At 39.6% G+C, this 57,671-nt stretch carries 41 protein-coding genes and 1 pseudogene (1 of these 42 running past the window's edge); 20 read left to right on the top strand and 22 right to left on the bottom strand.

Translation table 11 applies throughout. The annotated features are described in order from the left end of the window. The 9 genes from H6A61_RS04100 to H6A61_RS04060 form a co-directional block, all read left to right on the top strand. Positions 1-200: the final stretch of a SusD/RagB family nutrient-binding outer membrane lipoprotein gene (locus H6A61_RS04100; protein WP_204391250.1), read on the top strand. Its footprint begins 1,570 nt before the window's first position; 200 of the gene's 1,770 nt are visible here — the last part of the coding sequence; the start codon falls outside the window, past its left edge; it ends in the stop codon at positions 198-200. A 185-nt stretch (positions 201-385) separates the two neighbouring features. After that, positions 386-1,198: an MBL fold metallo-hydrolase gene (locus H6A61_RS04095; protein ID WP_204391243.1), complete on the top strand. Its 813-nt coding sequence runs from the start codon at positions 386-388 to the stop codon at positions 1,196-1,198. A gap of 86 nt (positions 1,199-1,284) precedes the next feature. After that, a complete protein-coding gene (locus tag H6A61_RS04090; protein WP_204391241.1) occupies positions 1,285-2,934 on the top strand; it encodes a dipeptidyl-peptidase 3 family protein in 1,650 nt (549 codons plus the stop codon). A gap of 431 nt (positions 2,935-3,365) precedes the next feature. Further along, positions 3,366-5,798 (top strand): bifunctional aspartate kinase/homoserine dehydrogenase I, encoded by a 2,433-nt coding sequence (thrA, locus tag H6A61_RS04085; RefSeq protein WP_204391239.1) that lies wholly within the window; start codon positions 3,366-3,368, stop codon positions 5,796-5,798. 15 nt (positions 5,799-5,813) lie between these two features. After that, positions 5,814-7,031 (top strand): cofactor-independent phosphoglycerate mutase, encoded by a 1,218-nt coding sequence (locus H6A61_RS04080; protein WP_204391231.1) that lies wholly within the window; start codon positions 5,814-5,816, stop codon positions 7,029-7,031. A 16-nt stretch (positions 7,032-7,047) separates the two neighbouring features. After that, positions 7,048-8,349, top strand: a complete 1,302-nt coding sequence (gene thrC / locus H6A61_RS04075) for a threonine synthase (RefSeq protein ID WP_204391229.1) — start codon at positions 7,048-7,050, stop codon at positions 8,347-8,349. Between the two features lie 163 nt (positions 8,350-8,512). Continuing rightward, positions 8,513-9,331, top strand: a complete 819-nt coding sequence (locus H6A61_RS04070; RefSeq protein ID WP_204391220.1) for a hypothetical protein — start codon at positions 8,513-8,515, stop codon at positions 9,329-9,331. 115 nt (positions 9,332-9,446) lie between these two features. Then, positions 9,447-10,799: a sulfatase-like hydrolase/transferase gene (locus H6A61_RS04065; protein ID WP_204391218.1), complete on the top strand. Its 1,353-nt coding sequence runs from the start codon at positions 9,447-9,449 to the stop codon at positions 10,797-10,799. A 22-nt stretch (positions 10,800-10,821) separates the two neighbouring features. Beyond that, positions 10,822-11,610 carry a DUF1961 family protein gene (locus H6A61_RS04060; RefSeq protein WP_204391216.1) on the top strand — a complete coding sequence of 263 codons (789 nt, stop codon included), beginning with the start codon at positions 10,822-10,824 and terminating at the stop codon, positions 11,608-11,610. Between the two features lie 120 nt (positions 11,611-11,730). Here H6A61_RS04060 and H6A61_RS04055 read toward each other — a convergent pair whose 3' ends face one another. From H6A61_RS04055 to H6A61_RS04040, 4 genes are all read right to left on the bottom strand, one after another. Beyond that, the gene (locus H6A61_RS04055) at positions 11,731-13,116 is read right to left on the bottom strand and encodes an MATE family efflux transporter (RefSeq protein ID WP_204391214.1); all 1,386 of its coding nucleotides are present in this window, start codon (positions 13,114-13,116) and stop codon (positions 11,731-11,733) included. A gap of 92 nt (positions 13,117-13,208) precedes the next feature. After that, positions 13,209-14,798, bottom strand: coding sequence for a hypothetical protein (locus tag H6A61_RS04050; RefSeq protein ID WP_204391212.1), 1,590 nt, complete (start codon positions 14,796-14,798; stop codon positions 13,209-13,211). 14 nt (positions 14,799-14,812) lie between these two features. Next, positions 14,813-15,844, bottom strand: a complete 1,032-nt coding sequence (locus tag H6A61_RS04045) for an HlyD family secretion protein (protein WP_204391210.1) — start codon at positions 15,842-15,844, stop codon at positions 14,813-14,815. A gap of 40 nt (positions 15,845-15,884) precedes the next feature. Continuing rightward, positions 15,885-17,192: a TolC family protein gene (locus tag H6A61_RS04040; RefSeq protein ID WP_204391208.1), complete on the bottom strand. Its 1,308-nt coding sequence runs from the start codon at positions 17,190-17,192 to the stop codon at positions 15,885-15,887. Positions 17,193-17,371: 179 nt separating this feature from the next. Here H6A61_RS04040 and H6A61_RS04035 point away from each other — a divergent pair, with 179 nt between their 5' ends. Next, a complete protein-coding gene (locus H6A61_RS04035; protein WP_204391206.1) occupies positions 17,372-18,208 on the top strand; it encodes a helix-turn-helix transcriptional regulator in 837 nt (278 codons plus the stop codon). 66 nt (positions 18,209-18,274) lie between these two features. Here the strand turns inward: H6A61_RS04035 and H6A61_RS04030 are convergent, their stop codons facing one another. The 7 genes from H6A61_RS04030 to H6A61_RS04000 all read right to left on the bottom strand — a co-directional run bounded on the left by H6A61_RS04030 (position 18,275) and on the right by H6A61_RS04000 (position 26,353). Further along, positions 18,275-18,904: an AAA family ATPase gene (locus tag H6A61_RS04030; protein ID WP_204391204.1), complete on the bottom strand. Its 630-nt coding sequence runs from the start codon at positions 18,902-18,904 to the stop codon at positions 18,275-18,277. Positions 18,905-18,979: 75 nt separating this feature from the next. After that, positions 18,980-20,332 (bottom strand): MATE family efflux transporter, encoded by a 1,353-nt coding sequence (locus tag H6A61_RS04025; protein WP_204391202.1) that lies wholly within the window; start codon positions 20,330-20,332, stop codon positions 18,980-18,982. Positions 20,333-20,408: 76 nt separating this feature from the next. After that, on the bottom strand, positions 20,409-21,059 hold the full coding sequence (locus H6A61_RS04020) for a hypothetical protein (RefSeq protein WP_204391200.1): 651 nt from the start codon (positions 21,057-21,059) through the stop codon (positions 20,409-20,411). Between the two features lie 192 nt (positions 21,060-21,251). Further along, complete coding sequence (gene galK / locus H6A61_RS04015) at positions 21,252-22,406, bottom strand: galactokinase (RefSeq protein WP_154044851.1); 1,155 nt, start codon at positions 22,404-22,406, stop codon at positions 21,252-21,254. A 78-nt stretch (positions 22,407-22,484) separates the two neighbouring features. After that, positions 22,485-23,795, bottom strand: a complete 1,311-nt coding sequence (locus H6A61_RS04010) for an MFS transporter (protein WP_204391197.1) — start codon at positions 23,793-23,795, stop codon at positions 22,485-22,487. A gap of 40 nt (positions 23,796-23,835) precedes the next feature. Further along, positions 23,836-24,930, bottom strand: coding sequence for an aldose epimerase family protein (locus tag H6A61_RS04005; RefSeq protein ID WP_204391195.1), 1,095 nt, complete (start codon positions 24,928-24,930; stop codon positions 23,836-23,838). Between the two features lie 127 nt (positions 24,931-25,057). Beyond that, complete coding sequence (locus tag H6A61_RS04000; RefSeq protein WP_204391270.1) at positions 25,058-26,353, bottom strand: bifunctional folylpolyglutamate synthase/dihydrofolate synthase; 1,296 nt, start codon at positions 26,351-26,353, stop codon at positions 25,058-25,060. Between the two features lie 210 nt (positions 26,354-26,563). Between H6A61_RS04000 and H6A61_RS03995 the strand changes: the two genes are divergently transcribed. Further along, positions 26,564-28,582: a tetratricopeptide repeat-containing sensor histidine kinase gene (locus H6A61_RS03995; protein ID WP_204391193.1), complete on the top strand. Its 2,019-nt coding sequence runs from the start codon at positions 26,564-26,566 to the stop codon at positions 28,580-28,582. A gap of 2 nt (positions 28,583-28,584) precedes the next feature. Then, positions 28,585-29,346, top strand: coding sequence for a LytR/AlgR family response regulator transcription factor (locus tag H6A61_RS03990; RefSeq protein ID WP_204391191.1), 762 nt, complete (start codon positions 28,585-28,587; stop codon positions 29,344-29,346). An 80-nt stretch (positions 29,347-29,426) separates the two neighbouring features. On the opposite strand, the gene nifJ is transcribed toward H6A61_RS03990, so the two are convergent. Together nifJ and H6A61_RS03980 are read right to left on the bottom strand one after the other, a co-directional pair. After that, entirely contained in the window at positions 29,427-32,978 is a 3,552-nt protein-coding gene (gene nifJ, locus H6A61_RS03985; RefSeq protein WP_154044846.1) for a pyruvate:ferredoxin (flavodoxin) oxidoreductase, read from the bottom strand. Positions 32,979-33,026: 48 nt separating this feature from the next. Beyond that, positions 33,027-34,205, bottom strand: a complete 1,179-nt coding sequence (locus H6A61_RS03980; protein ID WP_154044866.1) for an ATP-binding protein — start codon at positions 34,203-34,205, stop codon at positions 33,027-33,029. Between the two features lie 115 nt (positions 34,206-34,320). Here H6A61_RS03980 and H6A61_RS03975 point away from each other — a divergent pair, with 115 nt between their 5' ends. Further along, a complete protein-coding gene (locus tag H6A61_RS03975) occupies positions 34,321-35,499 on the top strand; it encodes a hypothetical protein (RefSeq protein ID WP_204391189.1) in 1,179 nt (392 codons plus the stop codon). On the opposite strand, the gene H6A61_RS03970 is transcribed toward H6A61_RS03975, so the two are convergent. The 7 genes from H6A61_RS03970 to H6A61_RS03940 form a co-directional block, all read right to left on the bottom strand. Continuing rightward, positions 35,462-36,952, bottom strand: coding sequence for a S41 family peptidase (locus H6A61_RS03970; protein WP_204391187.1), 1,491 nt, complete (start codon positions 36,950-36,952; stop codon positions 35,462-35,464). The genes H6A61_RS03975 and H6A61_RS03970 overlap by 38 nt on opposite strands. Before the next feature lie 237 nt (positions 36,953-37,189). Beyond that, positions 37,190-37,795 (bottom strand): hypothetical protein, encoded by a 606-nt coding sequence (locus tag H6A61_RS03965; RefSeq protein ID WP_204391185.1) that lies wholly within the window; start codon positions 37,793-37,795, stop codon positions 37,190-37,192. Positions 37,796-37,855: 60 nt separating this feature from the next. Then, positions 37,856-39,586 (bottom strand): ABC transporter ATP-binding protein, encoded by a 1,731-nt coding sequence (locus tag H6A61_RS03960; RefSeq protein ID WP_204391183.1) that lies wholly within the window; start codon positions 39,584-39,586, stop codon positions 37,856-37,858. 8 nt (positions 39,587-39,594) lie between these two features. Next, entirely contained in the window at positions 39,595-40,215 is a 621-nt protein-coding gene (locus H6A61_RS03955; RefSeq protein ID WP_204391181.1) for a class I SAM-dependent methyltransferase, read from the bottom strand. Positions 40,216-40,222: 7 nt separating this feature from the next. Beyond that, positions 40,223-42,025 carry an ABC transporter ATP-binding protein gene (locus H6A61_RS03950; RefSeq protein WP_204391179.1) on the bottom strand — a complete coding sequence of 601 codons (1,803 nt, stop codon included), beginning with the start codon at positions 42,023-42,025 and terminating at the stop codon, positions 40,223-40,225. 10 nt (positions 42,026-42,035) lie between these two features. Then, complete coding sequence (locus H6A61_RS03945; RefSeq protein ID WP_204391177.1) at positions 42,036-42,857, bottom strand: class I SAM-dependent methyltransferase; 822 nt, start codon at positions 42,855-42,857, stop codon at positions 42,036-42,038. A gap of 130 nt (positions 42,858-42,987) precedes the next feature. Next, positions 42,988-43,599 carry a TetR/AcrR family transcriptional regulator gene (locus H6A61_RS03940; protein ID WP_025277673.1) on the bottom strand — a complete coding sequence of 204 codons (612 nt, stop codon included), beginning with the start codon at positions 43,597-43,599 and terminating at the stop codon, positions 42,988-42,990. 270 nt (positions 43,600-43,869) lie between these two features. On the opposite strand from H6A61_RS03940, the gene H6A61_RS03935 reads away from it, so the two are divergent. The 3 genes and pseudogenes from H6A61_RS03935 to H6A61_RS03920 all read left to right on the top strand — a co-directional run bounded on the left by H6A61_RS03935 (position 43,870) and on the right by H6A61_RS03920 (position 49,371). Continuing rightward, positions 43,870-44,580, top strand: a complete 711-nt coding sequence (locus tag H6A61_RS03935) for a response regulator transcription factor (protein WP_204391176.1) — start codon at positions 43,870-43,872, stop codon at positions 44,578-44,580. 277 nt (positions 44,581-44,857) lie between these two features. Continuing rightward, positions 44,858-47,191: a glycoside hydrolase family 20 protein gene (locus H6A61_RS03930; protein ID WP_204391174.1), complete on the top strand. Its 2,334-nt coding sequence runs from the start codon at positions 44,858-44,860 to the stop codon at positions 47,189-47,191. A gap of 150 nt (positions 47,192-47,341) precedes the next feature. Beyond that, positions 47,342-49,371 (top strand): annotated as a pseudogene (locus H6A61_RS03920) (glycoside hydrolase family 20 protein). 86 nt (positions 49,372-49,457) lie between these two features. Here the strand turns inward: H6A61_RS03920 and H6A61_RS03915 are convergent. Next, positions 49,458-50,399 carry an NAD(P)H-dependent flavin oxidoreductase gene (locus H6A61_RS03915; RefSeq protein WP_204391170.1) on the bottom strand — a complete coding sequence of 314 codons (942 nt, stop codon included), beginning with the start codon at positions 50,397-50,399 and terminating at the stop codon, positions 49,458-49,460. A gap of 9 nt (positions 50,400-50,408) precedes the next feature. Then, complete coding sequence (locus H6A61_RS15915) at positions 50,409-53,183, bottom strand: DNA methyltransferase (protein WP_239469099.1); 2,775 nt, start codon at positions 53,181-53,183, stop codon at positions 50,409-50,411. A 231-nt stretch (positions 53,184-53,414) separates the two neighbouring features. Between H6A61_RS15915 and H6A61_RS03905 the strand changes: the two genes are divergently transcribed. The 4 genes from H6A61_RS03905 to H6A61_RS03890 all read left to right on the top strand — a co-directional run bounded on the left by H6A61_RS03905 (position 53,415) and on the right by H6A61_RS03890 (position 57,466). Continuing rightward, complete coding sequence (locus tag H6A61_RS03905; RefSeq protein ID WP_204391163.1) at positions 53,415-54,785, top strand: S8 family peptidase; 1,371 nt, start codon at positions 53,415-53,417, stop codon at positions 54,783-54,785. A gap of 5 nt (positions 54,786-54,790) precedes the next feature. Beyond that, positions 54,791-56,089: an exodeoxyribonuclease VII large subunit gene (gene xseA / locus H6A61_RS03900; protein WP_204391268.1), complete on the top strand. Its 1,299-nt coding sequence runs from the start codon at positions 54,791-54,793 to the stop codon at positions 56,087-56,089. A gap of 9 nt (positions 56,090-56,098) precedes the next feature. Next, a complete protein-coding gene (gene xseB / locus H6A61_RS03895; RefSeq protein WP_154045054.1) occupies positions 56,099-56,308 on the top strand; it encodes an exodeoxyribonuclease VII small subunit in 210 nt (69 codons plus the stop codon). Between the two features lie 138 nt (positions 56,309-56,446). Further along, positions 56,447-57,466: a branched-chain amino acid aminotransferase gene (locus H6A61_RS03890; protein ID WP_204391161.1), complete on the top strand. Its 1,020-nt coding sequence runs from the start codon at positions 56,447-56,449 to the stop codon at positions 57,464-57,466. The last annotated feature ends 205 nt before the right edge of the window (positions 57,467-57,671 follow it).

Here is a 57,671-nt window from a genome sequence, read left to right as displayed (position 1 = left end):
AAAGTAATGGAGCTATTGACTCAACTGAAGGTATTCGTCGTGTTATATATGCAGAAAATGAATATAATACCAATGCAGCTGAACTTGAGAAATCAGGAATAAAACTCTTGAATGATGAAAATACAAGTAAATTAGGATTCTCCGGTGATAAAGGTGGTACTCATGTTTGGTGGGATAATGCAAACAAAGGTAATTTCTGATAATATTTGTATTTGATATTTAATTATGTGCCCGGCCTGTTGGAAAGAAGCAGGTCGGGCATTTATATTGTTTTTGAAATGTTTTTATTTGTATTACACTTTTATAATACCGATATTTATAATGTTATTGTAGAATTTTTTTACTATAATTGCATTTGATAGTTTTAATTCTCTGTATATAAAATATGAAATGTAGAATAACAACATTGGTAGAAAACTGTGTTTATGGTCGTAAGCTGCAGGCTGAACATGGCTTGTCATTATATGTTGAGGCGGGAGGTAACGTAGTACTTTTTGATACAGGTGCATCCGATCTATTTATACGTAATGCACGTTTGTTGCATTGCGATTTGCAGCGCGTGGATTATCTTGTATTGTCGCACGGACATAGTGACCATTCTGGAGGGCTTGAAGCGTTTCTTGAAATAAACAAGAAAGCGAAAGTACTCTGTAAACGTGAGGCTCTGAATCCTAAGTTTAAGGGAAATCGCGAAAATGGTATCAGAAATGCTGTACGTATGGATATGTCGCGTTTTATATTTGTGGATAAAACTACGGAGATATTTCCAGGAATATGGATATTTCCTGATTTGCCTGTAATCAATGAAGATGATACCCATTTTGAACAGTTTATTGTAAAGCGTGACGGAGAGTTGATACCTGACCGCTTCGATGATGAGTTGGCTTTAGTTTTGAAAGGAGAAGAAAGTATGATATTGCTTAGTGCATGTTCACATCGTGGGATAACCAATATTTTACGCAGTGTGTCTTCGTTTTTTAATGAAAACCATTTAAAAATGATTATAGGTGGTTTCCATATACATAATGCTTCGTCAGATAAGGATGATGTAATAGTAAATGGATTGAAAAACTCATTGCCGGACGAACTGGGTGTATGTCATTGTTCGGGAGTTGATAAGTATGCTTTGTTTTATTCTTTGTGGGGAAATAAAGTGTTTTATAATCACACAGGTTGTATAAAAGAGGTGGAATTATAGTTCTTGGATTTAAGTGATTTATTTCTAATCAAAATCTTTTTACTATCTTCGCTGGCCAAAGGAATAAACAATTCATTATATAAATTATGAAAAAGAAACTTCTAAATTTATCGGCATCAATGTTAGGAATTGCAGTGGTAGCTTCTACATTGTCGTGCAGCAATCAGAAACAACAGGAGTCTCCTATGAAAGCAAAAGTGGAGGAGTATGCACCTGTAGAGTTGAAATCGGATCTGGTTAACGGACTTAGCGAAAATGAAAAAGAGCTGGTGAAGATATTCTTCAAGGTTGGAAAAATTACTGACGACCTTTTCTGGAAACAGACATTCGGTGACAAAGCACAGCTTGATACTATAGCTGACAGCTATACCAAAGAATTTGCCATGATTCATTATGGTGCATGGGATCGTTTGGATAATAACAAACCTTTCATTGCCGGATATGGCGAAAAGCTTGATGTATGCAATTACTATCCTCATGATATAACAGCTGAGGAATTTGATGCTTTCGAAGATGAAAACAAAGACTCATGGTACACAGTGATAAGAAGGAATGAAGACGGTTCGCTAAAGAGCGTATGGTATCATGATGAGTATGCCGAAGAGATAGGACAGATTTGTGCTCTGTTGGAAAAGGCTGTAACCCTAGCAGAAGATCCGGGACTGAAGGCTTATCTGGAAAAACGTATTGAAGCTTTCAAGACTGATGATTATCTTGAAAGTGACCTTGCATGGATGGATATGAAGGAAAGCAAGATTGATTTTGTTACAGGACCTATAGAAAGCTATGATGACAAGTTCCGTGAAACAAAAACTTCATACGAATCGTTTATACTTCTGAAAGACGAGGCAAGGAGCAAGGATCTTGCAAAATTCGTTTCTATGCTTCCGGCACTTCAGAAAGAGTTGCCTTGCGCTCCTGAATACAAGACTTTCGTGCCAGGAACTTCGTCTGACCTTAATGTATATGATGCGGTTTATTATGCCGGCGACTGTAATGCCGGAAGCAAGACTATCGCAATCAATCTTCCTAACGATGACAGGGTACACGCTCTGAAAGGAACCCGTCGTCTTCAGCTGAGAAATGCTATGAAAGCGAAGTTTGACAAGATTCTTATGCCAATCGGTGAACTTATACTTACTCCGGAACAGCAGAAATATCTTAATTTCGATGCTTTCTTCTGGAATGTGACTTTCCATGAAGTGGCACACGGACTGGGAGTAAAGCAGACAATTAACGGAAAGGGTAGTGTGGATGCCGTGATGGGTACAGAAAAAACATCGTGGGAAGAAGCCAAGGCTGATATTCTAGGTCTGTTCATGGTGGCCAAACTTGTTGAAATGGGAGAAATTACCAATATTACAACAGAAGATGCTATTGCTACATATATTGCCGGTATCTTACGTTCTGTAAGATTTGGCGCTGCTTCATCACATGGTAAGGCAAACATGATGTGTTTCAACTATATGGAAAAAGCCGGTGCCTTTTCATGTGACGCAAAAGGACAATATGTGATAGATTTTGCAAAGGCCAAGGATGCCATGAACTCTTGGGCTGCTCTTATCCTGAAAACTCAGGGAGACGGTGATATTGAGTTTGCAACTAAGTTTAGAACAGAAAGCGGCGGTATAACTCCGGCTCTTCAGGCTGATCTTGATAAAATTAACGGCGCAGGAATTCCTCGTGATATTAGATTTATACAGGGAGAGGATATCCTTTTTGGTTCTGCTGAATAATAAAAATACTAAGTAATATGATAAAGGAAGGTGTACAAATAGATTGATACATCTTCCTTTATTTGTTTATAAACGATTGTACGGTGTCTGTTTTGTCACAAAAAAAACAAGTTTGACTGCAAAAAAATCCTTTTTTGTGTTTGATTGTAGAAAAATGTTCTTATATTTGCCAACGATAAAACTTTTAACAAACATTTCAATCTAAATGACTGCACATTATAACAATATCACAACTTATGGAATGGGGCGTATGATCGTCACATCATGTGGTACTGGGATGACCCCTCGGGGTTGAGTATATATATAATGTGTTTCTACGTGATACACGCTTACGGACGTAAGCATTTTCTTCTTTTTTATTCAAGTTTTAATCATTTTATTTTTTGTACTGCTTTGGCGTACAATGAAACGTATTCAATAATCTCAAAGGTATGAAAGTATTGAAATTCGGCGGAACATCTGTAGGTTCTGTCAATAGCATGGTAAGTGTAAAAAAGATTGTCGAAGCTATAGATGATAAAGTAATAGTTGTAGTATCAGCATTAGGAGGTATAACCGACAAGCTGATAAAGACTTCAAAAATGGCATCGGAGGGCGATTCGGCATATGAAAAGGAAATGAAGGAAATAGTGAACCGTCATATTGAAATGGTTTATACTGTTATTCCTGCAGGAAAAGACAGAGAAGTTCTTCTTGACAGAGTGAATGAACTGTTGAGCGAACTGAAAGATATATTCCAGGGTATTTTCCTTATTCGCGACTTGTCGCCAAAAACTTCGGCCACAATAGTCAGCTATGGTGAGCGTTTGTCATCCATAATAGTTGCCACTCTGATAGAGGGTGCCGTATGGTTCGATTCACGTACATTTATCAAGACAGAGAAAAAGCATAACAAACATATTCTTGATTCAGAACTTACAAATACTTTGGTAAGGGAAGCTTTTGTAGAACTTCCGAAAGTCTCACTTGTTCCGGGATTTATTTCTACAGATAAGAATACTGGTGAAGTTACTAACCTGGGACGCGGTGGTTCGGATTATACAGCTGCCATTATCGCTGCTGCGCTTGATGCCGATATTCTGGAAATATGGACAGATGTTGACGGATTCATGACTGCCGACCCACGTGTAATCAGTACGGCATATCCTATAAATGAACTGAGTTATGTTGAGGCAATGGAGCTTTGTAACTTCGGTGCTAAGGTGGTTTATCCTCCTACAATATATCCTGTATGCCATAAAAACATTCCGGTTCTTATCAAGAATACTTTCAATCCTGAAGCCCCGGGAACTATCATCAAACAGGACTCTGACCATTCATCCAAACCTATCAAGGGTATTTCGTCAATCAATGATACTTGTCTTATCACAATGACAGGTCTTGGTATGGTGGGTGTGATTGGTGTTAACCACCGTATATTCAAGACTTTGGCCGAAAACGGTATCAGTGTGTTCCTTGTGTCACAGGCATCGTCTGAAAACTCTACTTCAATTGGTGTACGAAATGAGGATGCTGCATTGGCTTGCGAAGTACTTAATGCCGAGTTTGCAAAAGAAATAGAAATGGGTGAGATTTCGCCTATGATGGCAGAAGGCAATCTGGCGACAGTTGCTATTGTCGGTGAGAACATGAAACATACTCCGGGTATTGCCGGTAAGCTGTTCGGTACTCTTGGACGTAACGGTATCAACGTGATAGCTTGTGCTCAGGGTGCTTCGGAAACCAATATATCTTTTGTTGTAGAGGCTGAGTCATTGCGTAAGACGCTTAACGTAATCCATGATTCTTTTTTCTTGTCTGAGTACCAGGTACTGAATCTTTTCATATGCGGTATTGGTACGGTAGGAAACAGCCTGATTGAGCAGATTCACAGTCAGCAGGAAAAACTGATGAAGGAACGTGGTTTGCGTTTGAGAGTAGTAGGTATAGCAAACGGACATCAGGCATATTTCACACGTCGAGGAATTGATCTGGAGAATTACCGTAAGGAACTTGAAGAAAAAGGTATCCCTTCGTCTCCACAGGTTCTTCATGATGAGATTATCGGCATGAATATATTCAATTCTGTGTTTGTCGATTGTACTGCAAGTCCAGTGATAGCCGGTCTTTATAAGGATTTCCTGAGTCATAATATTTCGGTTGTAGCTGCTAATAAGATTGCGGCATCTTCGGAATATGAAATATATGAAGAACTGAAACAGATAGCACGTCAGCGTGGAGTTAAATTCCTGTTTGAAACGAATGTAGGTGCCGGTCTTCCGGTAATCAATACCATCAATGACCTGATCAACAGTGGTGACAAGATTTTGAGAATTGAGGCAGTTGTGAGTGGTACATTGAATTTTATTTTCAATAAGCTGAGCAGTGATGTTCCTTTGAGCGAGACTATACGTCTGGCCAAGGAAGGCGGATACTCTGAACCGGACCCAAGAATAGACCTTAGCGGAAAGGATGTTATCAGAAAACTTGTCATTCTTGCCCGCGAAGCGGGATACAGACTCAATCAGGAAGATGTGGAGAAGAACCTTTTCATACCTGATGAATTCTTTGAAGGTACTATTGATGATTTCTGGAAGAACATCAGTAAGCTTGATGCCGATTTTGAGGCTAAACGAAAAGAACTTGAGGCTAACAACAAGAGATGGAGATTTGTTGCCAAACTTGAAAACGGAAAGGGTAGTGTTTCTCTTCAGGAGGTTGGTGCTAATCATCCTTTCTATAACCTTGAGGGAACAAATAATATAATACTTATTACTACTGAACGATATAATGAATATCCTATGCTCATTCAGGGATATGGTGCCGGAGCAAGTGTTACGGCAGCGGGTGTATTTGCCGACATCATGAGTATAGCGAATATATAAATACAACTAACAGATATGAAACACATTATAATTCTGGGCGACGGTATGGCGGACTGGCCAGTACCTGCCCTTGGGGATAAGACTTTATTGCAATACGCAAAGACTCCATATATAGATAAGCTTGCAGCTATGGGACGTACAGGTATGCTGAAGACAGTAGCCGACGGTTTTCATCCAGGCAGCGAGGTTGCAAACATGTCGGTAATGGGATATGACTTGCCTACGGTGTATGAGGGACGCGGAGTGCTTGAAGCTGCAAGCATCGGTGTTGACCTTGAGCCGGGAGATATGGCTATGCGTTGCAATATTATATGTGTTGAAGGAGAAACTCTTAAAAATCATTCGGCAGGACATATCACGACGGAAGAGGCTGACGAACTTATTAAATTCCTTGAAGAACGACTTGGAACTGACAGGATACATTTCTATACAGGGGTTCAGTACCGTCATCTGTTGGTAATAAAAGGCGGTAACAAGCATCTTCATTGCGTTCCGCCTCATGACATTCCTCTGCAGCCGTTCCGCCCTAATATGATTAAGGCTGAATGTCCGGAAGCTCAGGAAACTGCCGATTTGCTGAATGCACTTATTCTTAAATCTCAGGAACTGCTGGCATCGCATCCGGTAAATCTGAAACGAGTGGCTGAAGGCAAGGATCCTGCCAACAGTATATGGCCATGGAGTCCTGGCTACAGACCTAAGATGGAACCATTGTCGCAGAAATATCCTCAGATAAAGAAGGGCTCTGTGATAACTGCTGTAGATCTTATCCGTGGTATCGGACGTTATGCCGGATTGAGATGTATAGACGTGGAAGGTGCTACAGGACTTTATAATACAAATTATGAAGGAAAGGCAGCAGCTGCAATCGAAGCCCTGAAAACGGATGACTTCGTTTATCTGCATATTGAGGCAAGCGACGAAGCCGGACATGAAGGTGATGTGAATTTAAAACTTCAGACCATAGAAAACCTGGATAAACGTGCGGTAGGTCCGATATATGAGGCTGTAAAAGACTGGGATGAGCCTGTCGCTATTGCCGTACTTCCTGACCATCCTACACCATGCGAACATCGTACTCATACAAATGAGCCTGTTCCTTTCCTGATTTATTATCCTGGCATTGAACCAGACAGTGTGCAGACATACGATGAGGTTTCCTGCAAATCAGGTGTGTATGGCACAATGGAAAGGGACGAGTTTATGAATGAATTTATGAATAATGATAAATGAAAAACAAGTTAGTGTTATGAAATATTACAGTACAAACAAACAGGCTTCGGACGCATCGCTTGAAGAAGCTGTGGTAAAAGGTCTGGCATCGGACAAAGGTCTGTATATGCCTTACGAGATAAAGCCTTTGCCAAAATCATTCTTTGACGAGATAGAAAACCTTTCATTTCAGGAAATAGCCTACCGTGTGGCTGACGCTTTCTTCGGTGAGGATGTTCCTGCAGAAACTTTGAAACACATTGTTTATGATACACTGAACTTTGATGTTCCTGCCGTAAAGGTTAAAGACAATATTTATTCACTGGAGCTTTTCCATGGTCCTACTTTGGCATTCAAGGATGTTGGCGGACGTTTCATGGCACGACTTTTGGGATATTTCATCCGTAAGGAAGGCAAGAAGGAGGTGAACGTGCTTGTTGCTACATCTGGTGATACAGGTAGTGCTGTTGCAAACGGTTTCCTTGGAGTAGAAGGTATTCATGTTTATGTACTTTATCCTAAAGGTAAAGTGAGTGAAATTCAGGAAAAACAGTTTACTACTCTCGGAAAGAACATTACGGCAATAGAGGTGGACGGCACATTCGATGACTGTCAGGCTTTGGTGAAGAACGCATTCATGGATAAGGAACTGAATGCTCACATGCAGCTCACTTCTGCCAACTCCATCAATGTGGCACGTTTCCTTCCACAGTCATTCTATTATTTCTATGCATACGCACAGATGAAGAAACAGGGATTGGCTGACAATCTGGTTGTTTGTGTACCAAGCGGTAACTTCGGTAACATTACAGCCGGACTGTTCGGAAAGAAGATGGGATTGCCTATCAAACGCTTCATAGCAGCTAACAACCGTAATGACATCTTCTATCAATATCTGAAGACCGGTGAGTATAATCCACGTCCATCTATAGCTACTATTGCAAATGCTATGGATGTTGGCGATCCAAGTAACTTTGCCCGTATAATTGATTTGTACGGAGGAAGTCACGATGCAATTGCAGCGGAAATATCTGGTGAAACTTATACCGATGAACAAATTAGCGAGACTGTTCAGAAGGTATATGAAGAAACCGGTTATCTGCTCGACCCTCACGGAGCATGTGGATATCGTGCATTGGCAGAGGAATTGCAGCCGGGTGAAACAGGTGTATTCCTTGAAACTGCTCATCCTGCCAAGTTCCTTCAGACTGTTCAGAACATTATAGGTGCTGATGTAAAGATTCCTGAGAAGCTTCAGGAGTTCATGCGCGGAAAGAAACTCAGTGTGCCTATGAGCAAGGATTTTGCTTCTTTCAAGGAGTATTTGATGAAGCAGTAATAATTGAATTGTAAATAATTTTGTAAGGTTGTTTAAGATTTTTTTCTTAGGCAACCTTTTTTAATGTGTTTGTTTGTTTGTAACTTGCATTCCGTTTTGAAATATATCTATCATGAATAGAGTAAGTTTAATACTATTTGGTTTATTTTTATCAGGAACATTTATGACATCTTGTACACAAAAAGTAGAAAAAGAAGTAGTAAAAACAACTCCGGAAGTAATGGCTTCTACGGATGATGTATTTGCCGGAGTTAATCTGACAGTGAGTGAAAGCAAGCGTCTTATAGCCAAAGGAATAATGGCAATATATTCGGTGAAAGAAAAACTTGAAAAAGGGATGATTATTGTCACTAAAGGAACTACAAATACTTATATAGCCGAGGAATTGTTGAATAAGAGTATTGAACATGGTAGTTTCGTTATAGGTCATTTTGCTCCCGAAGGTCAGTCTCCGGTGAATGCAGATAAGAGGCAGATGCAGGAAGTGGTTATAAAGGATGGAAAATTATTGGATGTAACATATGATGAGGCTTTGAAAATGCTTGAACCCGGTGATATAGTGATGAAAGGAGGCAACCTTCTGAACTATTCCATGAAGCAGGCAGCTGTTTGTATAGGTGCTCCCAATGGTGGTACTACATATAAACTTCTTCCTTACGTAGGCGAAGGTAAGGCGGAACTTATAATCCCGATAGGTCTGGAGAAAGAGACCACGGCAAATCTAGAGGTACTTGAGAATACATTGAATGCCGGTAACGAAAGACTGAATTCCGTTCCAAGGCTTTATATGTTCAGGACAGGTACGGTGTTTACCGAGATAGAAGCAATACTCCAGTTTGCCGATGTGAAGGTATTCCCATACGGTGTAGGAGGAATATCAGGAAGAGAAGGCGGGGTGTCATTGGTAATATCGGGTAGCGAAACGGAAGTCAATAAAGTATTGGAACTTGTAAAAGCTATTCAGGGTGAACGTCCTTTTTGAGGCCCTTATTGTAAAAACGTATAATATTGAAAGTTTTCATCCTATAGTATAAGCCATTTACTGTATTATTCTATAATTTTGTCTTGTATAACTTAATAACTTAATTAAATCTATTATGAAAAAATTCTTGATAGTAGGAGGGATGGTTCTTCCTGCTTTTGTTCAGTCGGCAGAAAAGCCTAATATTATTTATATTATGACCGACCAGCAGACGGCAACAGCCATGAGTTGTATGGGAAACAAAGACTTGCATACCCCCAACATGGACCGTTTGGCAGAGGCAGGAGTAATGTTTCGCAATGCTTATTGTTCTACACCTCTAAGCGGACCTTCAAGGGCATCTATGTTTACAGGACATTTTGCCCATGAGATAGGTATGCCTAGTAATGGTAATCCTATGCCGGAAAATCTGAAGAGCCGAAGTCTTGGTGTACTTATGAGCAATGCCGGATATGATTGTGTTTATGCCGGAAAATGGCATGTACATACGGCTTCTATTCCTGATATGGAATTTGGGTTCAGAAACATACACGACCATAATGATTTCGGTCTGGCAGAATCGTGCATAAATTATCTTGACTCAAAGCATAAATCACCTTTTTTCCTTGTAGCTTCGTTTGATAATCCTCATAATATATGCGAATTTGCACGTCAGCAAAATCTTCCTTATGCGGATACTCCTCAGGCTGACATTGCCGAGTGTCCGGGTTTGCCGTTGAATTATGAACCTAACCCGTATGATGCCGATGTGATAAGGTATGAGAAGAGCTTGAATTATAGTGCTTATCCCACTTCAAACTATACTCCTGATGATTGGCGCAGATACAGAAATGCGTATTTCAGACTTGTGGAGCATGTGGATGCGGAGATAGGCAAGCTGGTTGATGCCATAGACCGTAACGGATTATGGCAAAATACGGTTATCATTTTTACCAGCGATCATGGCGACGGAATGGGAGCACATCAGTGGAATCAGAAGTCGGCTCTTTATGAAGAGGTGATCAATGTTCCTATGATAGTAGTTCTTCCTGGAAAAAAGAATGCCGGAAAGGAATTGCCTCAATTGGTAAACAACGGTGTGGATTTCTTTGCGTCAGTATGCGACTGGGCTGAAGTGAAAATGCCTGAAGGATTGCCAGGACGTTCTTATAGGAAATTGGTTGAAAATTGTGATATAAATGCCGGACATCAGGATTTCGTAGTTACCGAAACTATGTTTGATAAAGGTGGGAACACCCGTGGTTGGGCTTTGAGAACAAAAAATTTCAAATATGTGATTTATGATAAAGGACATTATCGCGAACAGTTGTTTGATATGAATACAGACCGTGGTGAAATGAGAAATCTTGCTATAGAGAAAAGATATGAAACAGAGCTTAAGCGGCACAGGGCTTTGCTTGATGAATGGATGAAGCTGCATAAAACGAAGCAGATACGTGCCGGCTTGAATATTATTCCTGGATTTTAATTAACAACTAAGTGTAATTTATATGAGAGTATTTTTTTTATTGATAGGATTACTTCTTCAGATAGGAACTTTTGCCCAGTCTGAAAAATATTATGATGAATTTCAGAAACTGGCTTCTAAAGATATGAAGTTTGTATTTGAAGACTCTTTCAAAAAGGATTGGCAGAAGCAATGGTTTAAGGACGGTGATATAGCCAAAGCGGTACACCGCAACGGTGGACTTGAAGTCTATGCCGGTGATGAGGCTTATAATGATGCGCATCACACTGTTTTGTGGACAAAGAAAGAGTTTGAAGGTAATATTATGATAGAATACGATTTTACCAGACTGGATTCATCAAAGTATTATTTTGTTAATATCCTTTATATTCAGGCAACAGGTTCCGGTGAAGGTGAGTATGCCGAGGATATTTCGAAATGGAACAATTTGAGAAAAGTTCCGGCCATGAGCACATATTTCAGGAATATGAATACCTATCACATCAGTTATGCCGTGACCGGTGTTCCATCGGAGAACAAAGACGAGTATATTAGAGGACGCAGATATATGCCTGGAAATAATCTTAACGGTACGGATCTGAAACCGGAATATTACAATACAGGTTTGTTCAAGAAAGGAGTGACTTATCATATCAAGGTGATAAAATATGGCGATCAGCTGTATATGAATGTCACTGGTGACGGAAAGAATGAGACTTTCTATTTTGACGGTTCCTCAGCTCCGGCTATAACGAAAGGTAGAATAGGGCTCAGACAGATGTTTACCCGTAATTCGAGATATGCCAATTTCAAAGTGTACAGTATAAAATAAAGAGAGAAAAGATTTTTTTACTTGTATCTCAAAACGCCTTGCCATTTCAATCGGAATAGCAGGGCGTTTTTGGTAATACTTGATTTGCTTGTCAGATACGTGATATAGTGTCCTTAAATTTTATTTCTTTGATTTGTCTGTAATAAACTTTTCAGTGCGGAAAGTTATATAATATGCAGTGCATACTAATATTCCGGTAAGTATCCATGATGCCGGATATACCATCATTAAAACATCATATCCTCTCCATATTGGGGATGTTCCATATACCCAGACAATACGTAACAGACATGTACCGAAAACAGTCAGTACGGCAGGAGTCATGGATTTTCCCATACCACGCAATGAAGAACCGGCTATTTCGTAACTGCTTGCAATAAACTGTGTTGCAAGAACAATATGCATGCGAATGCCACCGTAATGGTGTACCATAGGCATATTGGAAAAGAAACTTAGGAAAAACTCATCCTGCCATGCAAAAAGCCAATTGAATGCAGCGGAAAAGGCCAGGCTGGAGCACATGCAAATCCAGAAAATTCTGCGTACCCTGTCTATTTTTCCGGCTCCGTAGTTCTGGGCTATAAAACTGATGGCAGCTCCGTTAAAGCCCTGGATTATGAAATAGCAGTAATATTCAAAATTGAGTGCTGCGGAAGAACCGGCTATGGCATCAGCTCCATAACTGTTTATGGATGATTGTACCACTACATTTGATATGGAAAATATCATACCTTGTATTCCTGCCGGTATTCCTATTCTTAGCATACGGCTTAATTCTACATTATGGATTTTCATTTTATCGAAATGTAGTCTGTATGGCTCTTTTTCTTTACGTAACAGTCTTATAATCAAGGTTGCGCTTACAGCATTGGCTATTCCTGTAGCAACTGCTACACCTGCTACTCCCATTTGGAAGTATATTACAAACAATAGGTTTAATATGGTATTTACTATGCCGGCTGCAATTAGAATATACAGAGGACGGCGGGTGTCTCCCATACTACGCAGTATGGCGGCTCCAAAGTTATATGCCATTATAAAAGGCATACCTAAAAAGTATATACGCAGGTAGTTTACAGCTTGATCTAACACTTCCGGTGGAGTCCCCATCCATGTCAGTATGGGCCTTGCTGCTACTTGTCCTAGCAGCAACAAGAAAAAACCGCTGATGACAGCCACACATTCTACTGTACTTATAGCCTTACGTATGCTGTTCTCGTCATTCTGGCCTATGTGGTTTGAGATTATAGCACAAGCACCCATAGAAACACCCATAAACAAGTTTATAAGCAATCCTATGACCGGTGCATTACTTCCTACTGCGGCAAGTGCGTCGCTTCCAACGAAGTGTCCTACTACCGCAACGTCAACTGAATTGAAAAGTTCCTGTAACAAACTGCTGGCTGCCAATGGCAGGGCAAACAGCAGTATTTTCTTGAACAACGGACCGTTAAGCATATCTATTTCGTTGCTTCCGGTACGTTTATTGCTGATACTGTTATCCATTTTTTATTTACCTCAATCAAAAAACTCGGCAAAGTTAGTGTAAAATTGGATACGTAATGTCTTTTGTTACAGAATTTATAAGTTAATGGTCTTTATATCCTTTTCCGCATTCTTGTCTTAACCTTCCTGTGGAAATTCATGGCCTTATGTACAGGATGGCGGAATGTTTCTTCACGGTCGCTCCAGAGTCTGTAACTCATTATTATAATCAGGAATATGGTTCCCTGTATGCACACCCATCCGAACAGTTCTTTCAGACTGGTCAGTGTGGTTTGGGTTTTTATCAGGTTATAGAGGGTATTCATTGGAATCCCTTCAGTCCATGCACGTACCTGATCCATATTTCGGCTTATTGTGGCTATATTGTCCTGTTCAAGATATCTCATTGCTCTGTTTAGAAGGGCGGTTCCCAGCGGTGTAGCAATACTTGTTCGTATGAAACTCAGTACACACAATGCCTGGAAGAAGTGTTTGAACGGAACACTTACCGCTATATATATAGTGAGCGATATATACAGCATACCATAACCTATACCGCGTATGAAATTAGGAAAGTAGAGACTTTCAATGTTCAGGTTGGGATGAATGAGGAAATACATGTAGTACTGGTATGCCGTAAGCAGACAGAAGCCTATGAAAATAAGCATCTTGAATCCTTTGTGCTGTATCACACGACGGTAAAACACTATACCTGAACCGCACAGAATACCGGCAAAAGCATACCAGTTCAGAGATATGGAGTTAAGAGTATCGTATTTCAGAATTGAACTCATGAAGAGAGTCTGCAATACTGTAGATGTTGTGAGGTATATACACAGTACGAGGAAGAGCAACAGTATGATAGGAAACTTGGGGTATGTAAATACATCAGGTTCCACGTATGGTCGTTTCAGAGTCTGCATACGGTTGAAGTTTAGCAATACGCATATCACTGCAATTACGGCACAGGCACGAATTTCAGGACTGTCGAACCAGTCGTAGTACTCGCCATATATGCAGATGAATACTACAGAGAACAGAAATACAACCCACAGGGCTGCCCCGATCCAGTCGATGTTATACAGAGGTACAACCTTGCCCGGACGGAAATGTCTTGTGAAAAGGAATACACACAGCCATACCACACTGACCATGGCTATCACGAACCAGTGCATGTAGCGCCAGTTGGCCCAGTCGGTGATATGAGTAGCCACAAGTCCGGACAGCTGTATGCTTTCGAGCACTATTATGTATATCACCGGATAGAAAGTCGAGAAATCTCCAGCAGGGGTAATGGTGAGTCGCATGTTAGAGAAACATTCGAATGTTCCCCACATACGGAAGAAACCCGAAATGAAACATACCACAATCATCAGAGCAATGTTGCTTGTATGCATGGTGATAAGGTTGCACGCTATCAATACAGGGCATACGGTTAGAAGTATGCTGCGGGTGGTGAACCTGAATTTCAGTCGGAAAAGAATAGGGAAGATTATGGTCATTCCTATGAATGAGGCATAACCTGCCATGGATACATCTTCTTTGATATATCCAAGTTCGCTTGACATCTGTAATGCGGTGGGTAGGAACACGCCGCCATTGAACTGAAAAGCCAGTGCGAAAAAGAATGAGAAGAAGACGCATAGCGGGGTTGGCAGATTTTCTTTATAGTATGCTATGCGTGGTCGTTTAACAGCAGCCATAACCTCTTGCTAAATTAGTTTTCTACTGTACATTCTACGTTCATTCCCGCACGGAGGCGTTCCAGATTTTCTTTTTTGTTTTCCGATGTGAATTCTATTCTTATCGGTATTCTTTGTTCTACTTTTACGAAGTTTCCTGCAGAGTTGTCTTGAGGGATAATAGAATATGCCGAACCTGTGGCATCTGAAATAGAAGAAATCCTTCCTTCGAATCTTACTCCCGGAATGGCATCGACGCTGATTTTTACTTTCTGTCCGATGTGCATGTTTGTGGTTTGAGTTTCCTTATAGTTGGCTATAACCCATTTTTCAGTACCGTCAACCAGTGTCACGAGAGTTTGTCCCTGCTGCACAAGCTCACCTTCGTGAATTTCCTTACGTCCTGTCACGCCGTCTGTAGTGGCAAGTATCACTGTATATGACAGGTTCAGTTTTGCAAGTTCGAGTGCAGCTTCGGCTAGTTTTATTGCCGCTTCGTTCTGTTCCAGACGTTGTGTCTGTTCCTGTTTTACGAGCGATGTTGACTGTTTCTGTCTGATGAGCTGCTCATATCTTGCTTTTGTAGCGGCATAATCTGTTCTTACGCGGTCAAACTGCTGTGGTGTTACAGCTTCTTCCTTCACAAGTTCCTGATAACGCTTGTAGTCTGTTTCTGCGTTTTCCAGACGTATGCGTTGTTCGTCAATAGCAGCATCTGTAACAAGTATATTGTTCTGAGTGGTGTTTATGGTGGTGTACATGGCATTCTTTCCTACCAGTGCATTGTGATAGTCGGCTTCGGCCTGAGCTACTTTCAGTCTGTATTCTATATCTTCTATCACTACCAGAGTATCACCTTTTTTAACTTTCTGATATTCTTCGAAATATATCTTCTTGATAAATCCCTGCACACGTGTATTTACCGGAGTAAGGTGCTGTTTCACCTGGGCGTTGTCTGTATATTCATCGTTGCTTATTCTCAGAAATCTGCCGCATACCCATGCTATGCCGGCTACAAGTATTATTAGAATGAAGAAATTAGGTATTGCTTTTTTTCTGTTGCTCATGTTTGTCTATATTTATGTTGTTTCTAATTGTGGAAAATGATTATAGTGTACCGGTAATTTTCTTTAGCAGTAAATACTGGTAGATGATGTTAATGCGGTCGTTGGCAAGCTGAAGCTCAGTGTCAAGCTGAGTGTTGCCTGCATCCAGCATATCGGTAATCAGTGACAACCCGTTCAGGTATCTCTGGCGGACAATATTGTAGTTTTCGTGGGCGAGCTGTACACTTTTCAGACGTGTCTGCATTCTTGTGTATGCCTCGTCAAGTCCTATACATGCCTCATGTACTGAGTTCTGTAACTCTTCTTCGGCATATTCCTTTTCAATTATCATCTTTTGCCTGTTTATGCGTGCATGTCGCATTTTTTTCTTTCCTTTGAACAGTACATCAAGATTGTAGCTTATTTCGATACCGGCAAACCAATATGCGAAGTTTATGTCCAATGGTGGAACTTCTACCATGATAGGACCTGTCATCTCGCCTGTAATGGCAAATTTGATGTCTGGAAGATATTCACCCTTGATGCTTTTTATCTTGTTTTCGCTCATTTTTATGTTCAGGTCGGCTTTCTTCATAATTGGAATTTCCTCCTTGTTGTTGAGCCATAGTTCCTGACTTTGGTTTTCTATTGGCAGTTTAAGAAGGCTTGCAGTGTCTGTAGTAATCTTGATATCAGGATCAAGACCGATAGTGGAAGCCAACTTATAGGTTATTACGTTTATTTTGTTTTTTACCGAAGTTAGTCCAAGTTCAAGATTCTGGAGTTGCAGTTCGTAACGTGTGATGTCGCTTTTCAGTGCTGTTCCTTGCTTATATGCTGCCTGCATATCTTTTACCAGAAGTTTGGTCTGGCTGATATTGTTTTCATAAACGTATTTCTGATTGCTCAGTTTTGATATTTCCAGATAATATCCGGCCAGAAGGAAACGAAGGTCTTGTCTGTTAAGAATTTCATCCTGTACGGATGATTCCTTTTCCAGTCTTTTCAGGTTTATGTTGTTTTTTATTCTTCCTCCGGCGTATATAACCTGTGTAGCTTTAAGGATGAGTGAATTGCCGAAATGTGGCATTTCTCCACTTTCCCAGTTTCCGAAATCACGGTCGAACGTAACGCAATCGCTGATATACTGTGCTGTAGCTTTTGCTCCTACAGATGGCAGAAGGTCGTTCTTAGCTATCTCTATGGCTTTTTCCGCCTCGTCTGTCATCAATGAATGGATGTTGATACTTTTACTGTTTTCATCTGCCAGCCTGAAGACTTCGTCCAGTGTCAGCATCCGTGTCTGAGCCTGTAAGCATGAAATACTTCCTGCAAGCATAGCTGATAAAATAAATACCTTTTTTGTCATTTTTCTCCTTTTACCTGTTATAATACCTATTAATGTAATGCTTCTCCAAGCATTATGGATTGAATAAAAATGTCCTCACAGACCTTTTTTATTTGAATGTGCAAAATTAATTGATTAAATTTGTTCTGAATTTTCAAATTATGCAATAAGATTATCTTTTTAAGCCAAAACTGCAGGTTATGAATCAGGAACAGAAAGATTATATTAGTTCACTGAATTCTTCATCGGAAAATGATATTCTGATAAAGAAGACCGGTTGGGAGGAGATTTCCCTTCATGCACACAGTCATGAAAAATATCAGATAATATATACATTGTCCGGCACACTGCATATCCAGATAGACAGCGATTCGTATTTTGTTCCTGAGAAACATATTGCATGGATACCTGGCGATGTGATACATGAGATAAACAGTAATAATCGTCAGGTTTCTCTGGTGATATTTTATTTTTCTCCGCTTTGCCAACCTGAGAATATACGTACTTCGTCTTTCTGTATATATAATACCAATTCTGTAATAGGGGAGAATATAAAATATCTGGCATCGTGTGGCGATTGTATAAAAAGTGAAGATAGGGGCGTGCTGTTTGATTTTGCTATCAGTTTTTTCAATCTTCTGCCTACATTGAGCTATAAGGTTGATTTCCTGTTGAAGACAATGTCAATACCTAATGACCATAGGTTATATCCAGTATTATGCTATATGAGGGAGCATGCTTTCAGAAACCTGAAGATTGAGCAGGTCGCGGCTGAATTCAATATTTCAGTTAGGAATTTAAGTCGTTTGCTCCATGATTCTGGCATCAGATTTAATTCGTTTATCAACAGGCATAGAGTAAACAGGGCGATAGAATTATTTTCGGATGGCGGTAAGACAATGCAGCAGATAGCCTATGAGACAGGATTCAGTACGCCTAATAATTTCAACCGTGTATTTAAGCAAATTACCGGAACTTCGCCAAGTCTGTATGAGAAAGGAGTGACTGACAATAAAAAATCAGCCATAGAGCAATAAATACGCTTTATGGCTGATAGTGAATGTATATTTAAAAATTATCCGTGTACTGTTCTTTAGTTTATATTAAAGGCCTAGCTTCTTTGTGACGAATTCTTTTACGAACTCTACAGTTCCGTCTATACCAAGTACTGAAGAGTCAACGCAAAGGTGATATGTAGCTGCTGCTCCCCATGTCTTGTAACTATAGTAGTTATAATATGAAGAACGTTTCTTGTCGGCTTTTTCCATAAGTTCCTCAGCTTCTTCAGCAGATATTTCCAAGGTGGCCATAAGGCGTTCTATTCGTGCTTCGGGAGATGATGATATAAATACATTGGCGCATCTTGGATGGTCGCGAAGTATATAGTCTGCACATCTTCCTACGAAAAGACATGATTGCTTTTCAGCCAGTTCTCTGATTACATCGCTCTGTATCTTGAATAGAGAATCATTGCTGAGATATGAATTATAAGGATAGGCTCCTTCAGTAAGGAAAGGAAATCTTGAACCGAATAACCCTCCAAGGATAGTTTTTGATGCTTTCTCGTCTGCCTGTTCAAAGAATTCGCGGCAGAGTCCGCTTTCTTTTGATGCCAGATTTATAAGTTCCTTATCGTAGAAAGCTATATTTAGTTCTTTTGCAAGTTTTTCGCCTATCTCTCTTCCGCCACTACCGAGCTGACGTCCGAGGTTTATTACAAAATTATCTTTCATGGTTGTAAATTTTTAATATGTCTTTCTACAAATATAATTCTTATGAATTAAAAATCAAAATGTATATGTGAGAACTTAAGCACTATGCTTCCTGAACTTGTCGAACTGTCTGTATAGCATAATTGCTGCCAGTACGCTTGCTGCAAGGTCGGATATAGGCATGCTTATCCATACTCCGTGCGATCCGAAGAACAGTGGCAGTATGAAAAGACATGGTATCAGTATAAGTACCTGACGGCTTAGGGACAGTATGATTGCCTTACGTGCCATACCGATACTCTGGAAGAAGTTAGACGTAACCATCTGGAAGCCTATTATAGGGAAGAACATTACTACAATTCTAAGACCATTGGCAGATAGATTTACAAGTGTCTCGTCTGTGGTAAATGCAGATACTGCAAGTCTTGGAATGAATTCGCCTACTATAAATCCTGAAGTGGTTATTATCGTGGCTGCTATAACTGTTAGTTTCATAACATGGTTTACACGATGGTATTGCTTTGCCCCGAAATTATATCCTGCTATAGGCTGCATACCTTGGTTCAGGCCCATTACTATCATGACAAACAGGAAGACAATCCTGTTTACTATTCCGAATGCACCTATAGCAAGGTCACCGTCATATAATTTTAATCCTTTGTTTATGAGAATGACTATAAAGCATGATGCCAGATTCATGAGGAATGGCGCCATACCTATGCCTATAATGTTTGATACCAGATTGCCGTGAAGTCTGTATATGCCTCTTCTGAAATGCAGCAGTTCATTTTTATTGCAGAATATTTTTATTAACCATATGAGTGATATAATCTGTGCCAGTATTGTTGCAACGGCAGCTCCTTTTATTCCCATATGGAAACCGTATATAAAAAGAGGGTCAAGTATGGTATTTATTACCACTGTCAGTATTGTAGCTACCATAGCTTTCTGTGGATGTCCGGCAGAGCGTAGAACTGAGTTCAGACCAAGATATAAATGTGTTATGGCATTTCCCAACAGAATGATAACCATATAATCTCGCGCATAAGGAATTGTGGCTTCACTTGCTCCGAAGAAATATAGTATCGGGTCGATGAATATGAGTGTGATTATTGTAAACAATATACCCATAATTACATTTAGCGAGACTACATTACCTAGAATGTGTTGTGCCGAAGAATAATCTTTTTGTCCCAGCTTTACGGAAACAAGTGTTGAGGCTCCGACACCTACAAGCGAGCCAAACGCAGCTGCCAGATTCATCAGTGGGAATGTTATGGCAAGTCCGGATATAGCCATCGGACCTACTCCATGACCGATGAATATACTGTCCACCATGTTGTAAAGTGACGATGCTGTCATGGCAATGATTGCCGGAACAGCATATTGCATAAGAAGTTTTCCTATAGGTTCGGTTCCAAGTTCAGTTGCAGTTACTTTTTGTGACATATATTTACGATATTTCTTTCAGCTTGCAAAGTTAGGATTTTTTATCCTATAATGTATCTGAATGTAGTCTATTTGATTACCAGTAATATGGTCCGTAACCTTTTATTCCTTCTACACCGAAGCTGATAGAAGAACTTTCGCCTATTTTGAAGTTTATCATTCCACCTAGCTTATCGGGTGAAAAATTAGGAAGAGGGTAATATAAAGGAGAACGTTGAGGCATCAATGATTTGTTTCCATACCCATATAGGGTAATCTTGTCGTTAAGCTTGAAAGCTGCTACGCCTGCTATTCCTATGTTTTTGTAATTGATAAATCCCCAATCCATGTTTGTGGCATATAGTCCACCGGCAACACTTAATCTGTTATTGATGGGAACAGCATACATGAAAGCCGCGTCCTGTCCGAATCCTACTCCTGAAGGTGCGTATTTGGATGGACTGAATGTGACATGCATACCTAAGGAAGCGTTAAATCCTTTATGGAGTTCCCAATTTGCGTAATTATAAGAGAATGGAGTAATTCCGTACATACCGAACGGCGTGGACATGCCAACCGGGGTAATAGGAGCAAAGAGTTTTGTGTCAAGTGAATCTTTTGGAAACTCAGAATTTATTATGTTGTCTGCATTGACTACGGAGTCTTTAACTGATATATTCTCTATATTTTGCGACAGAACATATATGGGAAACAAAGCGAATAATATTATGTAATATACACGATTCATTTTGATGGAATTTATTGTTATTTCCAAAGATAGAAAATATATGTTCACTATGTTGTAACCCAGTAAGTTTTTTATGAAAAATAAAGTGCTTTTTTAGACTTTAAAATGATTTTAAATATATATCTGTTGCTAAAAAAAGAAGAGCCTGTTTTTGCAGACTCTTCTTTTAGACAGTTATTTAATATTTATGGTTTAGCAAATTTTACGTGAACCATCTCCAATAACTACGTCGTAAACTTTAGGGCTACGACCGAATTTTTCTTTGAAGCGTTCTTTGGCTGTAGTTATGAATGTTTCGTACAATTCATTCTTAACAAGGTTGATTGTACAACCGCCGAAGCCTCCACCCATAACTCGTGAACCTGTAACACCGCAGTCGAATGCAATATCGTTCAGGAAATCAAGTTCTTCGCAGCTTACTTCGTACAGTTTGCTCATACCATGATGAGTTTCATACATTTTTTGTCCTACAGTTTCATAATCGCCTTTCTCAAGAGCATCGCAAACGTCAAGAACTCTCTGTATTTCTTCAATAACATATTCTGCACGTTTGTAATCTTCTTCTGTTACTTCGTTCTTTACAGCATTCAGCATATCCATTGTACAGTCGCGAAGGAATTCTACATTAGGATGTGTTTTCTTTATCGCTGCAACAACGTTTTCACAGCTTTGACGACGTTTATTGTATGCTGATGAAGCCAATTCGTGTTTAACTACTGAATCAACAAGCACCAGTCTGTAGCCTTCCGGTTTGAATGGGAAGTATTGATATTCCAGAGAACGGCAATCCAAACGGATAAGGCTTCCTTCTTTACCGAATACAGAAGCGAACTGGTCCATGATACCACATTTCACACCACAGTAGTTGTGTTCTGTAGCCTGACCAACTTTTGCCAATTCGAATTTGTCTATTTTATTTTCGCCGAACAAGTCGTTCAAAGCAAAGGCATATGTTGATTCCAATGCTGCTGATGAAGACATACCTGCACCCAGAGGAACATCACCTGCAAAAGCTGTATTGAATCCTTTTACATCAACACCGCGTTTGATCATTTCACGGCATACACCGAAGATATATCTGGCCCAGCTTGCTGATGGAGCATCTTCTTCGTTCAATCCGAATTCTACATAATCTTTAAGGTCGATTGAGTAGGCACAAACCTTGTCTGTTCCGTTAGGTTTGATTTCTGCCATCATACCTTTGTCAACTGCACCAGGGAAAACGAATCCACCATTATAGTCTGTATGTTCACCGATAAGGTTGATACGTCCTGGTGAGGCATATATTGAGCCAGTAGTACCGTCAAAATGCTTGATAAAGCGGCTTCTTACAAATTCTATGTCCATGATTATAAATATTAAAAGGTTAATATAATAAAATCATGATAGTACTATTTATTATAATACTACCATGATTTTCGTTAATTATTCAACAGGAATATCTTTGTTTACATTCTTGCATCCTACGAGACCGTAGAAGAGAAGGTAAGCAAGAGCAAGTACGATTACCCAATAGCTGTTCATAAATCCAGCGATATCAGCTACCCAACCTTGGATAAGAGGAAGAATACCTCCACCGCAAACAAGTACCATAAATAAGCCGGAAGCAGCAGCTATATATTTTCCTAAACCTTCTACTGCAAGGTTAAAGATACTACCCCACATGATAGAAGTACATATACCAACTAGAACTAGATACATAGCATTTACAGGAACTTTAGCAAGTCCGAAAGACAAGCTGCCTGTAGCGCTTTGTTGAAGAACAGGAAGGTCAACCATTGTCTGTGTAGAAGAGAAGATTGCAAGCAATACAAGGATTAATCCAAGACCTGATGTGAATATCATCATTGCACGGCTTGAAACTTTTGCTCCTAATGATGCACCAGCCAAACGTCCTACAAGCATCAGTAACCAATATGTACCTACTACGAAACCGGCTATTGTAGTGTTTATTCCCGCTCCACCTTTAGCAGTTTCTTCTGTAAGGAATAGATTTAAAGTTCCAGGAACACCTACTTCAATACCAACATATACGAATATTGCAATTGCTCCCAATACGAAATGGCGGAAACGAAGTACGCCTTTCATCAAGCTACCAATCGGTTCGCTTGTTTTAGCAGCAGCAGGTTCAGGTATATTAACAAAGAGCAATACTATGAATGCCAGTGCAAATACTGCCATTGCAGTGTACATAACAGGGAAGATCTGTGAAATAGTAGCTTTCTCTACAGAACCAGCTATAAGGATACCAACAAACATCGGTGTAATGGTAGCCATAACAGAGTTGAATGATCCTCCAATCTGGATAAGCTGATTTCCTTTGTTACCTTCACCTCCAAGTTTATTAAGCATAGGGTTTACAACAGTGTTGAGCAGACACATAGAGAAACCCGAAATAAAAGCTCCTACCAAGTAAACGGCAAATGCAGACGATGGCGATGCATGTCCTGAAAGATATTGAACTCCAACACCTATAAAACCTACAGCAACAGCTATAAGTGCAGTCTTTTTATATCCTACTTTTGTTAATAATATTCCGCTTGGGATACCCATTACGGCATAAGCGATAAAGTTACCAAGGTTGCCTAACATTCCGAGGGCATTTGATACCGAGAACTGGTTTTTCAATACGATACCCATAGGTGCGGCAAGGTTGGTTACGAAAGCAATCATACCGAAAAGGAAAATCATGGTAATGATTGCAATGAAATTGCCATTTTGTTTTTGTTGGTTCATAATTTGTTTAAAAGATAAAATGATTAATTATTAGGTTTATTTATTTTTCTATTCCGAATTTGTATATAGTTACTTGATGATAAGTTTCTCCCGGTGTTAGTACTGCTGATGGGAAGTGACCTTTATTGGGTGTGTCAGGGAAACGTTGTGCTTCGAAGCATATTGCACTTCTGGCAGGGAATGTTGCACCATGATAACCGCTGAAACCACTATGCCAGTTGGCTGTATATAGTTGTACTCCAGGCTCAGTAGTATAAACCTCCATACTTCTTCCGCTTATCGGTTCAACACATTTTGCTGCAAATGTCAAGGCTCCTTGTTCTTCTTTATTCAGAACATAGCAGTGGTCGTATCCTGCACCGTATATCAGCTGTTGGAATTTGTCATTAATTCTGCTACCAACAGTTTGTGGAGTTCTGAAGTCCATTGGTGTTCCTTCTACTTTGCTGATTTCTCCGGTAGGTATTGAAACCTCGTCTATCGGAGTATAGAAGTCGGCATTAATAGTAAGAATATTGTTCTCTACAGATGGAGTAGGATTTTTAACTCCTGAAAGACTAAAGAAAGCATGATGTGTTAGGTTTACCAAAGTCTTTTTATCTGTAATGGCTGTATATGTTATGATTAGTTCGTTATTGTCAGATAGGGTATATATAACAGTTATATCCAAATTACCAGGGAATCCCTCTTCTCCGTCTTTGGATAAATAATGCAATGTTACGCTCTGTTTGCTTGTTTGTTCAGCATCCCATACGCGGGCATGATATCCAGTTGGGCCTCCATGTAATGAATTAGGACCGTTATTTATAGTAAGATTATATTCTTTTCCGTCTAATTTGAATTTACCTTTTGCTATTCTGTTTCCATATCTTCCGATAAGGGTACTTAAAAAAGGTTCCGGACTGTTTATTACGCCATCAATACTGTCGTGTCCTTGTATAACATTTTCTATTTTACCGTTTTTGTCTGGTACCATAATTGTCAGTATGGCACCTCCATAGTTTGTTACTGCAATTTCTGCACCTTTTTCATTTGATAAAATAAAGAGGTCTGTATGTTTTCCATCAATTGTTTTTTGGAAGTCTTCTTTTTTAAGACCGCTTAAATTGTTTTCATGGTAAAATGTGTTGTCCATATATTAAAAAATCTTTCTATTTACACATAATTTATTTTGTTGTGCAAATAAAAAGATTTTATTTAAAATACCCAAACATTTTTGCTAAAAGAAGTCGTATTTATCTTTATAAATGTTGTTATTTTGTTTAATTATGATTTTTGTATAATACAATAAGGTCAGATACAATAAAAGTGCTTCCACCAACAAATATCATGTCATTTTCACTTGCGTTCTTTTTGGCAGCTTCGAGTGCTTCTTTTACGCTATTGTATGCATTTCCCTGCAATCCATGGCTGTTTCCTATGGCTTTTATTTCGTTTGCAGGTAAAGCTCTTTTTACAGATGCCTGTGTGAAATAATATATAGCGTTTTTAGGCAACATTGAAATGACTCCGTTTATATCTTTGTCGTTTACCATCCCTATTATGAAATGTAAGTTATCATACTTCATGTATGATAACTGCTCCACTATATACTGCATTCCACCTGTGTTATGTCCGGTGTCACATATTAAGGTCGGTTTTTCTTCAAGCTTTTGCCATCTTCCCATGAGACCGGTAAGTTTGCATACATTTTTAAATCCGTTCTCGATGTCCTTTACGTTGATGTTATATCCTATTTCTTTTAGTTTCTTTACTGCGTTAAGGATAGTATTGGTGTTTTTTAATTGGCAATAGCCGTTCAGTTCTCCATAAAGGTTTTCTATCTCGTTTGTATGATAGATAAAATGTCCATTATTGTCTGTCGATGTGCTTTTTACAAGTTTATTATCTTGTGCAAACGTGATTTCCGTACCTACAGTTTTTGCTTTGTTAGAAAAAACTTCTTTAGTTTCAGGAGTATATTCGCCTATAATTACCGGAATGTTGTGCTTTATGATACCGGCTTTTTCGCCGGCTATTTTCTCAAGTGTGTTACCCAAAAACTGTGTGTGATCCAGACTAATGTTTGTAATTATACTAAGATCCGGAGTAATGATGTTTGTACAGTCGAGGCGTCCGCCTAAACCGACTTCTATAACGGCTACATCTACTTCCTTTTGCGAAAAATATAGAAAGGCCATTGCAGTTGTCAATTCAAAAAAAGAAGGATGCAATGGCTCGAAGAAACTCTTGTGGTCTTTTACAAAATTTATCACAAATTCTTCCTCGATAGGTTCACCGTTTACTCTTATGCGCTCGCTGAAATCAACCAGATGTGGTGAAGTATATAATCCAGTCTTATATCCGGCAGATTGCAGTATGGCTGCTATAGTATGCGAGCATGAGCCTTTGCCGTTAGTACCGGCAATATGTATTGTCTTGAAATTCTTGTGCGGATGATTAAAATAATTGTCCAGTTTGATAGTATTGTCCAGACCTTCCTTGTACGCGTCTTTGCCTATATTCTGGAATAAAGGCGTAACGTTATATAAATATTCAATTGTTTCTTTATAGTTCATGTCTTTGTTGCTTATTTTCACTGCAAATATCATCAATTTTTTTGGTTTGATTGTAATCGAAACTTCTATTTTTTTACCCATGAAATCATTGCTTTTTTATGATTATACAAAAATTAAAAACTTGTTTACTTGTAAACATAAATAATCAATTATAACTTTTGTTTTCTAATATGTTTTTTTATTTCTTTGTAAGTGAAATAAATATTAATTATGAGTAGGTTTTTTGCAATCATATTTTGTGTGGCAACTTCATTTTTATTGCATACAGCTTGTACTTCGGAAAAAGAAAGGGGAACAGATGTATATAATGACGATTTCATGTTTGAATGTGATACATTGTTAGGGGCTTATCCAGATATTGTAGTCAAGAAATTGGACAGTGCAATTGCTGTTTCCGGTTTTAATGAAAAGTATTATTCTCTGTTGCTGTTAAAATCGAAAGCTAAATTGTTCATGTCCGAATATGATTCTGTTAAAATATTATTGGATAGCATATCAGAGTATTTTGCAAAATATAGTGATGAGAAAAAAATGTATAAGATTCTGGCCAGCGTAAATAATATGCGCGGTAATTTATACGCCAGAAGATCTGTTATGGATTCTGCTGTAATTTATTTCGATAAAGCATACAAAAGTTCATCAAGACTGGGATTGTCGCATGATTTGGTTGATATTTCAATAAACTTGGCAGACTCTTACGTGCGTTGTGGTAAATTTGATTTAGGAGCATATTGGTATCGTAAGTCGCTATTGATTTCAGATTCCCTCCAGATTCCTGAAAATAATAGATTTCCTTCATATTATGGACTTGCTCAGGTATATATGGATTTACGTGATTACAATCAGTGTGATTATTATTATGATAAGGCAGGAAAGTATTACGATATGATGTTGCCTTTCGAGAAGCACATATATTTGAATAATAGAGGAAATTCTTATTATTATCGTGGAGACTATGAAAAATCAATGGAATATTTCCGAAAGTCTTTGGCATTGGCAAACTCTTATCCTAGTATGGAGTTTGAGCGTAATTTCACCAAAGTCAATATGGGTGAAGTGTTTATGCTTATGAATCAGACAGATTCCGCTACACTATATCTAGAAGACTGTTATTCTTTTTTCAAATCAATAAATCATGTATCTGCCTTATATTATATTGAGACTCAGTTGATAGAATTGGCATTAAAGAAAGGAAAGGTAGATTTGGCTTCTAAAATTATATCTGGTGCTGTACAGCCTGATTTTATAGAACCTAATATGCTGCTTATACGTAATAAGTATCTTCAACATTATTTTGAGAAGAAAGGGGACTATAAGAATGCTTACAAATATCAGATGAATAATACTCATATGGATGATTCTATCAGAAATGAAAGAATTAAAATGCGTTCCGCTGAAATTAGCTTGAAATATAAACAGGACAGTACATTGATGAAGAAAGAGTTTTTCATCAAGGAAAAAGAAAGTCAGGTTACTATGTTACACCAATGGATTTACGTTTTGGTGTTGGGCTCTCTTCTCATTGTTTCATTGTCCGGTATATTCATTATACATAGAAAGCGTAGAACTGACAAAAGAATCTGGAATATGCAAAAGGATATCAGTTCATTACGACTTGAAAATATAAGAAACAGGATATCACCTCACTTTATTTTTAATGTATTGAACAGGGAAGTAGTGAAATTTAATAACGAAGAGGACAAAAACAGCCTGGTGAACCTTTCAAAATTGATACGAAAAAATCTTGAACTGACAGGTAATCTATGTATAAGTCTGAATGATGAGCTTGATTTTGTGAAGACATATATTTCATTACAGGAACAGACTATGGGTAATGATTTTCATTATTATATAAACGTAGGCGATGACGTTCCTCTTAAAGAAATAGAAATTCCTTCAATGTTAATCCAGATTCCTGTTGAGAACGCCTTGAAACATGCTTTGAAAACCAAGGAAGGAGTGAAGAATCTCTGGATAAAAGTCGAGAAGGAGAATAACAAGATTAATATAAGCATTACTGATAATGGTGGTGGCTTTAAGCGTGACAGTAGTAACCGTGGAACAGGTACAGGGCTTAAAGTCGTTACACAGAGCATCCAGTTGCTTAATATGTATAATAAGGAACCAATTACTATGAGAATTATAAATGTACAATTAGAGAACTCGGAAACAGGTTGTCAAATCAGATATTCACTGCCAATGGGTTACTCTTATAAAATCAGAAAATAATTATGTCTGCATTTTTTAAAGTAGCGATAATAGACGATGAACCGGAATCGGCAAGAGCTTTAATCGAGCAGTTGAAGACTTTTCCAAGATTTCATGTAGATGGTGTAGCTCACGATGCAACATCAGGAATCAGTATGATAAAACGTGTTCAGCCTGACTTGCTTTTCTTGGATGTTGAGTTGCCCGAAATGTATGGAATGGAACTTTTGGGAGAGATCAAGAACGACATAAAATGGAATATGCGTGTAGTATTCTATACAGCTCACGACAAATATATGATCAACGCATTAAGAAACAGTGCTTTTGATTTTCTATTAAAGCCGATTGACAGGAAAGAATTTGAGATAGTCATATCAAGATTTCTTGTAGATTATGAAAGCAAACCTGCTCTTTTTGAAAGAGAAGATATTGTGAATGTACATAAAGACTCATCATTCATGGTATTGTTGCCAACAGGTGAAATGAGAATGATAAAGACGGCTGATGTAGGTTTCTTCAGATATGCTTCTGATAGAAAGATATGGGAGGCCGTACTTACCACAGGCGAGAATGTTGCTTTGAGAAGAAATGTTTCTGCAGAGTTCTTGTGTGCGTTTGACAATAAGTTTGTGCAAGTACATCAGTCATATATTGTGAACATGGATTTTCTGGTCATGATTCATGACAATAATTGTGTGTTATGTCCACCTTTTGAGGATTGCACCGAAGTGGTTGTTTCCAGAAAGTATAAAAAAGGTTTGATGGAACAATTCTGTATCTTTTGATTTATTATATATAAAAAAATAAGACGGCTGAAAACTTTTTTGGTATTCAGCCGTCCTTTTTATATTAATCTGTGACTAGATTATTTTTCTTCGCTCCAGTCCATTGCAGCCATACGCTTGTAAGAAGCATAGCGTTTCTTAGCCATGTCTTCGCAAGCAGCGAACAAGTCAGCGGCTTCAGTAGGATACTGTTTCATTACAGAAGCGAAACGAACTTCGCCCTTCAAGTAATCCTGGAATCCTTCCCAGTTTGGTTCTTTAGAGTCAAGTGAGAATGGGTTCTTACCTTCTTCTTCCAATGCTGGGTTGAAGCGCCACAAGTGCCAGTAACCACATTCTACAGCCTTAGCCTCTTCAGCCTGAGATTTACCCATACCAGCTTTCAAACCGTGGTTGATACATGGAGCATAAGCGATAACCAATGATGGACCTGGATAAGCTTCAGCTTCGCGGATAGCCTTCAATGTCTGAGCCTGGTCAGCACCCATTGCAATCTGTGCAACGTAAACATATCCGTAAGTTGTAGCTATCATACCAAGGTCTTTCTTGCGTACTCTCTTACCAGATGCAGCGAATTTAGCGATAGCACCAAGAGGAGTAGCCTTAGATGACTGACCACCAGTGTTAGAGTAAACTTCTGTATCAAGTACAAGGATGTTTACATCTTCACCAGAAGCGATAACGTGGTCAAGACCACCGTAACCTATATCGTAAGAAGCACCGTCACCACCGATAATCCACTGTGAGCGTTTTACCAGGTAGTCTTTGAATTCAGCGATAGTAGCGCAGTAAGAGCACTTGTCTTTTGCAGCTTCTACCATAGGGATAATCTTTTCAGCAGCAGCTTTGCTCTTGTCAGCATCGTTGCGACCGTCAATCCATTCCTGGAATGCTTCTTTATATTCAGCTGGAGTACCTTCAGCAGCGATAGCAGCCTTCATTGCTTCTTCCAGACGGTTGCGGAGTTTTTTGTTAGCCAATTCCATACCAAGACCGAATTCGCAGAAGTCTTCGAACAATGAGTTAGCCCATGCTGGACCCTGACCCTTTTCGTTTGTTGTATATGGAGTTGAAGGAACTGAACCAGAGTAGATAGAAGAACATCCTGTTGCGTTAGCTACCATTTCACGGTCACCGAACAACTGAGAAATCAATTTAACGTATGGAGTTTCACCACAACCTGAGCAAGCTCCAGAGAACTCGAACAATGGAGTAGCGAACTGAGAGTTCTTAACGTTAGCCTTGATGTCAACCAAGTGCTGTTTGCTCTTAACGTTTTCAGCGCAGTAAGTCCAGTTAGCAGCTTCAGCAAGCTGAGTTTCAAGAGGTTTCATAGTAAGAGCCTTACCACCCTTCTTAGGATTACCCGGACATACGTCAGCACAGTTACCGCAACCCAAGCAGTCCATTACGTCAACCTGCATACGGAATGTCATACCGTCGAACTGCTTACCTACAGCCTTCAATGTAGTGAAGTTAGCACCAGCCTGTTCGTTAGCGTCAAGAACGAATGGACGGATAGCAGCGTGAGGACAAACGTAAGCACACTTGTTACACTGGATACAGTTTTCAGCATTCCATTCTGGAACGAAAGCAGCTACACCACGTTTTTCGTATTTAGCTGTTCCCTGATGCCAAGTACCGTCTTCGATACCCTTGAATGCAGAAACTGGAAGCAAGTCACCATCCTGAGCGTTGATAGGACGAACAACTTCGTTGATGAATGCTGGATCGTTGTTAGCAGCAGCACCTTCAACTTCGAGGCTAGCCCATGCTGGATCTACAGTAAGCTGTTTGTATTCACCACCGCGGTCAACAGCAGCATAGTTCTTGTTTACAACGTCCTCACCCTTCTTACCGTAAGACTTAACGATGAATTTCTTCATCTGTTCTACAGCAAGTTCTACAGGGATAACGCCTGTGATACGGAAGAATGCAGACTGAAGGATTGTGTTAGTACGGTTACCAAGACCGATTTCCTGAGCAATCTTAGTTGCATTGATGTAGTAAACAGTGATATTGTTTTCTGCGAAATATTTCTTAACCTTGTTAGGCAAGTTCTTAGCAAGTTCTTCACCTTCCCAGATAGTGTTAAGAAGGAAAGTACCGTTCTTACGCAAACCGCGAGTTACATCGTACATGTGCAAGTAAGCCTGTACGTGGCAAGCTACGAAGTTAGGAGTAGTTACCAAGTATGTAGAGCGGATTGGGTGGTCACCGAAACGCAAGTGAGAGCAAGTGAAACCACCAGACTTCTTAGAGTCGTAAGAGAAGTATGCCTGGCAATATTTGTTAGTGTTGTCACCGATAATCTTAACTGAGTTCTTGTTAGCACCTACAGTACCGTCAGCACCAAGTCCGTAGAATTTAGCTTCGAACATACCTTCACCGCCAAGAGCGATTTCTTCTTTCTTAGGAAGAGAAGTGAATGTAACGTCGTCAACTATACCGATTGTGAAATGGTCTTTTGGAGTAGGCAAAGCCAAGTTTTCGTAAACAGAAAGGATCTGAGCAGGAGTTGTATCCTTAGAACCAAGACCGTAGCGTCCACCAACGATAACAGGAGCATTTTCCTGTCCGTAGAAGCAGTCTTTAACGTCAAGGTAAAGAGGTTCACCGTTAGCTCCAGGTTCTTTTGTACGGTCAAGAACTGCGATACGTTTAGCAGTCTTAGGTACAGCAGCCAAGAAGTGTTTAGCTGAGAACGGACGATACAAGTGTACAGAAACCAAACCAACTTTTTCGCCGTTAGCCATCAAGTGGTCGATAGCTTCGCGAGCAGCTTCTGTTACAGAACCCATAGCGATGATTACGCGTTCAGCGTCTTCAGCACCATAGTAGTTGAACAAGCCGTAGTTACGTCCTGTAATCTTGCTGATTTCGTTCATATATTCTTCTACGATAGCAGGAACTGCGTCATAGAATGGGTTGCATGATTCTCTGTGCTGGAAGAAGTGGTCTGGGTTTTCAGCCATACCGCGTGCAACTGGCTTATTAGGGCTTAGTGCACGTTCACGGAATTCAGCCAAAGCTTTCTGGTCGATAAGTGGAGCGAGGTCTTCGTTTTCCAACATTTCGATTTTCTGTATTTCGTGTGAAGTACGGAAACCATCGAAGAAGTTCAAGAATGGAACGCGTGATTTGATAGTTGACAAGTGAGCAACACCGGCCAAATCCATAACTTCCTGTACAGAACCTTCGCAAAGCATAGCGAAACCAGTCTGACGGCAAGACATAACGTCCTGATGGTCACCGAAGATACACAATGCGTGAGAAGCAAGTGTACGAGCTGATACGTGGAATACACATGGAAGGAATTCACCTGCAATCTTATACATGTTAGGGATCATAAGAAGAAGACCCTGAGATGCAGTGTAAGTAGTAGTCAAGGCACCAGCCTGAAGAGATCCGTGTACAGCACCTGCTGCACCGCCTTCTGACTGCATTTCCTGAACAAGAACTGTTTCGCCGAAGATGTTTTTACGTCCTGCGGCAGCCCATTCATCTACATATTCAGCCATTGTAGAAGATGGAGTGATAGGGTAGATAGCTGCTACTTCTGAGAACATATACGAGATATGTGCTGCAGCCTGGTTACCATCACAAGTGATGAATTTTTTTTGTTTAGTCATACAATTACTAAATTATAATAATTAGTTAATAAGAACTTGTATTCTCGTTTAATATAAGAATCCGAACATCCATAACGGAATCTGGTTACCATGTCCCAGTTCCAATTTGTGCATTGCGTAATATACGTTCGGGTTAGTTTTGAACTTACTTCCTTCGGCGCATATTCTGAAATGCAGGTCATTGTCAACAAGGAAAGATGTTCCCTTGTCTCCCTTGTTTATCTTGTGATCTTTCCACAGAGAGTTAACAAAGAATGTTTCCAATACATCCTGCTCTTCCACTTTCACCGGATAAATGCTATACATCAGACTGGTGTTGTGCATCATGATTTTTGCAGGTTTCTTCGGGAATGATTCTCCTTTAGGGTAAACCATGTTTATCAGTCTTGCATCAGCCAGATATTTGATATAGTTCATTACCGTTGCGCGTGAAGTCTGTATCTCTTCTGCCAGTTGGCTTACGTTGGGTGCTCCCGGTCCGTCAACCGCCAGTAAATATAGTAATTTTTTTATTTTCGAGAGATATTTCAGCTCAATTTGTTTTATTAATAATATATCCACTTCCACCATCATGTTCATTGTTTTCAGCAGATTTTCTGAGAAATTCCTTTTTTCAAGGAAGAACGGATAGAATCCATGATGTATATAATCCTGCAGATATTGTGTAGGATTGACATGCGGAAGTATGGTTTTTGCTATATGCTCGTGGTTGTTCAGTATTTCCTCCAAAGTATATTTGGAGAAATTGTTGCCAGTCTGTAGATTTAGGAATTCACGGAATGAAAATCCTCTGAGGTTATACGATTTCACTATACCGTTAAGTTCTGGATTTTCTTCCTTAAGTCTCATTACCGACGAACCCGTAAATACGATTTTCAAGTTCGGAAACTTTTCATAACATGTACGCAGGGCGACACTCCAATCGGGCAATTTGAATACCTGGTCTATGAGAAGTACTTTTCCACCACGCTTTATGAAATCGGCAGCAAAGTCAACCAGACTGGTCTGCGAGAAGTAAAAGTTATTCATGTTTACATAAAGGCAAGAACGGTCCAAACCAAACTTTTCTTTTGCATATTGCAGAAGGAAAGTAGTTTTTCCTACTCCTCTAGTACCTTTGATACCAATCAAGCGTGCGCTCCAGTCTATTTCGTCCATAAGATCTCTGCGTACGGGAGCATTGGTATGCTCAACCAAATAAGAATGTGTTCTATAAAAAGCCTCCATGAATATATTCTTTACTTTGGTGCAAATATACGAATAGTTCATAATATTGCAAACTAGACATAGCAAAAATTATTTTTTTAGTATATCTTTGTAGATAAATTTCTGTGAAGATACGATGGAAAAGCAGTTGTACATATTCAATCCTTGGCACGACATGGCCTTGGCTAATTTCACTCCATATTTTAAAGTATCATCGGAAATACTTCGCATGAGTTGCGATTTGTGTTTCCTTCCTGTATGGTATGCTCCTGATGATGCATATATTAGAATTTACGATACCGATACGGCTGAAACTTTTATTTCCCAAGTATCTGAGTTCGGAAGATTTGAGAAGTCAAGATTTGTTGAAAATGGTTTTGCATGCGATATTGTGCCTTGGGGATGGAGTCCTTCTTTAGTACATACGCTTGTTAAAGACGGGGTTGACAGCTGTTTTTTGCCAACTCATGAGACGCTGGATAAAATACGTTTCCTGTCAGGCAGGCAGAGGTGTGTAGATGTATTGTCAGAACTTTCCGTTGTTGAATCTACATGTGGAAAGGCCTTTTGCTGTTACAGCATGGAAGATGTGAAAAACTATCTTCAGATATACGGCAAACTTATACTTAAATCTCCATGGTCTGGTAGTGGTAGAGGTCTTTGTCGTGTATCTCCAGATGTATGGAGTAAAAATATTGAAGGGTGGATTTCACGTATTCTTCGCACCCAAGGATGTGTGATGGCAGAACCTATATATAATAAGGCGTGCGATTTTGCAATGGAATTCTATTCTTCTCCCGAGGGTAGTGTGTCTTTTGCCGGCTATTCATTGTTTGAGACTGATGCGTTTGGCAATTATAAGCAGAATTTATTATTGTCTGATGATGAGATAGAAACACGTTTGCTTTCTTACAATATTTCGTTTGACACACTGCGTGAAGTGCGCAGGCGACTGATTGATATATTCAATAATATGATAGCAGGGGCTTATACCGGTTATTTTGGAGTGGATATGATGTTGTGTTTTCAAGATGAAGAGATGTTGTTGCATCCATGCGTAGAAATAAATATGAGGATGAATATGGGTGTCGTGTCACGCATCATTTATGACAGATACCTATCTTCATCCTCACATGGCTATTTTGTTACAGAACATTATAATTCAGATGGTGAAGCTCTGCAGTCTCATCGGAAAATGTTGTCCGAGCAACATTTGGTTCTCGATTCCGATGGTCGTATCAAAAGCGGATATCTCACTCTTACTCCTGTTCTGTCTTCTACTCGATATCAGGCATACGTGATTGTGAAGGAATGATGATTCTTCTTCCGAAGTTTGCCTTTTTAGGAGTTTCTATTGCCTTCAGATCAGCAGTATGTGTTTCTTGCGTTCTTGATGCTGGATATACTTTCCCGGCTTTTTCAAGTGCTACTCTTAGCATAGCTTCGTTTTCGTCACCAAGTTGATATGTTTCCAAAGGGTTGTCTTTTACTTCTGCTTCTACATTAGGTTTAAGCCCGTTTGGCATACAAGGTGTTTCGTCTTTTACATTTTTATATATGCTAACCATAACATAAATACCCCAGTCTTTTATAACCTGTGGAACTTTATCGTATGCGTCTTCTGCGGCAAGCATCCATCCAGTGCAATATTTACCGTGCGACTGCTCACCTATAAGTTCAATATCCATATATGGCATTAATCCTGACAGAAGAGCTTCCGAAGCTGACGCACTGTTGCCTGTTATGATACCATAGATTTTTTCCAGACCTATGTTTGCATCTTTTGTGCTTACATTCAAGTCTATATCTTTATAATTATATTCTGTTTGGAATCTTGTGATGGTAGAAATACCTTCCTGTTCATAGTACTTTGTAAAGAATTCATTATAATCTTCTTTTTCGAAAACATCTTTATTTGTTACATTAACCTGTGGGGCGAACATTGATGCCAAAACATTTTCGGTAATTACATATCCTCCTCCATTATATCTGAGGTCCAGAATTAGTTCTTTTATACCCTCGTTCTTGAATTCCTTACATATGTTTATAAGTTCAGGGATGGATTTCAAGTCAAAGCTGCTGTATGCCAGATATCCCACTTTCTTACCATCTAAATTATATACTGAGTCGCACAGAATGGGATTCTCATACATCTTTACCGCTTCCAATGACAATTCGGTAGTTGGTGTTATAGTATAACCATCCAGTTTTGCCATTGAAAGTTTTATTTGAGAAGAGTAAAACAGATCAAGGTAATTTTCTGTAGTAAGTGTTTTACCATCTATTTTATATATCAAATCTCCTCTTTTAATTCCTGCTTTTTCAGCAGGACTGTTTTCCGATACAAATGCTACAGCAGCTATAACTTTGTTGGAATTTTCACTCAACAAATAAACTTTGGGAGTATATCCGTATGTAGTAGTAACCCCTTCTACACTGCTTGTAAACTCGTCCATGTTGTCAGTCAGCATAGTCCATTTGTCAATCTCATTAGTTCCGTCGTGATATCGTATTTTTTCTACAGTTGCTATTGGGTCACTATTCTTTTCCGGATCAAGCTGGTTAAGATCTTTTGAAATCTCCTCGTTCCAGTAATAATATATTTCCAATGCTTCTCTTGCGAATCTGTTTGCATACCTGGTTTCTTCTGTGATTTTTGATTTATCACCCGAATTGTCACTGTTTCCTTCTTCTTTTGTACATCCTGTGATAACATATCCTGAAATTATTAAGCAGGACAATGTGAGTTTAAGTCTGTTTAAGTCCATAGTTTCTCTTTTTTAAGATTATTAGTTTACTTAGATTACAAATCTAAATAAAAAACTGTTTTTTGTGCAATTTATACAGTAAAAAAACTATTTTTTTTCTAGTATTCCAAATCTATTTTTAAATGTGCGCACATTTAACTTAAAACGTACGTTCATTCGATTTAAAACGTGCGCACGTTTAAGGTAAAACATGCGCACGTTTTTTAGGGGATATAAAATCGAATAGAAATCCAATTTTTATTCAAAATCACTTTGTTGTTTCTCAACCTCTTTAAGTCTTAATCGGCTAAGTTCTTGCTGAAGTTTTTTTATCTCTTCTTCGCAATTGCTCTTTCCTTCGGAAATAGATTTATTTATCATTTTATCACCTTCCTGTAATAAAGAAAGTTCATTCTTGTCTGCAATAATCCTATGTTTTGAATCAATTGTTTTGATTATAAGTTCGGCAGATAATGGAGTGTGAATACCTTCGAACACTACAGAAGCCTTTATCTTTATCTTACCGGCATTAGTATTGGCACGAACCAATACAGGAGCAGTTCCCCATTGTACCTGACGCGGGTTAGTGAAAGTGGCATTGTCTGCAACAAGTTCACCGTTGCCTTCAATATCGAACTTAATGTGGTAATTGTTCAGGCGCTTGATGTTGCCTTTGTCATCAGCTACAGCTGCAACAACTGTAACCAAATCAGAACCGTTTGCTTCTAAATTCATATTTTCATTGTCTGCCCATAAGATGAGTTTAGAAGGACGACGTGTAGGCATCACTTTATGAGTGGCTACAACCTTACCATCTATCAGACCTTCTGCAAGCAGATAAGAGTTATTATGTTTATCCAACATATAAGATGGACTGAAAAGGAAGTATTAAAACATTAATTCCATTTTCAGTCCATTTTACAATTACAGTTTCCAGCCGGAAATGCTTTCTTGAATATTCCATAAATGAGCGTACAGCCCTTCATTTCGGACAAGGTCATCATGTGTGCCTTCTTCCTTTATCCGTCCGTTGTCCAAGACAATAATCTGGTCGGCATCCTTGATAGTTTTAAGCCTGTGGGCAATGGCGATAACGGTACGTCCCTTGATTAACGAATCGATTGCTTTCTGTACTTCCACTTCATTTTCGGGGTCAAGTGAGGCGGTCGCTTCATCAAGCAGGATGATTTGTGCGTCTTTCAGCATGGCACGGGCTATGGATATGCGTTGCTTTTCTCCGCCCGAAAGGGTACACCCTCCTTCGCCTACCAAGGTGTCATATCCTTTGGGCAACCGCATGATGAAATCATGGCAACAGGCTTTTTTAGCTGCGGCTATAATTTCTTCTTCCGTCGCGTCAGTTTTACCAAAGCGGATATTATTGCGTATGGTGTCCTGAAACAGATAGACATCCTGAAATACCATAGAGATGTGGCTCATCAGACTTTCTGGATTTATCTCATTCATCGGAACACCATTGAAAAAGATACATCCTTTCTGTGGGTCGTAGAAACGGGCGCAAAGCTTCATCACCGTACTTTTCCCGCTTCCCGAAGGTCCGACAAGAGCCGTCAAGGAGTTTTTCGGGAGCGTAATGTTTATATCATGCAACACTTCCTTGTCTTGATAGGCAAACGATACGTGTTCAAACCGGATGTCGCCTGCTGCCGGGGATTGCCGTTCTCCTTTCATCTCCGGCTCGTTCATCAAGGAAAGGATGCGTCCACCGGCAATGGAAAAATAGCGGAACTCGGTAAAGTTTGTCAGTGCGGAAGTCAGCGGGTCGAACACACGAGAACCGACTACAAGGAATAGCACGAATACAAGGATTGAAAGTTGCCCTCCCAACAGAAGGTAAGTTCCACATAGCACCATCATTGTCAGCCCGGCACGTACTAAAGTGATGCTCAACAAGACGAATGGGCCTAACAAGGCCTCCTGACGGATGCAAGCACGGCGAAGTTCCGCAAAAGCATCGCGCAACCTAACAAAGCGGTCACCTATCAGATTGTACGCTTTCATTACACGAATACCCTGTAAGTATTCTTCCAGCCGATTTCCAGCATTTATTTTTGCTTGAATTTGCCTGCCGCTTAACTTCCGCTGTGCCTTTGTGCTTGCCCACAGGACGAGCAAGGCAAGCGGCAAGGCGGCAAACATACTGACCGCCATCCTCCAATCTATCCATACAAGCGAAGCAAAAGCCAGTACGGGCATGACTATGGCACCCATAAGTTGGGGCAGGTGGTGCGAAATTCCGGTTTCTGCCATCATGAAGTCCGTAACAAGCATAGACGACAAATCACCCGGATCACGTTTCGACAAAAAGCCCAACGATAGTTTCCGCAAGTGCTCCGCCAGCGACAAACGCCCGGAAGCACTCATTTCGTATGCTCCTCTAAAATTGGCTCGGTAGGATGCCCGTTCTGCCAAAGCCATGACCAGCATATAAACAGCCATAATGCCGAATATCCACCACAGGCGGGTCGTGTCAAGCGGCTGTCCGCTCCCGTCAAATGCACTGAAAATGATACGTATCGCTTCTATAGAAAGACAAAACGGTACTATATTCACTAAGTTGGCAAGCATGGTGTAACCCACCGGCTTGTAAAGTCTTTCCGTGTGACCTATTGTAATATTCTTTATTGCATTCATATCTTATTTTATTTATATGCTATAATATGTATTTCTTCCTTTTTACGGATTGTTCTGATGGATGAAAATCCGGCTTCATGCAACCGCTCTTCCAATTCTGCCGGAGTATAGACAACCATACCGTCTATCCGTTCCGTCCACATTTCTCCAAGTTCGGGGTCGCTCGCTTCCAGACTAATAAGGAAACAACCTCCTTCTCGGAGAACACGCGCCACTTCAGACAACGCAATGTTTACAGGCGACCAAAAATAGACCGTTTCAAAAGCCGTGATAGCATTAAAGAATCCATCCTCATAAGGTAATGAACAAACATTCCCTTGTTGTATGAAACATCTTTTATTCAAGTCTTTTTCGTTATACTTTTGGGCGAATGAAACACTTTCTTCTGACAGGTCTATGCCATAGATATTTCCTTTTGGACATAAATTCAATAAACGTTTCAAATTCGCACCACCGCCACAGCCTATATCAAGAACATTCCAATTCGGCTGCCATTCCACTTGCTTCATGCCACGATTAGCTAAAGATGCATGAAAACAATTCATTCCTCGCAAAATCATCCGTCCCCAAAATCCTTGCGGACAACTTGTGTTTTGCAAGACCTTGTTTAAGAAATTCTTCTTTCTCATATTGCTTTTAGTTTTTGTTCAACGTCCAATGGTATGCGCTCGTATAGGCATCCCACATGTTTTTATATACACCCTCCGTCGCAGACAATTGTTCATGCCTTCCGCATTGCACAATGCTTCCTTCTTTCATGACGACAATCTGATGCGCAGAAATAATGGAAGAAAGGCGATGGGCAATCACAATGACCGTCTTGTCCTTTATCAGCGACTGCAAAGCCATCTGCATTTTATGCTCGTTTTCAGGGTCAGCGAAAGCAGTCGCTTCGTCCAACACCAGTATCGGAGCATTCTTCAATATGGCACGAGCCACACATATCCGTTGGGCTTCACCGCCGGACAGGAATACACCTTTATCGCCTATCCTTGTTTCGTAGCCTTGCGGCAAACGCTCTATGAAATCGTGGCATTGGGCAGCTTTCGCAGCGGCTATCACCTTTTCTTTCGTGGCATCAGGAGAGCCTACGGCGATGTTCTCATATAATGTGTCGTAAAAAAGGAAAGTGTCTTGAAATACAAATGAAACCATGTCCATCAGTTTTGCCGTATCTATCTGACGAATGTCAATACCTCCTATACAAATTTCCCCTTGCTCCACATCCCAGAACCGGGGTATTAGGTTGGCAACCGTTGATTTTCCGCTTCCTGAAGGACCGACAAGGGCGGTTATCTTTCCTTGTGGAGCTTTGAAGCTGACATCACGCAAGGCTTCCGTTCGTGTTCCCTGTTCCGTGTTTTCGTAGGAGAATGACACATGGCGAAATTCCACATCGTAAGCGGCAGGCACTTGCGGATGTACCGGCTCCGGCACAGGTTTCTTTTCAAGTATGCGGTCGATACGGTTTACACCTTCATCGATGTCGCGCGTATTACCTCCCAAGAATGTCAGTTTATAAACGGGGGAAGCCATACCCGGTCCCATGATAATGAAGAACAGCCATACTACCGCCAATGACAAGGATTGCGGACTGGCTTGCATCAGCAAGATGCCCATAGGAAGAATAAACGTTACCATCGAATTGAGCAAGACGGTAAAGGCAATCATCCCGTTCTGGTAGGTGTCACAGCATTTCAAGGCGAATGTCTTGTATGCCTGAATCTCGGCATTGAACTGACGGAACGAACGGACGCTTTGCCCGAATATCTTGACGACGGGCATTCCCCGTACATACTGCACGGCGGACGCGCTCATCTTTTCCTGCGCATCGTAATAGATGGCCATGAACTCCCTTGCCCTTTTTCCCATGAAATTGGAAAATTGCAGGAATAAGCTAAGCACCACAACGGCCAGGCACACGACTGTCAGCCACACATCCAGCGAGAAAAAGATGACCAGCATTACCACTACCGTTGCCATTACATTGACCAAATCCGGAATGGTATGGGCGATGAAGCCCTCTATTTTCTCGATATTCTGGTCCATTGTTTTCTTGATGGCTCCCGTAGAGGTATTGTTCAAATATCCCAAAGGCAGTTTGCCGATATGTTCAGACAGACGGACACGCAACCCATACAAGATACGGAATGCAGCCACATGTGAGGACATCAGGGCGGCATAGAGCAATATCAATCCGCCAACAAGCCCTCCAAATGCAATCCATCCCCAACGCATCATGTCCGTTCCGTCCAAAGCGGAAAGATTGGAGCCATTCGACAGCAACTCTTTCAAAATTTCATAAACTGCCCAATAAGGCACAAGCATACACACCGCGCTGCCAGCCGACAGCAGACCTGCTAATATAAGCAGACCTTTCCTTTGTCCCGCTATCTCGAACAGACGGGACAAACCTTTTTTCTTTTTTGATTTTTCCATTGTTATTACGCTATTTTGATGTGATTTTATATCCGAGCAATGAACTGAATTTGTAGCAGAGCCAAGGGATGCGCCCCAATATCTGCCCGAAGAAGAATCCCCAGCGTGAACGGAAGAACTTCATATAGTTAGCCTGTTCAATGAGCTTTAAAGACGGTTCCCATTGTTCCACCACATACCCGTTGCTTATGCCGGAACGGATTTGAGCCTCGTGTTTGCGGAGCGAATCGGGCTTCACACCATGTCGGCTCATTATCGTGCCGCACACGTCAAACCACAATTCACCTCCCCCGAAACGGTTTGCCACGTGATGCAGGAAGGATTTTACTTGCTTCTCGTAGAAGTACATCAGTACCCCCTCCACGATGAAGATAAATTCTGCTTCGGGGTGCTTCCGGCGCAGGTCATCCATCCAGTCGGTCTCCAACAAAGACGCTTCAATATAGACATTGTCCGGCTGTTCGGGTATCAATTCCCGGCGTAGAGCAATGACCTCAGGCAAATCCAAATCATAAAAGACTGCTTTCTGACTTCCGATACGCTGGAAACGGGTATCCAGTCCACATCCCACATTGACCACGACCGGATGCGAATGTGCTTTAATAAATCGGCGCACAGCGCAGTCAAAATACCATCCACGCACCACGCATCCCACTTCGCTCAACTTTGCCCCGTCGAACTTGGAATAATCGTATTCCAAACTGTCCGCCAGCCATTCCGCAGCCTTGTCATATAGAATGGGATTATTCCGGCGACTTTCTTTGGCTCTCATGTATAGCGGAATAAGCAATGTTTCCGCTACAATACTCTTAAACTTGTATTTCTGTCTCATATTTTTGGAGTGTTTAATAGTGAACGATATTCAGAATTGTTCATAAAAAAAGGAGGAAACCTCCGTGAAGATTTCCTCCTTACCAACCGTTCTGATGCGGTTGAATGTTCGTATGTACGTTGTCTGTATCTCATATCTTGATAATAGCCCTCCAACCTTGGATTTCAAACAGAATATAATCGTGCAAAATAGCCTCCATCTCTTGCCTGGGTACGGAATGCATCAATAGCTCCTCGAACATCGTGAACATCCATACCGTATGCAAATGAATGATAAAATCGGACACAGCCGTATTGATTTCGGGATGTTTCCGCTGCATGGACGCGAACCACGCCTTAACCAATTCCGTGGAACGGTCGGTATAATTCTCACGGAAGCGTTCCAATGAAGAACCTTGCGCACGGAACAACAGTATTTCCATTAGCGAACGGTGTTTGTCTATAAGCGAAACATATTCATCAATGCAGGATTTCAGGTATTTTTCCGACCGCATCATCATAATATCTTCGCCCCGTATGCCGTGGTGTTCTTGCAGCATGGCTTCCAAAGCGCACAAAACAGGACGGACCACTTCATGGAATAATTCATCTTTGCTTGTGAAGTAGTTATAGATATTCCCGACACCAACCCCAGCTAACTCCGCTATTTCGCGCATGGAAGTTTTGGAATAGCCTTTCTTCTCGAATTGCTGCCTGGCAATCGTCAATATCCGACCACGTATGTCCTCTTTCAGCACTTGCATTTATAATGAACAATGTTTCTGATTTTGTTTCTGCAAATGTACGGGGCTTAAATTTATCCGGCAATACCTATTTTTAGGGATTTTACAATATCCAATATATACTTTGGACTTTATTTTATGTAAGCGTAAATAAGAAGTAGAATAGTGTAAAATATAAAAAAGGACATCATAATTTTCGTCCAAAAACTTGATAGCCAAATACCTTCATTCTTTTGAAGGTGTTTGGCTAACTTTTTACTATGTTCCTCCAAAAGTTTTTTCTCTGCCTTGATGTTGAATGGTAAGTTTAAAACCATACTTACAGCTTCTAATGGTGTTGAGGCTTTAAATGTTATATCACGAAATATGCCTAGTATAATAGTCAGCGATGTCATGATGCCTGAAATGGATGGATATGAATTATGTAGTAGGATAAAGAAAAACAAAGATATGTGCCATATACCGGTAATTTTACTTACTGCAAGGGATGATGAACATAGTAAGAAAAGAGGATATGAAGTTGGTGCTGATACATATATTTCCAAACCTTTCGATATCGAGACTCTGTTAGAAGTGATTAAGGGGTTGCTTAGAAACAGAAAACAGACAAAACAGTTTTATATGAATTTTTCTGCAGTTCCTGAAATGGAAAACAAGAACTTGGGCAATGCCGATGAAATATTTATAAAGAAACTTAATGAGGTTATAAAAGAGAATATCAGTAATCCGGATCTTGATATAAACCTAATAAGCGCATCTATAGGAATGAGCAGAACCTCTTTCTATAATAAATTGAAATCAGTGACAGATGTAAGTGGTAGTGAGTATATAAATAGAATTAGGCTGGAATATGCAATGAATCTTATAAAATCAACAGACCTTAGTTTTACCGAAATATCTGAGATGTCCGGATTTACTTCTTCTAAGTATTTCAGTACAATATTCAAACAGTATATTGGTATGACGCCTACTCAATTCAGGAGTAAAGAGAGAGAGGCATAGTGGTAATGTGTTTCAGAATATAATGATTTGAGCAAAATGTAATCATTAGATGATAATGAGTATGCTGTTTAATTTAATAAACGGCAGGGCATTGTAATGTTAAGTTTTGGAGAGTTCATATATTGAAAATTTCTTAAAATAATTTTTGATTAAAATCGTATTTTATAAAATACGTTCTAAAATATGGACTTTCAGAAAGTTTTTACTACTTTTATTTCTATTACGCAATTTATCTATATTCTGAAAGACATTTTTTACCAACTTTAATATAATCAACATGAAATCAATCATTAAAACCAGTTTACTGGGATTGACGTTTGCTGGTGTGATATTCTCATCTTGCACGTCCGGAGAAACAGCAAAAGCTGACTATCAAGTAGTACCAATACCTCTGGAAATTTCTGCTGTTCAGCAGTCTCCTTTTTTACTTAAGAATGGTGTCAGTATTTATTATACCGCCGGAAATGAGAAGATGAAGCGGAATGCGGAATTCTTGGCTTCATATATCAGGGAACAGACAGGTATAGAACTTAAAACTCAGGAAGGTGAGGGAAAGAGTGGAGGAATATCTCTTCAACTTGGCTTGGATAATGCAAATCCTGAAGCTTATCAGTTGAAAGTTACAGGAGATAATGTCGTGATAAGTGCGCCGACAGAGGCCGGTGTATTCTACGGAATACAGACTTTGCGTAAATCAGTTTCTGTAAATAAAGCATCTGCAATAGAACTTCCTGCCGTTGACATTGTAGATAAACCAAGGTTCAGTTATCGTGGAATGATGCTGGATGTTGGTCGCCATTTCTTTACGATGGATGAAATAAAGACTTATATTGATATTCTGGCACTTCATAATATCAACCGTTTCCACTGGCATTTGTCCGAAGATCAGGGATGGCGTATAGAAATAAAGAAATATCCAAAACTTACTGAGGTTGGTGCCTACCGTAAAGAAACTGTTATTGGACGTAATTCAGGTAAATATGATGGAAAACCATACGGAGGTTTCTATACTCAGGAGCAGGCAAAGGAGATTGTGGACTATGCAGCAAAGAGATATATCACAGTAATTCCTGAAATAGATCTTCCAGGTCATATGCTTGGAGCGTTGGCTGCATATCCTGAACTGGGATGTACTGGAGGACCGTACGAAGTGTGGACACAATGGGGAGTTTCGGACAATGTTCTTTGTGCCGGAAATGACAAGACTATAGAGTTTATAAAGGATGTATTGGCTGAAATCATTGAGATATTCCCTTCTGAATATATACATGTAGGTGGTGATGAATGTCCTAAGATACAGTGGGCAAAATGTCCTAAATGTCAGGCAAGAATTAAGGCTTTAGGACTGAAGACAGATAAAAAGCATACAAAAGAAGAGCGCTTGCAGAGTTATGTCATACATGAAGCTGAAGAATTCTTGAATTCAAAAGGACGTCAGATGATTGGTTGGGACGAAACTCTTGAAGGTGGTCTTGCTCCTAACGCTACAGTAATGTCATGGCGCGGTGAAGGTGGTGGTATTGAAGCTGCCAAACAGAAACATAATGTTATCATGACTCCTAATACATATTTGTATTTTGACTATTACCAGTCTAAAGATACAGATACTGAGCCTTTGGCTATAGGTGGATACCTTCCTATGGAGCGTGTTTACAGCTATGAGCCTATGCCTTCTTCACTTACTCCTGAGGAACAGAAATATATCATTGGAGTACAGGCTAATCTTTGGACAGAATATATTCCTGTTTTCAGTCAGGCCGAATATATGGTACTTCCTCGTATGGCTGCACTTTGCGAGTCTCAATGGTGTGCTCCTGAAAAGAAGAATTATGATGAGTTCCTTAAGAGACTGGTGAGACTTGTTGATATTTATGAACTTAATGGATGGAATTATGCAAAACATATATTCGATGTGATGCTGACTCTTACTCCTGATATGGAAAGTGGTACGCTTGATGCATCAGTACGTACATTGGATAATGCTCCTGTTTATTATACTTTGGATGGAACTGAGCCTACAGAGCAGTCTCAGCTTTACACTGATGTGGTGAAAATAAACAAGCCTTGTGTATTGAGAACAGTTGCTATACGTCCTAACGGAAAATCTCATGTCACTACAGATACTATTACTTTCAGCAAATCATCTATGAAGCCTATAACAATGCTTCAGCCTATTAACAAGCAGTATAAATTCACAGGTGAAACTGTATTGGTTGATGGTATGACCGGCAATATGAATTATAAGACAGGCCGTTGGCTGGGATTTTATAAGAACGATTTGGAAGCTGTAATTGATTTGAAGGATATTACGGAAATATCCTCATTAAGGATACGTACACTCGTTGAAAAAGGTGACTGGATTTTTGATACAAGAGGTATTACTGTCTCTGTTTCGGATGACAACAAGACTTTCAAGGAGGTGTATTCAGAATCTTATCCGGCAATGAAGGAAACTGATGCGAATAAGATTTATGTTCATCATCTTAAATTCTCTCCTGTCAAGACCCGTTACGTCAGGGTTAAGGCATTGGCAGAACACAGCATACCTTCATGGCATGGTGGAAAGGGAAATCCTGGTTTCTTGTTTGTAGATGAACTTACAATAGAATAACATTATTCATTTTATTATGGGGTAAAGAGTGGTAGTTTGTTATGTAGCATTCTTTACCTCATTTTTTTGATTAGAAAAATACCTAAACTAACTTATATGAATCTAAAGAAAAAAATCTCATTTATTTGCTTCTCAGCTTTGGCAGTGCTTATGTTGATGAATCAGATGTCATGTGCGGAGAAAGTTGTTGATGGGAAGTTGTCGGTAACTCCGGTTCCTTCTGAAGTAAAATGGCATAATGGAGCATTCAAGCTTAATTCTTCTACTACATTTACTGTTGATGCTCCGTAGATTGACAAGAGTAATCTTACTTCTTATTTTCTTGCTTCACCTTTGAATATAAAATCATCTGATACAGAAGAAGGTGATAATCGGATTTTATTGAAAGTCGTTCCATCGCTGGATGGTATGACTTCTTCCGAAGGTTATAGACTTTCAGTCGATAGAAAAGGAGTGAAAATTGAAGCTTTGTCCGGAGCCGGATTGTTCTATGGTGTTCAGACACTATTGCAAATGGCAGCTGAGTCTTCGGATATCCCTTTTATAGAAATAAAGGATGAACCACGTTTTCAGTATAGAGGTATGATGCTTGATGTGTCTCACGTCATTTCTATGGTAAAGAGTTTGTAAAGAAGCAGATTGATCTTCTTGCATATTACAAGATAAACCGTCTTCATCTGCATCTCACAGATGCTGCCGGCTGGAGACTTGAAATAAAGAAATACCCACGTCTTACAGAGTTTGCTGCATGGCGTCCACAGACTGTATGGAAAGAGTGGTGGAACGGTGACAGAAAATATTGTGAACAATCAGACCCTAGAGCACAGGGAGGATTTTATACTCAGGATGAAATGCGTGAACTTGTAGAATATGCGGCTCAGAAATATATTACTATTATTCCGGAAATAGAGATGCCTGCACATTCGGAAGAGGTGCTTACTGCATATCCTGAACTGTCGTGCACACATGTTCCATACAAGCAGGCTGATTTCTGTGTAGGTAATGAGAAAGTTTTCGAGTTTCTGGAAAATGTACTTCTCGAAGTGATGGAAATATTCCCTTCCGAGTATATCCATATTGGTGGTGATGAGGCAGGAAAAGCATCCTGGAAAACATGTAAGCTGTGTCAGGCCCGTATGAAAAAGGAAGGGCTGAAGGATGTGAATGAACTTCAGAGTTATATGATACATCGTATGGAGAAATTTTTGAACAGTCATGGACGTAACCTTTTGGGATGGGATGAAATTCTTGAAGGAGGACTTGCTCCGAATGCAACGGTAATGTCATGGAGAGGAACAGAGGGTGGACTAAAAGCTGTTAAGGCTGGTCAGAAAACAATTATGTCCCCCGGACAGTATTGCTATCTTGACGGTTATCAGGATGCGCCGTATTCACAGCCTGAAGCTATTGGTGGATATCTTCCGTTGAGTAAGGTTTATAGCTATAACCCTGTGCCTGATTCTCTTTCAGCTTCTGAAAAAGAACTTATATATGGTGTTCAGGCCAATCTATGGACAGAGTATGTGCCTACTGAAGAACATGTGGAATATATGCTTTATCCGCGAATGATAGCTTTGGCGGAAGTTGCATGGTCCAAACAGGAAAATCGTTCTTGGGATGATTTCCATACACGTGCCTTGAAGATAGTTGATGAACTCAAACAGAAAGGTTATAATCCATTCGACCTGAAAAATGAGATAGGTAACCGTAAAGAGGCTCAGGCTCCTGTAGAACATCTTGCTTTAGGTAAGAAAGTGAAATACAATGCTCCATATTGGAATAACTATCCTGCGAATGGAGAGGCGACCCTTACTGACGGTCTTCGTGGAGGCTGGAATTATAATGACCAGTTATGGCAAGGATTTGTAACAAAGAATAGGGTAGATGTTGTGATTGATTTGGAAAAAGAAACAGAAATACATTCGGTAGCGGCCGACTTTATGCAGATTTTCGGTCCGGAAGTGTTTATGCCTGCCAAGGTTATAATTTCTGTGTCTTCAGACGGTGAGAACTTTACCGTATTGTCTGAAATTGATCATGAAGTTGTGAGAGACGATGAGGTTTCTTTCAAGAACTTCGGCTGGACAGGAACAGCTAATGGCAGATATGTACGTTATCAAGCATTGGCTAGCGATAAGTTTGGTGGGGTACTGTTTACCGATGAAATAGTAGTTAGATAAAGTTTTTTGTTATGTGGCTTTCTGTCTGCAGGTGAGTAGTTCTGCTTTTTTATACTCTACTTACTTGCAAACAGAAAGTCATTTCTTTATATTAATGAAAGATACTTTATGCCTTCATTGTATTCATTTATCATACTCTGTATAACTTCTTCAGCAGAAGGAATGTCGTTTATCAGACACGACACCTGGCCAATTTCAAGTTCACCTGCTGATAAATCACCCTCGAATATACCTTTCATGGCTCTTCCTTTGCCTAAAATTTCTGACAGTTCTTCGGCCGAGGCTCCACGGTTCTCTGCAGCTTCTATTTTACGGTAGAAATCGTTTTTTATCAATCGTGTAGGTACAAGTTTTTTCAAGGCCAGCATAGTATCTCCCTCATTCAGTTCTGTGCACAATTTTTTGAAACTCTCATTAGCCGAACTTTCTTTTGTTATGGCAAACCGTGTTCCTACTTGTACGCCTTCTGCACCTAAAGCGAATGCGGCGAGCATGGCTTCTCCAGTTGCGATACCTCCAGCCGCTATCAAAGGAATGTCCAAGTGTTTTCTGATTTGAGGTATCAGAACCATTGTTGTGGTTTCTTCCTTTCCGTTATGTCCTCCTGCCTCGAAACCTTCTGCCACTACGGCATCTACTCCAGCTTCCTGACATTTAAGTGCAAACCGGGTGCTTGCCACTACGTGAGCGACTTTAATTTTGTTTTCGTGCAGTATGCCAGTCCAAGTTTTCGGGTTTCCGGCAGAAGTGAAAACTATCGGGACTTTTTCTTCTATCACAACCTTTATCAGCTCTTCCGAATATTTTGAAATCAATGGAATGTTTACTCCGAAAGGCTTATCGGTTGCAGCCTTGCATTTCTGGATATGCTCTCTCAAAATTTCAGGATACATTGAGCCTGCACCTATAAGTCCAAGTCCTCCTGCATTGCTTACTGCTGATGCAAGTTCCCATCCACTGCACCAAACCATACCTCCTGAAATGATAGGATATTTTATGCCGAAAAGTTCTGTGATTCTGTTGTTCATAAATATATCTTATTTGTCTTTTAGTATTTTCTGATACATTTTCATTAATTCAGCAACACAATTTGATTCAGTAGTTTCCTTTATAGAAAAACCGTAGGCTTCCATTACAGCCTTATCATTTTGTTGGTGTGCTTTTCTCAGCTCTAAAGGCATGGTTACCTCATTATATAAATCGGAATAAGAACTGTCTGGGTAAAGTTCCCTTGCTTTCAATATAGCCTCTGCGGTTGCTTCTATTTTTGCACGTTGTTTTTCATTAGGTGTTGGCCATGGAAATGTATTATATACTATTTCTTTTGAATATCTATATCTCATTTCTAATCTTCCTGCTACAATACGCATCCAAGCCATGTGAACGTTTGAAGTCAATACCCCGAAATGATATAGTGTTGCGTTAGGTATAATTTGTACAGCATTGCTTGCTATTATATTTTTATCAGCAAATCCTATTGGTATGTATTTTCTGTTTTCAGATGAGACACAAGGAATAATCATGAAATCCGTATCATCAGGTTGTGTTATCTGTGCAAAAAGATGAGGAACTTTGGCATATCCGTTAGTGGTTTTAGCCTTAGACTCAAGTCTGAACTTTTGGACAGCTTCTACCCGGCTATATAATATTTTACTGTTTTTAATGTCTGTAGGAGTTGCTTGTTTCAGCCAAAAACACCATCTCTTTTTCCCTTTTATAAATTCATCTGCACCTATATATGGCCTTAACCATATTTTTGCATGATCTTTATTGTTCAGTATAGCGTCTATTTCGTCTTGATTGACAATCAAGTGTCCTCCATCTCTTGGCTGGTTTCCAAAGTTCATTTTAGGAACATTACAGATAGGAGTCTTTTGTGCCGTAACAAAACGGTCAGGTCCTTGTAAAAGATAAGGACTTATATTATTGACTATTTTATAATTGCCATTACTTGAAAATAACAGTTTTTCTTTTCTCTCAAATTGTGAAAAACTTACTATGATACAATGTACAGCCGCTTTTATTGTAGCTTCACTGTCCCAACGAAAGGTTTGATATGCAAAGTTGATATGAATACCGTAACTATACAATACTCCCCATAAAATTGGAACTTGGGCACCTTGGCATATTGAGTTTGTAGAAACAAAAACCGTTTCAATATTTGTTCCCTGTATATATTCTACAGCCTTTTTATACCAACAAGCTACATAATCCAAGTCTTGTACATCTTTAATGTTGCCGAAAATGAATTTTATGTCTTGTTTTTGTTCACCATTTTGTTCCATTTTTCTAGCCCCGACAAATGGAGGATTTCCTATAATATATGTCAATGCGTTATTTGAAACAACTGTATTCCAGTCTATTCTCAAAGCATTCGCCTCAAATATGTTATTGTATGATTTTAATGGAAGAAAGTCGATATCGTATTGTACAATTTGACTGGTTTCTTTTAACATTTGCGATTCAGCTATCCAAAGAGCTGTTTTTGCTACTGAAACAGCAAAATCATTTATTTCAATGCCATAAAATTGATGTATATTGACCTTAACCGGATCTTTGAACTCTCCAATCATACCTTGACCAAAATACATTATTTTTATTGCTTCATTTTCCAGTCTTCTCAATGAGAGATAAGTTTCAGTAAGGAAATTGCCGGAACCGCAGGCAGGGTCCAGAAAAGTCAAGGATGATAATTTGTTTTGGAACTTTTCAGCTTTTTGCTTGCGAGAATTAAAAGAAGAAATGTTTTTTATTTCTTCTAGTTCTTTTTTAAGTTTGGTAAGGAAAAGAGGGTCTATTACTTTGTGTATGTTTTCTATACTGGTATAATGCATTCCGCCATTATGCCTTGTTTCCGGATTTAATGTACTTTCGAAAACTGCTCCAAAAATAGTAGGTGATATGTCGCTCCAATCAAACTCTTCACTGGCATTTTTTAACAATAATGTGCGTATTTCTTCTGTAATTTGTGGTATCTCAATGTTTTCATCGGCAAATAGTCCGCCGTTAACATAAGGAAATGATTTCAAATCTTCCTCAAGATACGGGTCTCTATCTTCTATTTTCGTATCTAATATTCTAAATAATTCAATAAGTGCTTTTCTTGTGTGTATAGCATCAAAGTGAATTAAATAGTCATAAAATGCATTGTGATGATCAAAAATTCCAGAATCTTCAGCATAAAGACAGAAAACAAGTCGTACACATAACTTGTTTAGGCTTTTCAGAGTTTCAGGGCTTTCAGGGTCTTTGTATTGAGCGAGTAATAAATCATATATTTTTCCTACTAATTCACCTGCTTGTAAAGATACTTCTGTTTCTTTTTTGATATGTTGATTTTCGGTTTCTACAAGAAAATTCAGTCTGTAGAATTCTTTCTTTAAGTCTTTAAGAAGAATTTTTTCAGGTTCTCCATTCGGGCGTTCCATATCGTAAATATAGAACTCAGCAAAATTGCATGTTACAATCCATCTTGGGCGTTCAGAATAAGGAAGTTCTGCAGCATATCTTTTGGCTTGTTGAAAAGGGGTTAGTAAACTGCCGTCACTCTGTTTTATAGGTTTATTTAGATCTTTGCCTATGCCTTTTTGTTCAATAAGTACATGTGTAGAAGGGATGGTTCCATCTATAAAACTTGTATGGTCAATATGTACTTGATCTTCAAATTTTATAAATTTCTCAGGTTCTTTTATCCCAAATACCTTTGATAGTAATGATAACCAAAAAGGTTGGCTTTCTCCTTTTTCATAGCCCCTATTTTCCCAGTCAATAGCAAATTGTTCTGCGGCTTTTATTTGTTCTGAATTTTTCATTTGTATAATATTTAAGTGTAAATATAGGCAATAATATATTATCAAAAAAAAGAAATATATAAAATATTGATATTTGTTTTTTGAAGTGTTGATATGTTTTAAAAAACTCCTTGTCATTTCAATTAAAAAGACAGGAGGTTCTTATTAAAACGACAGGACGTTTTCTGTGTCCCATAATTCTTGTTTCTTATTTATTTGTAATATCTTTGTAACCGATAACACATTAACTCTATGAATTTAAGAACTGTAATATTTTTTTGTACGCTGATTTTCGGCTATTTCCATTCTTTTTCGGAAACATATAAATATCGTGTGACATTGAGAGATAAGTCTGCAACTGCCTATAGCATTGACCGTCCGCAGGAATTTCTGTCCGAACGTGCTTTGGAACGTAGAAATAGGCAGGGGATAGGTATCGACTCTACAGATTTGCCGGTATGCAAAAACTATATTGACCGTTTGGTGGAACAGGGAGGAAAGTATCTGATGCAGAGTAAGTGGAATAATACTGTGCTTATGCTTACTCAGGATGAAGAAACGGCAGAAAGATTCAGACAAAATCCATTTGTTATGGATGTAAAAAAGGTATGGGTTTCACCCGATACTGTTTTTCCAAGAAATAAGGATCGCAAGAAGGAAATAACAAATAAGTGGAAAAAGACAGACGAATATTATGGAGTGGCTGCCAATCAGATAAAGATTCATCACGGCGACAGTCTTCATAATGCCGGTTTCCGTGGAGAAGGTATGCATATAGCGGTTATAGATGCCGGATATTATAATGTGGACAAAATGAAATTTTTCCGTAAGCTTCATATTTTAGGAACAAAGGATTTTGTTAATCCTGAATCTGATATATATGCCGAGCATAACCATGGCTTGAAAGTACTTTCGTGCATGGCTGTAAATATGCCTAGGGTAATGGTTGGTTCTGCTCCTGAAGCTTCTTACTGGCTTCTCAGAAGTGAGGATAATGATACTGAACAGCCGGCAGAGGAAGATTATTGGGCGGCAGCTGTAGAGTTTGCCGACAGTGTAGGTGCAGATGTTGTGAATACTTCACTTGGATATTATTCTTTTGACAATGTGTCCGACAATTACAGATATCGTGATCTTGACGGACGCACTTCGCTTATGTCGCGTTCTGCCAATATCGCTTCTTCTAAGGGAATGCTTATAGTATGTAGTGCAGGAAATTCAGGCTCATCCAGCTGGAAAAAAATTACACCTCCTGGAGATGCTGATGGAGTACTGACAATAGGTGCTGTAAATGCAGACGGTGTGAATGCTGATTTTTCTTCAGTTGGTAATACGGCTGACGGACGTATAAAACCAGATGTAATGGCGGTAGGGTTTCATTCTAGTATAGCAGGACCTAATGGAGGAACATCGTATGGTAATGGAACATCTTTCGCTTCGCCGATATTCTGCGGACTTGTTACATGTCTTTGGCAAGCTTGTCCGTGGCTTACTGTAAAGGAACTTATCGATGTGGTTCACCGTTCTTCTGACAGGTATGATTATCCGGACAATATATTCGGTTATGGAATAACGGATATGTGGAAAGCATACAGAATAGGGCAGGAGATGAAAAGCAAGTAGATATGATGGAAAATGAAGCAATGTCTTTATACGAACTGAATTCTTTGGTTCGACGAGGTCTTCATTCTATTCTGCCTGACGAATATTGGATACAGGCGGAGTTGAGCGATGTGCGCTCAAATTATTCCGGACACTGTTATCTTGAGTTTGTCCAAAAAGATTCTAAAAGCAATGCTTTGATAGCAAAGGCTAGAGGGGTGATTTGGAGTAGTGTTTTCATGCGTTTGCGTCCTTATTTCGAACGGGAAACAGGGCAGGCTTTTGTTTCCGGAATAAAAGTAATGGTGAAGGTTACGGTTGACTTTCACGAATTGTACGGTTTCTCTCTTACTGTTGTTGACATTGATCCTGCATATACTATTGGCGATATGGCGCGCAGGCGAAAGGAAATTCTGAAGCGTCTTGACGAAGAAGGTATCCTGACAATGAACAAAGAGCTTGAAATGCCTGAACCTTTGCAGAGGATAGCTGTTATATCTTCGGCAACTGCAGCCGGATATGGTGATTTCTGTAACCAGTTGCATTCCAACAAGTTCGGTTTTGTGTTTTATACAAAGCTTTTTCCGGCTATAATGCAGGGAGACAGGGTAGAGGAAACCATAATATCATCTCTGGAAAGAATATATTCTGAAATAGATAACTGGGACGTAGTAGTGATAATCCGTGGTGGAGGGGCAACATCTGATTTGTCCGGTTTCGATACATACGATTTGGCTGCTCATTGTGCACAGTTCCCACTACCTATTATAACAGGTATAGGGCACGAACGCGATGATACTGTGATTGATATGGTTTCGCATACAAGGGTAAAGACGCCTACAGCCGCTGCCGAATACATAATAGGCATGATGTTGCAGACGGCAAGCCGACTTGATGATTTGTCGGAACGCCTCCGTAATGAGATACCGGTCATCCTGAATTCGGAATCGGAACGTCTGAACAGACTTGTTGCACGTATTCCGTTGGTGGTACAGTCCAGACTGCAAAGGGAAAATATGCGTTGCGAGCGTATGTATTCGCGTCTGGTAATGTCATGGCAGAAACGTTTTCTGGGAGAACAACATCGTTTGGATGTTTTTCCTCGTCTGTTGATGTATGTTCGTTCCGTTATGGAAAAAGAAACTCATAAGATTGACCTGATGGAGAGAATTCTTAAATCCGCATCTCCGGAACAGCTTTTGAAACGCGGTTATAGTATCACTCTTCTTAATGGAAAGTCAGTGAGGGATGCTTCAAAGATTAAATCCGGTGATGAGGTGGAGACTGTTTTGGCTACAGGAAAATTCAAAAGTATAGTAAAATAAGATATAATTATGGCTGCAAAAAAAGAAACATATACCGAAGCCATGAAGAAGCTTGAAGCGATAGTGGCAAAAATAGAGAGTGGCGAACTGGATATCGACCAGTTGGGAGAAAATCTTCAGGAGGCTCAGAAACTCATAAAGTTCTGCAAGGATAAGCTTTATAAGGCAGACGAAGAAATAAAGAAAATGCTCGATGACGGACATTCGGATGAGGAATGAAAAATGTAAGCAACATGCCGGTATTTAAGGGTTTTGGTCTAAATATTTATTGTAAAAATTGGAATATGTAAATTAAAATCTTACATTTGCCGTCAATGTTATAATATCAGGAACATAAAAATATTAAATAATAAAGTTATGAAAGAAATTGACTGGTCTAATTTGTCGTTCGGTTACATGAAGACAGATTATAATGTACGTTGCTATTATCGCGACGGCAAGTGGGGTGAATTGGAACTTTGTTCGGAAGAAACATTAAATATCCACATGGCAGCAACATGTTTGCACTATGGTCAGGAAGCATTCGAAGGTTTGAAGGCATATCGTGGAAAAGACGGAAAAATACGCGTGTTCCGTCCGCAGGCAAATGCAGAACGTCTTCAAAGTACTTGCAACGGAATCCTTATGCCTGAATTCCCTACAGAACTGTTTTGCGAAGCTGTAAAGAAAGTGGTAAAGGCAAACGAACGTTTCATTCCTCCATATGAGAGCGGTGCTTCGCTTTACATACGTCCGTTGCTTATCGGTACAGGTGCCCAGGTAGGCGTACATCCGGCAAGTGAATATCTTTTCGTAGTATTTGTAACTCCTGTAGGTCCTTATTTCAAAGGTGGTTTTGCTGCTAATCCTTATGTTATAATCCGTCAGTTTGACCGTGCTGCTCCTCTTGGAACAGGAACATTCAAAGTTGGTGGTAACTATGCTGCCAGCCTTCGTGCAAACAAGATGGCTCATGATGCAGGATATGCAAGCGAATTCTACTTGGATGCAAAAGAAAAGAAATATATCGACGAGTGTGGTGCTGCCAATTTCTTCGGTATTAAAAACAATACATATGTGACTCCTCTTTCTACATCAATCCTTCCTTCTATTACAAACAGAAGCCTTATGCAGCTTGCTGAGGATATGGGACTGAAGGTTGAACGTCGTCCTATTGCTGAAGAAGAACTTGAAACGTTTGAGGAAGCCGGAGCATGTGGTACAGCTGCTGTTATCAGCCCTATAGAGCGTATTGATGACCTTGAAAACAATAAATCGTATGTAATAGCCAAGGATGGTAAACCAGGTCCTATAAGCGAAAAATTGTATAACAAGCTTCGTGCTATACAGTATGGTGATGAAGCCGATCCTTATGGATGGGTAATGATTGTCGAATAATTTGAATATTAAGATAATTTGTAACGACCGGATTTGAAAAAGTCCGGTCGTTTTTTTGTATCAGTTTTGCTCATGAAACACCGGTTTATATAAAACAAAGAGGGTGTGTCAAAATGATGCATCCTCTTTTCGTTATATAATCATCGGTTTCTCATTTTTCATAGAGTATGATTTCTATATTTCCGTATTATCCCTATCTCCATGC

Origin of the sequence: Bacteroides caecigallinarum (assembly GCF_016901995.1) — a bacterium.
Classification (GTDB): domain Bacteria; phylum Bacteroidota; class Bacteroidia; order Bacteroidales; family Bacteroidaceae; genus Phocaeicola; species Phocaeicola cellulolyticus.
Note: the sequence above shows the minus strand (reverse complement) of the source record. Positions and strands in the feature narration are given on the sequence as shown.

Bases quoted from the DNA above. Each gene is read 5' to 3' on its own strand.
- H6A61_RS04095 (WP_204391243.1), top strand. From the start codon at position 386: ATGAAATGTAGAATAACAACATTGGTAGAAAACTGTGTTTATGGTCGT.
- H6A61_RS04090 (WP_204391241.1), top strand. From the start codon at position 1,285: ATGAAAAAGAAACTTCTAAATTTATCGGCATCAATGTTAGGAATTGCA.
- thrA (WP_204391239.1), top strand. From the start codon at position 3,366: ATGAAAGTATTGAAATTCGGCGGAACATCTGTAGGTTCTGTCAATAGC.
- H6A61_RS04080 (WP_204391231.1), top strand. From the start codon at position 5,814: ATGAAACACATTATAATTCTGGGCGACGGTATGGCGGACTGGCCAGTA.
- thrC (WP_204391229.1), top strand. From the start codon at position 7,048: ATGAAATATTACAGTACAAACAAACAGGCTTCGGACGCATCGCTTGAA.
- H6A61_RS04070 (WP_204391220.1), top strand. From the start codon at position 8,513: ATGACATCTTGTACACAAAAAGTAGAAAAAGAAGTAGTAAAAACAACT.
- H6A61_RS04065 (WP_204391218.1), top strand. From the start codon at position 9,447: ATGAAAAAATTCTTGATAGTAGGAGGGATGGTTCTTCCTGCTTTTGTT.
- H6A61_RS04060 (WP_204391216.1), top strand. From the start codon at position 10,822: ATGAGAGTATTTTTTTTATTGATAGGATTACTTCTTCAGATAGGAACT.
- H6A61_RS04055 (WP_204391214.1), bottom strand. From the start codon at position 13,116: ATGGATAACAGTATCAGCAATAAACGTACCGGAAGCAACGAAATAGAT.
- H6A61_RS04050 (WP_204391212.1), bottom strand. From the start codon at position 14,798: ATGGCTGCTGTTAAACGACCACGCATAGCATACTATAAAGAAAATCTG.
- H6A61_RS04045 (WP_204391210.1), bottom strand. From the start codon at position 15,844: ATGAGCAACAGAAAAAAAGCAATACCTAATTTCTTCATTCTAATAATA.
- H6A61_RS04040 (WP_204391208.1), bottom strand. From the start codon at position 17,192: ATGACAAAAAAGGTATTTATTTTATCAGCTATGCTTGCAGGAAGTATT.
- H6A61_RS04035 (WP_204391206.1), top strand. From the start codon at position 17,372: ATGAATCAGGAACAGAAAGATTATATTAGTTCACTGAATTCTTCATCG.
- H6A61_RS04030 (WP_204391204.1), bottom strand. From the start codon at position 18,904: ATGAAAGATAATTTTGTAATAAACCTCGGACGTCAGCTCGGTAGTGGC.
- H6A61_RS04025 (WP_204391202.1), bottom strand. From the start codon at position 20,332: ATGTCACAAAAAGTAACTGCAACTGAACTTGGAACCGAACCTATAGGA.
- H6A61_RS04020 (WP_204391200.1), bottom strand. From the start codon at position 21,059: ATGAATCGTGTATATTACATAATATTATTCGCTTTGTTTCCCATATAT.
- galK (WP_154044851.1), bottom strand. From the start codon at position 22,406: ATGGACATAGAATTTGTAAGAAGCCGCTTTATCAAGCATTTTGACGGT.
- H6A61_RS04010 (WP_204391197.1), bottom strand. From the start codon at position 23,795: ATGAACCAACAAAAACAAAATGGCAATTTCATTGCAATCATTACCATG.
- H6A61_RS04005 (WP_204391195.1), bottom strand. From the start codon at position 24,930: ATGGACAACACATTTTACCATGAAAACAATTTAAGCGGTCTTAAAAAA.
- H6A61_RS04000 (WP_204391270.1), bottom strand. From the start codon at position 26,353: ATGAACTATAAAGAAACAATTGAATATTTATATAACGTTACGCCTTTA.
- H6A61_RS03995 (WP_204391193.1), top strand. From the start codon at position 26,564: ATGAGTAGGTTTTTTGCAATCATATTTTGTGTGGCAACTTCATTTTTA.
- H6A61_RS03990 (WP_204391191.1), top strand. From the start codon at position 28,585: ATGTCTGCATTTTTTAAAGTAGCGATAATAGACGATGAACCGGAATCG.
- nifJ (WP_154044846.1), bottom strand. From the start codon at position 32,978: ATGACTAAACAAAAAAAATTCATCACTTGTGATGGTAACCAGGCTGCA.
- H6A61_RS03980 (WP_154044866.1), bottom strand. From the start codon at position 34,205: ATGGAGGCTTTTTATAGAACACATTCTTATTTGGTTGAGCATACCAAT.
- H6A61_RS03975 (WP_204391189.1), top strand. From the start codon at position 34,321: ATGGAAAAGCAGTTGTACATATTCAATCCTTGGCACGACATGGCCTTG.
- H6A61_RS03970 (WP_204391187.1), bottom strand. From the start codon at position 36,952: ATGGACTTAAACAGACTTAAACTCACATTGTCCTGCTTAATAATTTCA.
- H6A61_RS03965 (WP_204391185.1), bottom strand. From the start codon at position 37,795: ATGTTGGATAAACATAATAACTCTTATCTGCTTGCAGAAGGTCTGATA.
- H6A61_RS03960 (WP_204391183.1), bottom strand. From the start codon at position 39,586: ATGAATGCAATAAAGAATATTACAATAGGTCACACGGAAAGACTTTAC.
- H6A61_RS03955 (WP_204391181.1), bottom strand. From the start codon at position 40,215: ATGAGAAAGAAGAATTTCTTAAACAAGGTCTTGCAAAACACAAGTTGT.
- H6A61_RS03950 (WP_204391179.1), bottom strand. From the start codon at position 42,025: ATGGAAAAATCAAAAAAGAAAAAAGGTTTGTCCCGTCTGTTCGAGATA.
- H6A61_RS03945 (WP_204391177.1), bottom strand. From the start codon at position 42,857: ATGAGACAGAAATACAAGTTTAAGAGTATTGTAGCGGAAACATTGCTT.
- H6A61_RS03940 (WP_025277673.1), bottom strand. From the start codon at position 43,599: ATGCAAGTGCTGAAAGAGGACATACGTGGTCGGATATTGACGATTGCC.
- H6A61_RS03935 (WP_204391176.1), top strand. From the start codon at position 43,870: ATGTTGAATGGTAAGTTTAAAACCATACTTACAGCTTCTAATGGTGTT.
- H6A61_RS03930 (WP_204391174.1), top strand. From the start codon at position 44,858: ATGAAATCAATCATTAAAACCAGTTTACTGGGATTGACGTTTGCTGGT.
- H6A61_RS03915 (WP_204391170.1), bottom strand. From the start codon at position 50,399: ATGAACAACAGAATCACAGAACTTTTCGGCATAAAATATCCTATCATT.
- H6A61_RS15915 (WP_239469099.1), bottom strand. From the start codon at position 53,183: ATGAAAAATTCAGAACAAATAAAAGCCGCAGAACAATTTGCTATTGAC.
- H6A61_RS03905 (WP_204391163.1), top strand. From the start codon at position 53,415: ATGAATTTAAGAACTGTAATATTTTTTTGTACGCTGATTTTCGGCTAT.
- xseA (WP_204391268.1), top strand. From the start codon at position 54,791: ATGGAAAATGAAGCAATGTCTTTATACGAACTGAATTCTTTGGTTCGA.
- xseB (WP_154045054.1), top strand. From the start codon at position 56,099: ATGGCTGCAAAAAAAGAAACATATACCGAAGCCATGAAGAAGCTTGAA.
- H6A61_RS03890 (WP_204391161.1), top strand. From the start codon at position 56,447: ATGAAAGAAATTGACTGGTCTAATTTGTCGTTCGGTTACATGAAGACA.